Here is a 57,671-nt window from a genome sequence, read left to right as displayed (position 1 = left end):
GTTCTGTTCTGTCGCTGAGTAGCCCTGATGAACGTATGATTTCAAATTATCCGCCTCAAGCAGCAATAGCATCAGCTTATCAGAACTAATCCAGCCGACCTCATACTGATCCAGCAAATGATGAATTGACGGTACAGCGCTGCCTCGGGCTGGCTGCTCCACCATCTCCTGCAGCATATTCTCCCGCAGCTTAGGCATTGCATCCTCAATAATACTCAGGCTATACTGCTGCCTGTCCTCCTTTTCCAGCAGGAATAGCGCTTTCATAACCACCTGGCCCAACTCCGCCATATTAACCGGCTTTAGCAAAAAATCGACGATCCCGTAGCTCATCGCCTTGCGTGCATATTGAAAATCGTCGTAGCCGCTAATAATAATGACTTTGCCGTCGAAGGCGAGCTCCTCGTACAGCTTCTGAATCAATTCGAGACCCGACATGTTCTTCATTCTAATATCTGTAATGATCAGCCGGATGCCGGGCAATTGTCTCACGATCTCCAGAGCCGTATATCCGTCATCGGCCTCATAGAGAGGGCCAATATTTAATTCCCTCCACAAAGGATGACCGCATAATCCCTTGCGGATTTCCTTCTCATCTTCCACGATAAGCACTTTGCTCAGATCGCTCACCTCTCTTGCTGTTCACTCGTCTATTGCTATGATGATTAAAATATCAGCCCTTATTCATTAAGTCAAACGGCTTATTGGGCTGGTCTGGCATTCGAAGCAGCAGAATAATATCGAATTGTTTTTCCTTTATCTTTGGCATATTCAATTTCTCGTTTTGTGCTGCTACCAATGTAACCGTTTACATCAATTACGAATATCTCATCAGAAAGATCAATTTTTCTGAAATGAAGATTTCCAAGCAGCTCAGCTTGTTCTTCCGTGATATCAAACCCTTCGCTCTGCTCAAAGAACGCGAGGCTAATGACAATATTGCCTTGTAGCGTAAGAAATGCATTCGTCTGTTCAAATTGTTGCTTGAACTTTGTAGAGCCGCATAAAGTGATGATCTTCATAATCATTCCCTTTCATACATAATCGATTGCTAAATGTATTCGTTCCACTCATTTAAATATCCTTTATAACAATAATTTATTAGAAAAAAGCGTTATCATTCCAATTTAGCTAGTGCTTATCTTGTATTTCATTCATTTATCTTTATAATGAGTTTTGAGTAGGAACGTCATCAATAGTCATCAGACAACTAGAAACGAGGAATGAAGATGCTGCAAAAAGCAACGTTCGCCGGCGGATGCTTCTGGTGCATGGTTACCCCATTCGAGGAACAACCAGGTATTCACGGGATTATTTCCGGTTATATGGGTGGCCATGTCGAGAACCCAACATATGAGCAAGTGTTAACGGGAGAAACGGGACATCTCGAAGTCGTACAAATTACGTACGATCCTGAAGTGTTTCCTTATGAAAAACTGCTTGAGCTGTATTGGCCACAAATCGATCCAACTGATGCAACCGGGCAAGGAAATGACCGCACGAGCCAGTATCGGGCTGCGATCCTATATCACACCGAAGAGCAACGCGAATTGGCGGCCAAGTCCCGTGAACAGCTGGATCAAAGCGGACGGTTCGATAAACCGGTAGTAACGGCAATTGAAGAAGCTTCCGTCTTCTATCCTGCCGAAGAATACCATCAGAATTACCATCGTAAAAATCCGGAGTTTTACAAAGAATCCCGTGTTTATTCTGGCCGCGATGCCATCATCGAGAAATACTGGAGCAAATAACGGGTTAAACAAATAGCGCCTATTATGTAACTCAAAGTGCCGGTAAGGTCATCAGACCCTATCGGCACTTTTCTTACTATCCTTATTTTTTAACATCATTAATTAATTAACAATCGACGCGTCCCTTCTCAACTCTTCGATTATCTCGTTAATTTTTCGAATAACGTCAGATTCGCCACTGACTATGCTCTCGCTGGCCATCTCCCTCAGCTCCGCATGATCGCCCACGCAAACCGAACGCAGAGCATGCTGAAACATAGGAATATCATTGGCGTCATTGCCAAACGCGATATACTCGCCTGGCTGAAGGCCAAGCGCCTGCAGGCCGCTCCACTTGTTAATGCCAGCCGGACTAATATCAATAATATCTTCAGTGCCATGCTTATACATCTTGACGGGCAGCTTTTCTAGCTCGCTTAGAAGCTTAAGTTGATCTCTGCTGCTCAAGACAACGACTTTAACGATCTCTTCTAATTCCTCAATACGAACGTTCTTAGCCCGGTATTTGGGATCTAAATTTTTGCGAATAGGATGCTCCGGATCGCCTGAATACGAATAATTCCATAAGCTGTCTATGAGATGCTCGGCTGCATATTCGTTTAATAAGTCAACAATACGATCTGCTACAGCGGTTTCTAATTGAAAGGAAGCAACATAACCACCGCTTTTATAAACAAAGCCCCCGTTCCCTCCTACCATCGGAGCTTGGTGCATGTGAGACGGCAACACGGGCAGAAGATCGCGAATAGGCCTTGCGGACGCGAAAATAACTTCATGCCCTTCAAGCGCCAGTTGATCTAATACGCCAACGATTTGCTCACTTAAAGGTTTCCCTTGAAAGCAGATCGTCCCGTCCAAATCGAATACGAACTTCATTTGAATTCCCCCTCGGTTCTTCTAATCTTATCAAAATGATTTAAAATGAAAAGGACCGATGTCCGATTTTGGAGGAATGAAATGAAAGTTATTTTTGATAAAGACAAGCTCCATACCTATATTACCCGATTAGATTTGGGACGAATGTTTTCCGATCTCCCTTCTGTTCCGTTTCAGCTTCGCACCTACGAGAAAAATGAAGGCATTCTGCATGAAGGAGATGCGCTGGATGGCCTTTACTTGCAGGTAGAGGGTCAGACGAAGGTAACGGCAAGCGTTGAGAGCGGAAAAACGCTTCTGCTTCGGTTCTGTCACCCGTTATCGATCTTCGGCGATTTGGAGATTGTGCAAAAAACAGTTATTCAGTCGAAAGTCGAAGCGGTTTCGGATACTCATTTCCTGTTTATTGATAAGCAGACCGTTGAGATGTCGTTGATGCAGGATCATTTATTCTTGAACGAATTACTAAAGCATCTCGCCTATAAGCTGCAAACCTGCACATCCGCTTCAAAAATCAACCTGCTCTCCTCCGTCGAAGAACGTTTTGCTGCTTATCTGTTATCCACGCGGCTTCCGAACGATTTCGGCAAAGAAATTCAGTCGTCGAAAGTGCAAGAAATCGCTTCGGTAATCGGCACGACGCCAAGGCATCTGAACCGTCTAATTCAGAAAATGGCTGATTCCGGTGTCTTATCGAAAAAACGAGACGGCTTTATCGTATTGGATTGGAGTCAATTGGATGAAATATCCGGCGGAATGATTTATTGATTTAATCATCTAAAATTTACATATATAATATTATGTTAACCAACCAAGCAACTATACGATCCCCCTCTTACAAAAAGAACACCCGCCCATGTACATCTGAGCGGGTGTTTCTCCATTTAATCCTCCAAATCAATCAGAACTTTGATCGCTTCTTTGGCCTCTATCGCTTTTGCGAACGCTTCAGGCAACTCGTGCAGCTTGTACGTGTGCGTGATCATCGAGGCGATCGGCGTTTTCTTCTTCTCAAGATGATCGATCACTCTTGTAATGTCATAGTCGGAGTAACCGCTCGCGCCGATGATCTTCAACTCTTTGCTCATAATGTTCGCCAGGCTGACCGGCAGTTCTTGTTTATAAACGGCGATGATGGCAATCCGTGCTCCGCTTTTAGCTATATTGAACACTTGCTGGAATAATGGCGGCGCTCCGGCTGCATCGACAAAAGCGTCGACGTTCGGCACTTCCGTCCCGTAAATATAAGCCGAGCCAAAGTACCCGATTAACGATTGCGCCAAATCCTCATGAAGCGTATTGACCGTTTTTGCGCCAATGTCGCGCGCCTTGGCCAATCGGAAATCATCAATATCGACAACGACAACGTTCGTAATGCCTTCCCCTATCAAACTGGCGGCCGCTGATAGACCGATCGGCCCTGCACCCATGACGACGATATGCTCGCCCGGCTTGGGAGCTACACTGAACGCGCCGTGAAAACCAACACTCATGGGTTCCATCAAGGCGGCTTCCTCCGGCGTTACCGAATCGGACATTTCATACAAATTATAATTTAATGCTGCATCTTCAACGGTCAAAAATTGAGAAAAACCGCCGACTTCACACGCGAAATGGCGTCCGGCGCGTTTGGCTGTAATGGGATTCACGCCAACGCGCATGCCGACCGTAACATCCTTTACCTCCGCACCGACTTCTACCACTTCTCCGAACAGTTCATGTCCGAATTCTTGTTCGAATCGAATGCCCATATTCGAGCTGCCTATTTTAACGATATTAATATCGGTACCGCAAATACCGCCGCGCAAATTTCGGATGAGCACATCTTTTGGTCCAATGGCCGGAATCGGTCTTTCCTCGACGCGCACATCGTTTTGACCATAGTAAATCCCGACTTTCATCATGTGTAATTCCTCCTCTGCTTTTTCTTACACCTGTATGGTAAGCGTTTTACAAGCAGCGGGCAATCCACAGTCAGAAACAGATTGTCAAATATGCGACACTTTCGTTTTATGTGTATAGAATCGTTGCAATCATAGACATAAAACGAGCAATTAATGGATCTCGCGAAGCAGCTGAAACGGATTTAGATTTACGATTTGTTCGGCCAAATACTGCGGCGAATAAGGCATATCCTGTTCCAGCCAGGATGCGATCGTCCCGATCATGGCGGAAGACACGTACCATGAAGCTACATCCCGCGAAATGTTGAGATCCGAGTAAACGGAAATTCCCGTCACCTCTTGCTGAACATGTTGAAAAGATAATTCCTGAATCCTTTTAATGAGCCGATTCGTAAATTTCGGAATGCTCTTGGATACAATCAAAAGTTTATAGATTTGAGCATGTTGCCCGATGTAAGTAAACAAAGCAACAAGCATCCGGATTTCGCTGCCAAGCCGATAAGGAGTAACCGATTCGTTACGGAATATTTCTTCAATATCAGAGAAGAGCTCGTCCAGCAATTGATCGATAAAATCGTCCATATCCCGATAATGCAAATAAAAGGTGGCGCGGTTGACGTCGGCTTTGCGTGCGAGCTCCTGGATCGAAATTTTATAAAACTCTTTATCCTGCATAATTGCAATAAAGGCCTGCTGCAGCATTTTTTTAGTCCGGCGAACGCGCAGGTCTGCATCTTGTTCGTTTGGCACAGCGGCTCCCCCTTATTGAAAACGTTTTACTACAATCATACACGATGCAATGTTCGTTGAAAAATAAGCTTCAGCGAGGAATGGCGTCTATTCGCAGCCTTGTGACGAAGTCGTGAAGTTTAGCCGAAAAGATTCAGATTGTCGAATCTCATCTAGGAGAAGCTACCCAAATCTATCTATTCTACAGCATTCCGCATGAACCGCAACTCCCCTGACTGAAAACTCATTTTTACGTCTACCCGCATTAAAAAGCTGAATTTTCAGACAATTATGCGGCATAACGACCTATTTTTGAAGTTTTTAGTCATTTTTGTGACGTTATGCTCCATAAGCCTCTCATTTTGTTTTTGTAAATGTCATATAATGGATTTGCCGGTCGTACTAGAGACCCTCGCTCATTCGTCCTTTCCGCCATATTCTTCATCCCTTTCGAAAGGAGTTGAACATTGGTTCTTAACGCATCGCGGGAATCTTCCTCGCGTTTGCGTCAAAACGTTGAAGGAGGTTGAGTGAAAATGATTTTAGGTCAAGAACGAAGCTCCCTGTACAAACTGGTAGGTGCTTTTTTGATTGTTTCATTCGTCATTACGATGTTTTATGCGCCTCGGGCATCCGCACATGGTTACATTGAAAATCCGGCCAGCCGCGCCGCATTGTGTAAATCCGGTCAAAACACCGATTGTGGAGCGATTGTTTACGAGCCGCAAAGCTTGGAAGCGCCGAAAGGCTTTCCTGCCGCTGGTCCGGCCGATGGTAAAATTGCCAGCGCAAACGGAGCTTTTCCAAAGCTGGACGAACAATCTGCAACGCGCTGGTCGAAAGTGAACATTTCCTCAGGGCCGGTCACGTTCAACTGGAAGCTGACCGCAGCTCACTCGACGGCAAGCTGGAAGTACTACATTACGAAGCCAACCTGGAATCCGAATGCGGCTCTGACTCGGAATTCGTTTGATTTAACGCCGTTCTGTACGGTGAATTACAACGGCGCACAGCCTCCTTTCTCTTACTCGAATACTTGTAATGTGCCTCAACGGAGCGGCTATCATGTTATTCTGGCCGTCTGGGAGATCGCTGATACAGCTAACGCTTTCTATAATGTCATCGACGTTAATTTCAGCGGATCCAATCCGGTCGATACGACAGCCCCTTCCGCACCAGGCGCACTGAATTCGCCTTCAAAAACCTCGACAAGCGTGTCGCTCGCATGGAGCGCCTCAACCGATAACGTGGGCGTCACCGGCTACCGAGTCTTTAATGGGGCGAACCAAATAGCGTCCGTTTCCGGCACCACACTCAGTTATAATGTCACCGGCTTAACCGGCAACACTGCCTATACGTTCAGCGTTAGAGCGGTCGATGCGGCTGGCAACGTATCCGCTGCCAGCAACTCGCTGACCGTTACGACGAATGCTCCTGTAGGCAACGATACGCAACCGCCGACAGCGCCTGGAGGCCTGCATGTCATGGGCACGCCGACATCGTCCAGCATCCAGCTGATGTGGAGTGCTTCGACCGATAATGTTGGCGTAACGGGCTATCGCATCTATCGCGGGACAACACTAGTTACAACAACAGCTGGCAATGCGACGTCCTACACAGTGACCGGTCTAAGCGCAGGCACAACTTATTCCTTCAGCGTATATGCGATCGATGCTGCAGGCAATCAATCTGCTGCCAGCACGGTTAGCGGTACCACCGCTTCCACCTCGACAACGTCGGCTTGGGCGCCGAACACGGCATATGCTGTAGGTGCGCTTGTCACTTACAACGGTTCCGTCTACGAATGCCGTCAAGCGCATACCTCTATTGTCACTTGGGAGCCGTCTAATGTTCCTGCTCTCTGGCTGAAGAAGTAATATAGCAGACAATAAAAGAAGTCATGAACCGCTCTCTGCAAGAGGCGTTCATGGCTTCTTTTTCAACATTTGGCGTATTACGTTGAGGCTTTGACGATCTTCACTTCGGCTTCTCGGCAGGCACTTAGCAATTGTTCGTCTGGAAGCTTGTCAGTAATGATTCGATCGACCTGCGGCAGCGCCGCGAAAGAAAACAGCTCCATCGCTCCGAACTTGGAATGATCCATTACAATGTTCACTTCACCGGCTTTTGCGATGGCCAGTTTCTTAATCTCGGCTTCATAGGCGTTGGAGTTGCTGAATCCGTGTATGGCGGACAGCCCGGTCGCTCCCAGAAAAACGCGTGTGAAGCTAAGCGATCCGATCGCTTCGGCCGCTAACGGGCCGACGAGCGAAGCCGTCGTCTCGAGCGCATTGCCTCCGACGACGATTGTCGGTATTTTCTTATCGAGCAGCTCAATAGCTACGTTCAGCGCATTCGTCACGACCGTCGCTTTCAGCCCCGGTTTCATGGCACGGGCGATCTCCAGCGTCGTCGTTCCTCCATCGATGAAGACGGAATCGCCGGGAACGATCAGAGCGGCTGCCTCTCTCCCGATGAGTACTTTCTCTTCTACATGAATACGCAAACGTTCTTTGATCGCCACATCTTTCACTATCGGGATGGCTCCGCCAAACGTGCGCCGAATAAGTCCGGCCTGCTCCAGCTTTTCCAGATCGCGTCGAATCGTCATCTCCGTCACGTCAAGAACAAGCTTTAGTTCGTTAATCTTTATTTCACCTTCAGCCTCGATTCTCTCCAGAATCAGCTGCTGTCTATTATTTAGTTCCGACACCCGTATGCAACTCCCTAATCCAAGGATTACTTTGAGTATACACGAACGAGGCAGCTAGATCACGGTAATATTGCGTCTGCTGCGCTGTGAATCGAGCGCTGCTGTAAACAGCGCGTGGCTGCCTGCCGCTTCTTCCGGCGTTGCGCAATAGAATGGCTGAAGCATCCCTTCACGCCCGTTCGTCAGCTCGTCGCAGAAAGCGGCCCACATTTGCAGGATAGAATCGGAAAAGCCGAATTCAAAAATCCCGCCGGTAATCGTGCCGTATGCCGATTGATACGGAACGTCTGTTACATGCCAAGCCTGCGAGCCGCCTGGCTCATACGGAAGCGATGCGACCTGCTTCGGATTTTTGGTCGAAAATTCGGCCGAAAACTTCGTCCCTTGAATGCGAATGAACCATGTATTCGCATGTCCCGGAGCAATGCGCTTCGTCGATAAGACCATCGGGAAGCGCTGGCCGCCGGACGACGTCTCACAAGCGAGAATCGCGTTGTCCCAAGTTTCGCAAGGGGCCATGCCGCCGGATCCATCCGGACGCTGATCGACAATTTTGCTGAGCAGCGCGCGTACGCTTTGTGGCTGCCAGCCGAATCGCATCGGCAAATGAAGCACATGCAATCCCAAGTCCCCCATACAGCCGTATTCACCGTTAGTGGCGATCCGACGCTTCCAATTGATCGGCTTCCGAGGATCCAAATCGCTGGAGTGCCAGAAACCGGCCTCCACTTCGATAATTTGGCCAAAACGCTCTTCCTTCACCCATTTTGCGATCTGCATCGCTCCCGGGAAGAATGGAAACTCCGAGGAGCAGCGAACGAGCACCTGCGGGTTACGCTGCATCGCCTCTAAAATCCGATTGTTCGCTTCCCGATCGACGCCAAACGGCTTTTCGCCGAGCAGATGCTTGCCGGATTCAATAATATCGATATAAATCTGTTCATGCAGATTATGAGGCACCGCGCAGTAGATCGCATCGACATTTGGATTAGCCAGCAAATCCTTGTAGTCCGTATAGGTGTTGGCAACGGTCGGAATGGCATTCGCGAACCATGCGGCGGCGTCCGGGTTGGCGTCGCAAACCGCGACAATTTGCGGTGCGAAATTAACGCCGGTTAAATGGAGCCACCGGGCAGCGGCGCTCGCAAATTCTTTCCCCATCAGACCGCAGCCGATAACGCCGAAACGAATAATGTTTTGCTTCGTTTGTGAATTAGCCATGTACGCGTGCCTCCCCTTTCAATACTTGCAACGCCGTTTCCGCATTCGCACCTTTGTGAACGATTTGCATAAGCGCCTTCGTCATGCCGGCCGGATCAGGATGCTGAATGACGTTGCGGCCATAGACGATGCCGGCAGCACCCTGCTCCATTAGCGTTACGGTACGGTTGATGATTTCTTCATCAGATGCACGGCCTCCGCCGCGTACGAGTACGGGAACGCCCGATGCAACCTCAATGATGCGATGGTATTCCTCGACGTTATCGCAAGGGTCCGCTTTGATGACGTCCGCGCCCAACTCGACTGCCTGACGTACGAGCGGCATAATTTTTTGAATATCGCCGTCTACCATGTAGCCGCCCTTGGCTTCATTCGGAAGCATAACGAGCGGTTCGACCATCAGCACCATCCCATAGCGCTCTGCTTCGCTTTTCAGCTTCATCACGTTCTTCACGCATTGATGATGGAGCTCCGGTTGGTTCGGAAGCAGCAGCAGGTTGACGCATACGGCTACGGCATCCAATCGAACGGCGTGCTCGATCGCATTGTCAGCGACTTCGCTGAACAGAAACGATGGCAGTACGGAACCGTAGATATTGGCGGCGTCCGTCCGCAGAACGAGACCCGGCTTGTTCTTGCCTGGCAGCTGTTGCAGCCAGCCGGCTTGCCCCAAGCTTAGCTGAATACAGTCAGGCCCGGCTTGAACGACCGTTTCAACAGCCTTTTCCATATTTTCAATCGATGCGAGAAAAGAGTATTCGTTAAAAAAGCCATGATCGATTGCCACATCAAAACATTTGCCTTCCTCACTAAACATCCGTTGCATTCTTGCTTTTACCGTCATTTGGCGCATCCCCTTTGATTTTGTTTTGTAACATAAATGTTTGTTTGTAACATTACTATAACGAATCCCTTCGATTCTGTCTATAAAAAAAATGGATCAACCTTATAAAAGGCCGATCCATTAGGTACAAGTGACATATCAGGACGCTATCCCCGAAGAAGCTGCAGCGCTTCACTAAGCTTGATTCCGTCTCTTGGAATAAACGTTCGCCAGTAGCGAACGGACTCTTCCATTTTCCGCAAAATATCGTCGTACAGCTCGCTTGTGCCGGAGAAAATTTCGAGCGTTAAATAGAGCTTGCCGCATTTGGGCGGCATACCAGGCTCCGCCGAATTCCGGTAAGCCGTCTCCAATGCTTTCAATACCGGTTCGCCGAAAATGATGCCGTTCCGGTTGCTTGCTTCCGTAAACGGCTGGTGGGCGGACGCCGTTCCGTTCGTCTGCTGCAAATGAATAATCGGCGAGTATCCGCCGAGCTGCTCTAGCCAATAATACGTATCGCCGTCTTTCTCATCCGCAAACAAATACGGATAGCGTTCGGTCATTTCTTCTTCAATAGCATGGAGATACGTCGCTTTCTCTCCTTCGGGAGCGGCCGCCATTGCCTTCAGCAGTGCCTTCGTCGAATTAGCGCCTACCCAACAGGAAGGCAGCTGTCCATGCTCGGCGTAATAATCTGCCCACTCCGTTAAACTTGCAGCATCGGGCTTCCGAAATTTACGCTGTGCGCTTTGATGCCCCGTATCAAGCGTAATATAAAACGGCGTGCCAGCTCTGCTGTTGACCTCCTGCAGCAGCTTCCGGGAACCATCGACTGTCCATGGAACTTGATGCGGCGTATACATTTGTTCGACGCCAGGCGTGACGATGCCAAGCTCGCCGGCTTGCTGCGCGATCGCAGCAAGCCGATCGTATAGCTCCTCCTCCGCTTGGCGGTAAGCGTCCGGGTCTTGCAGCATGCTGTCAGAGAAGGCGTGGCAATAGAAGCCGATTCCCGCGTCAACGCGCGCCGCTGCTTGCGAGAGCGGCAGCAGCCATTGCCGCTGCATGCGGTCTCTGACCGTCTTATCATGATGCGCAAGGCCAAGCGTCGCGTATGTGCCGTGACCGGAATACAGATTAGCGATCTTAACGCCGGTTCGAGCGCTCGCTTCGGTCACCTCGCGCACCCATCGATCCATATAGTCCTCGCCCATGTACAACGGGTCGCATTCGTTGTCGGCGCTTGCTTCCGCATAACCGACGCCCATATCTTGCAGCAGCGTCATCCACTCATCCGGTTTCGTCCATCGTTTGGATGCAAAACAATTATCAACCGTTAAATACAATTCTGGATCGATCGTATCGGCTGCCGCGCCTCCGAAAGCCTCTCCTTCAGTGGACAAGATTTGGTTCAAATCCTTATTATTTGATCTCATTGGCTGTACCACTCCGCTTCGTTGGTTTTAAACAACTCTATTATTTATGGTTTTATTGGTTTTGTCTATTTAAATTTGGCTTTTAATTTTGTATTATTGGATTATATTTGGTTTTATTGAAAAGGAGATCGACATGTCCTATAGAGAACGAAAGCATCGCATCATGAATTTACTGCGTCAGCAAGGGAGCGTCCGTGTTGCTGAATTGGCGCCGTTATTAGACGTTTCGGACGAGACGGTTCGCAAGGATTTGGACGCGCTCAGCGACGAAGGTCTGCTTCGGCGGACGCACGGCGGCGCCATTCCATTGCTCGACGTCCAATCGCTAACGCCGCATTTGGAACGGGAAAATGCGAACGCTGAGCTAAAACAAGCGATTGCTCAAGCGGCGCTGCAGCATATTCAACCGCATGACACGATCGCGCTGGATGGCAGCACGACAGTTTCATTTTTAACAAAGCTCATTCCGGACATGCCGCTTACGGTAGTGACGAACTCGATGCATGTGGCATTTGAATTAAGCTCCCGCGATCACATCAACGTCATATCTGTCGGGGGAATGCTGCTGCGACAATCGCATTCTTTCCACGGCTCGATGACGGAACGAATTTTGCGAGAGTATCATGTCGGCAAAGCGTTCCTCTCCTGCACCGGCCTGCATCCCGATAGAGGCTTCAGCGACTCCAACGAGGCGCATGCTTCTGTCAAAAAGCAGATGATTGGCATTGCCGACGACGTGTTTTTTCTAATCGACAGCAGTAAGATGGGGATTAGAGATTTGGTTCGGATAGCTCCCTCCGATTCACCGGCAACGGTGATTACCGACAGCGGGACTCGTCCGGAATGGGTAGAGTTATTTGACGAAACGCCGATTGAATTTATGAGGGCAGAGCCGCAATAAGCGGTCGTTTTCAACTATTTAAATAAATATTTATACAAACTTTATGTAAGTATCTTGACATTAATAACCGCATTGATTATGATGATGTTGTCTTCAATTGTTTCAAATTTAAGATAGTTGCGCAACGCTTGAATTTGAGTTGAGTTAAGACCTCCGCCTGGAATAAAACGTCACCCGCATGGCATTACTATTAAGTAGTGGCCTTTAAGACGCGGGTGCAGCATCCGTTTCCGGCAGTATCAGCATGGATTTTAAGCGGTTTTCGGGTTTCACGACAAATGAACTGGCAGGAATGCCGATTAGGAGGAAGTTAACGATGTCTAAATTGAATATCGGAATTATTTTGGGAAGCACGCGTCAGGGCCGTTTGAGCCCGCAAGTAGGGGAATGGGTAAAAAACATTGCTGACCAGCGCGGCGACGCTAACTATGAAATCGTAGATATCGCGGACTACAAGCTTCCGCTGCTTGGCGAAGCCGACGCTTCGGAGCAAGCTGCCGCTTGGAATACGAAGCTGAACAGCTTGGACGGTTTTGTCTTTATCGTGCAAGAATATAATCACAGCATCTCCGGTGCGTTGAAGAACGCGCTTGATTACGCTCGTGAAGCTTGGAACAATAAAGCAGCCGGCATCGTAAGCTACGGTTCCGTAGGCGGAGCGCGTGCAGCCGAGCATCTTCGCGGTATTTTGGGCGAGCTTTCGGTGGCGGACGTACGCGTTCACCCTGCGCTTTCGCTATTCACCGATTTCGAGAACGGCTCGGTGTTCAAGCCTGCCGACCTGCATTTGACGAATTTGAACGGCATGCTCGATCAAGTGCTCGCATGGAGCGGCGCGCTGAAGACGCTGCGTTAATTTCTTTCTGAGCCTTTTCTCATTAATAAGCCCGAAACGCTTTCGCACTACGGTGCGTCGTTTCGGGCTTTTTTTGCGGTTTGGAGGCAGCTCCTCCGCCCCGTTTCTTCAAAAGTATAAATATGGCCTCCTTTCCTCTCTATTTCCTCTATTCGCAACGTCATCCACTGCATTATCAAATCTTGTCAACCTAGCCAACATTAATGATTTATCATTTTATTTTAATAATGACGGTAAAAATCAAGAGAATTGGGCTTTTCGTCTCCTATTAGTAAATAGTGGGCATTTTTGCTGTGTTATTCTGTTTTTAGCGCATTGGAAGCGGCTCGGCAAAGCTGTTCTACCATTGCATACTAGACTAGGAGGCTATACATCATGAATAAAAACAACAAGAAGTTTTCTCTAATAAAAGTGATTGCGGGAGTCGGCATCAGCCTATCGATTGCCTTTACCGGAACGATCGTTGCTCAGCCGCAAACGACTTATGCTGCGACGAGCTCGAAAGCAAGCAGCGTAATCGCAACAGGCAAAACGTTCCTCGGCAAGCCTTACAAATTCGGAGCACCATCTGGAAGCACGGCTTCGTTCGACTGCTCTTCTTTCACTCAATATATTTTTAAAAAGCATGGCGTGAGTTTGCCTCGTTCTTCCGAGCAGCAGTCGAAGGTCGGCAAGTTCGTGTCGAGAGCGAACCTGCAGCCCGGCGATTTGATTTTCTCCGATACGAATCGCGACGGTAAAATAAACCACGTCAGCCTGTACCTCGGCAACGGAAAACTGCTTCATACGTATAAAGTGGGCGTAGGCGTAACGATTTCCAACTTTAAAGGCAGCGCGTGGGACAAGACTTATGTAACGGCTCGCCGTGTACTCTAGAATATTACGGATTAGCAATACAAAAGGCTGTCCGCCGTCATTCGATAATGACGGCGGACAGCCTTTTCTTTTATTCGGGTGTGGCCGCGCTGGCTTGATGATGCTTCTGATCTTCATGCATAACCACATGATGCAGCTCAGTGTCTTGGCCGTTGTCTCGGTTGTCGTCCGATTCATGCGATACGGTATTATTTGTCCTCTTCTTTCCTTCCGCAACCGGCGCATCAACCTTATTCGCTGCGATTTCAGCCAGTTTAGGCGTCTCGAGTTTTTGTACGGGCTTGCCTGAGCTGCGAGCCGTAAACGACTGGAGACGGTTTAGCTCTTTGTACAGAAGCATCAATTCCGCTTCTTTTGCTTGCAGCAGCAGCGCCAGCTCCTCGATCCTCGCATGAACGGTCTCGATCTGACCAGCATCGCCGAGCCCTTCTTCCTGCCCTGAGGAGGACTGTGCGGCAAGCGGATTAAACCTGCTGCAGCCGAATGTGACGATAGCCCATTTGTCGGCTTCTTCTTTTCCATTTTCTTTATACAATTCGACATACGTATCGAATATAGCGTTCACCGCTTTGCGATAATCCCAATTCAGTATCGTTAGGCTTTCCTTAGCGTTCGAAACGGCGCGCATGAGCTGAAAATCGTTCAACTTGCCCCGTTCCTTCTCCACTCTCTCGATTTCCTGCACAAAAGACGGATAGGCTGCCCGGAACAGCTCCGATACCGAAGCATAGTCCTCTTGTGTCATAACCATTTCTTCCGTTTCCATCCGATTCATCCCTCTCTGGCCGTCATACCTTCATCTCGTTGCAACAAGAGGAGCTTACTATAGTACTTAAAATTATATTATAGGTCGGATTGGATGCAGGATACAAGTAAAAGGGCCGAATTGCGGCAAAAACGCTTCCAAAGTAGGAATCGAACCTCCTATAAATTCGCCGATTTCGTGAACTGTGCGGATGAAACGGGATTTTGTCTGTGCAGTCCGATATAATAGGAAGGGACTTAGAATGCGGAAAGTTGGTGCTTCATGAAAGGAAGCAAAGCGATTTTGATCATCTTCGGCGTGTGCGCCGCATTGTCTATTTGTGTTTATGCGATGATAATGATCGTCATGAAGGCGCAGCAATGATGCTGCGCCTTGTTTTTTTAATATTTGAGTTTTTTTGTTCGGCTAATCCCACGGCTGTTTGACCGTCAGGTAACCGGCGAATTTTTTGCTTTCCTCGCGCCGGATTCGGCGCATTTCCGCACGATGAGGGGCGGTTTCGAACAGCTTCACTTCCTCCTCCGTCTCCGGAACGACGTTTGGTACGGGTACGGGACGCTTATTCTCGTCCAACGCCACGAAAGTGAGAAACGAAGTGGCGGCCACAACTCTCTCACCGCTTAGCAAATCTTCTTTAACCACCTTAACAAATACTTCGACGGACGTTCTGCCGCTCCAGGTGACGAATGATTCAAGCCCTACGGAGTCGGACGGCCGGATTGGGTGCAGGAAGTCGACCGAATCGGTCGATGCCGTTACGACGGAACGGCGGCAATGCTTCGTTGCGGCGATGGAAGCGATATCGTCGATATAGGCCATCAGCTTTCCGCCGAACAGTGTATTGTGGTTGTTCACGTCTGTTGGAAATACGCGAGACGTTTTATAGCATTTCGATTCGCGAGCATATCTGTACTCCATGATAGAACGTCTCCCTTCTATTGCTTCTTATAAAATCGCAATCGCGTCGTCAATGCCCGTGTCTACATCTAAGATCATTTTTTTCTGGTTGGCCATGTCCTGCCATACTCCCTCCTTAGCAGCTAATTTAATGTCAGTTTACATAATAAATGTTATGTGAATGTTATTTCGGTATCGTATTTCATTCTCTTATCTCATTATATCGAGTTTATGTCCGTTTCTAATCATTTTATAGGGAAATTTACCTTCCATAAAAATAATAATGCGCTCATTTTAGAAATAATGCTATGATTATATCTTGAGAATCTATTTTTTATTCATCGTATACAAATAAGTAGAGTTTATGTTGGTTTCATACACAAATAGAATCGTGTTTCTATCATGGCTGCTAAACGTTTTAACGTGTCTTCCCAATTTTGACTGGCCGAGGAGTGCTTTTCGTTCATGTGGAGAAAGATGACGGTTATTGTGGCAAGTATGCTTATGATGCTAGTCGCCGCCTGCGGCGGCGCGAGTCTCGAATCAACGGATAAGAAAAATGGTTCCGCCATCCCTGCTTCACCGGAGCAGTCCGCAACAGTCACGACGGAGTCGTACGGCGGTGCGGACAATCTTTACACGATCGTCATTGATCCAGGTCATGGCGGCAAAGACCCCGGATCGACAGGTGCAAGCGGAATGTTTGAGAAAAATTTTACGCTTCGTCAATCCTTAATACTGGCCGAGCTGCTGGAACAGGACCCAAGGTTTCAAGTGTTTATGACCAGGGATGATGATGTGTTTCTTTCGACGGAAAGTCATTTCAGGCCGAACTTCGCCAACGATATGTCCGCGGACTTATTTATTTCCATTCACGGCAATACGTATGAGTCATCTGATGCTGCAGGCACGGAATCTTACTATTATCATAAAGAATCGCTTCCGTTCGCAGAAATCATGCACAAACATGTAACTGAAGCTACCGGCTTTACGGATCGCGGCGTTAAAAAACAAAATTACTTCCTCATTCGGGAAACGACCATGCCTTCCGTTCTGCTGGAGCTCGGATATATGACGAATCCGGGCAATGAGACGGAAATGTGGAGCGACGAATTCCAGGAACGCGTCGCCAAGGCGATTGTCGCCGGTGTGAACGAGTATTTGAATACGTGGACACATAATACTCCTGAGGAGTTATAGCATGTGCTGATAATATCTGCGATTTGAAGAAGCCGGACCGCGGAATGCGGACGGCTTTTTTTGCGGCTAGAACAGCTAGTTGTGTAGTTTCCGGTTATTGGCATCTTATTTTACTGCATTAATTATACATGAGGTTAATTCATTTGCATTTGTAAGGTGCAGCTATTGGAGTTATGATAAATAAAGGCAGCCCCCTTTCAATCGAACACAACGAAAGAAATCGAGTTCGCCATACTACGCTGTAATAATTTTTATTAGTACAGCAAAGAATAGGGGAATTATGCAGCTCATGGACACAACCTTTCTCATTATGACAGCCGTCGTCTTTCTCGCTTTAAGCTTCGACTTCATCAACGGCTTCCACGACACGGCCAATGTCATTGCCACATCGGTATCGACCCGAGCGCTCAAGCCTCGGGTCGCCATTATTATGGCGTCCTGTATGAACTTTCTTGGCGCCATCAGCTTCACCGGAGTGGCTAAAACGATCGGCGGCAGCATAGCCGATCCGTCCAAGCTGGCAAACGGCGAGCAAATCGTCATAGCTGCCTTGTTAAGCGCCATTATATGGAATTTGGTTACTTGGTGGTTCGGCATACCGTCCTCCTCTTCTCACGCTTTAATCGGCGGGTTGGTGGGAGCGGTTATAGCAGCCGAAGGACTCGGCGCAATCAATGGCGGAGGTTTTACCGGGATCGTCAAAGGATTGATTTTTTCTCCGCTGATTGCATTCGCATTCGGCTTTTTGCTAATGTGGTCGCTGAAAAAAATATTTGCCCGCGGCAATCCCCATCAGTTGAACAGAGGCTTCCGCACAAGCCAAATATTAACCGCAGCGATTCAATCGTTCACGCACGGCACGAACGACGCGCAAAAAGCGATGGGAATTATCACCTTCGCGCTTGTCGCAGGCGGCGTACAGGAAAATCTGGACATCCCGCTATGGGTTAAATTGTCGGCGGCTACCGCTATGACGCTCGGCACATCGGTTGGCGGCTGGAAGATTATTAAGACGATGGGAACGAAAATTTTTAAAATTGAACCAATCAACGGCTTCGCAGCCGATATCGGCTCTGCGATCGTTATTTTCGGAGCGACGCTTATCCACTTCCCGGTCAGCACAACCCATGTAATTACCTCTTCCATTCTCGGCGTCGGCAGCGCCAAACGGTTTGCCAATGTCAAATGGAGCATGGCCGGACGAATCGTCATCTCATGGATTATTACAATACCGATTGCCATGGGATTGGCCGCTCTTATTTTCAAACTGATTGAATGGTTCTTCTTATAGTAACAACGCGCCAAAGGAGCCGACCCTAAGCTTGGCACGGTTTGAGGAGCTCCCTGATATAGAGAGAAAAAGATCCCGTTCACTTTTTAAAGTGAGGCGGGATCTTTTTTGCGCAGTAACTGCTTTTTTGCATTTATTTTTGCGGTTTTGACTGGGAAAAGGAGGAATAAATGCTTTGAGGCAGTTATTTCAAGTAATCTCAAGCTATTTACGATTATGATGCGGTCAATAACTGCCTGATTGCATATATTTCCGCTGATTCGACTGGAATAAGGAAAAATAACGTCTTTGCAGCATTTATTTCAAGCATCCTCCTGCCTTTTGCTTTCTATGCCGTAGATAATAAGCAAGGTGTAGTACAGGTCGAATGGGATTTCCGACTTTAACTTTATCGCTATAATTAGCTTACTTCATCTCTGGGAGCGACTTGGCGGCTAACGCTTTTACATCATTGACGAATCCGGCGGAGTCTCGGATGGAGTACCCCTGCCCGTCTGCGACCAGCCGCGTATATTTGCCTTTATCCTTTCGGAAGTAAATCGTTGAAAAATGAGGCTTGCTTTTGCTCATAACGTTCACATTAAAGTGCAGGCCCGATTGCGCAGGCGGCGGGTAGTACAGTGTACGGGAGACGCTGCGGACGTAACGACGCCCGCCTATAAACTCAGCCCATTCCTCTTTCAGATCGTCTTCCAAAACCGATACACGGTTGAAATTGTCGTCGATGATGACTGCGTCCCCTGCAACAGGTGAAACACGAACCGTCGTCGGCCAATAATAAACCATTGCATAGACGGTAAGAACGGCAAGCAGCAGCGAGCTGCCGCGAATCCAACGCCTCCCCGCTTTTATCCGAATCGCACGAATCAGTACGAGTATGGACAGCGGAATCGCGATATAAGCGAATATCATTACATAAGCCAGCATGGATGCCATCATAAAATGCTCCTTCCTGTGTATGTAGATACCGGCTCAAAATTTAAATTAGCGCATGCTTCAAGTGTGAGCACTATTCTCTCTTTTCGAGTCAATTACTTGAGCATAGAAGCAAAAAAAAGCGGCACAAGATTGGAAATTCCATCTTGTGCCGCTTCGCTGTTACTTCTATAGTAGCCTATTCGATTGCCAAACGGCAATACTAATGAGTTCCGTCAATCAGCCTTCCAGCTTTTTCTGGTCTCTCTTCTCTCCCTGCTTAGTGACGCTCACCTCGTACAAGATTTGATCCCTCGGATCGAATAGCTTTGTCTTGTACTGATTACCCTCCGCTGCAGCGGCACTTGCATCTGCCACAGTTTCGGTTATCGCGTCGTAAACAACAAATTGCAGCTCGCTCCAGTCCTGGAATTCAGTCGATAGCGCTGTCTTCGCATGCGGGATGACTGCGCCTGCGCGGACAAGCAGCACAATCGGAAGCTCACCGGCCGTGATTCGCCGCCAGCCCCCTTCGTAGCGCTCGCCAGACTGATAGTCGATCCAGACGCCAGGCGGTAAATAAACGGACCGTTCTGTCATGCCGTCCTCGAACAGCGGCGCGACAAGCAAGTCAGCGCCAAACAGATATTGATCCTCGACCAGCCAGCTGCCTTCATCCTCCGGAAACTCGAGGAACAACGGCCGAAGCATCGGCAATCCTTGATCGGAGCATAGCTTCGCTTGGGTGTATACGTAAGGCATCAGCTCATATTTCAAATTCGCGCTTTTACGGAAAGATTCCACGAATGCTTCGCTGTACGCCCATGGTTCCGTCGGCGGCGCGCCATGGCAGCGGCTATGCGAGGTTAGCATGCCGAACGGCAGCCATCTCTCGTACAACTCCTCTGGGCTGCTATGAACGAAGCCGCCAATGTCATGGCTCCAGAAGGAGAAGCCGCTTAAGCCGAGCGAGAGGCCGGCGCGCAAGCTGGCCGCCATTGCGCTGTTCGTATTTTCCGCGTCGCCGCCCCAATGAATCGGGTAACGCTGGCTGCCTGCCCATGCGCTCCGCGCCCAAATGATGGATTCGCCGCTGACCGCTTTCGTTGCTTCTGCAGCCGCCTGATTATAGCGCAGCGGATACAAATTATGCTCGTGAAAACCGCTTCGGCCGGAGGCGTACATGCCTTGCAGCGGAGCCGCTTCGCCAAAGTCGACCTTAATGGCCCCAACGCCGAGCTTCAGCAGCGAGGCCAAATGCTCTTGATACCATCTTACGGCTTCGGGATTACTGAAGTCCAAAATAGCGTCCTCGGTCGGCAATCTGCCGTCTGTCGTTTTGATGGCGAGCCCTTTTTCCAAAATTTCATCGTACAACGAATTGTTCGGCGTGAAATACGGCAATTGCCAAAGCGATACGCGGTAGCCTTGCTCCTTCAAATCGGATAGCATCTTAGCCGAATCGTCGAACCGTTCCGCTGAAAACCGGTAATTGCAGCGCCAATCCGTCTCGAACCAGCCCGTATCGAGATGGATGACATCGCACGGGATGTCGAGCTGCTGCAGCTTAGCGGCAACTTCTCTTACCTCGGTCTCCGAGCTGTACGTAATGCGGCTCATCCAGAGGCCGAATGACCAGAGCGGCGGCAGCGGGCTTCTGCCCGTCACATTTGTATAACTCGACAGCACTTCCTTCGGCGACCCGATAAACAGGAATAAGTCCAGCTCCTCTTCTCCGGTATACATCGTTTGCGTATCGTCATACGTTGCGCCGAAGTCAAGCGTCAGCGGCGTAGACGTATGAATGAACATCCCGTATCCTTCGCTGCTCAAGAAGAACGGAATCGGCTTATACATTTTGTTCGTTTGCGCGCTAAGCGCATCTGTCGTAAACAAATCAACGCGCTGTCCCCGTTTGTTTAACCGGGTAAAAGATTCGCCAGTGCCGTACAGCTTCTCGTTAGGACGAAGCATAAAGCTAGCCGCAAGGCGATTGCTCATGTCCGCCGAGCTCCGTTTAAATGAGAAAGGCAAGCCGTTCGCGTTCAACAGACTGGATACATCACTGAAATGTCTCGTCTCAGTCAGTACACGGCCAGATACGTCGCGTACAATGATTTTCCACGGGTCGCGCCGAATCACGACAGACCCCTCCGCGCTGGCGAACACAATTTCATCGGTTTCCGCGCCACTGATCCTTGTCCAGCTGCCAGGATTCTCCGTATAGCTCTCACTTAACATGAGCGACGGTTCGGATGATTTGAAACTGCCGCCAGATCCCGGCCGCGTACGGATTCTCAGCCTAATCGTTCTCTCATCAACGAAGCTGAGCTCGAAGCCGGTTACCGGCGAATCCTCATACTCTTCGGGAAATTCCCATGAAGGGGTCTCGGCAAACGGGTAGTCGATTTGGTTGAAGCTTAACCGCGGCTTGCGCGTGTATCGCTTCCACTGTACTTTGCCCGACGCTTGCTCGGAATCGATCGATACGAGATGCGAAGCGAAAAAGTATTGATCGGCCGTTTCTTCGAAATCGGCGCTCATGTTGATCGGCTGATTCAATGCCGTTGATTTCATTTCCATCGATATCCCCTATCCTTTCACCGCGCCGTTCGTCAAACCGCTGACGATATAACGCTGTACGAAGATGAATAATAACGCGACCGGCAGCATGCTGACCGTGCCGAAAGCCATCGTATTGTTCCAAGACGTGCTCTGGAAGCCCAGAAAGTTGTAAATGCCCGCCGTAATCGGTCGCAACGATTCCTTGCCGATAAACGTCATGCCGTAGATCAGATCGCCCCATGCGAACAAGAACGAGAAGACGATAGCGACGACAACGCCTGGGATCGCAATCGGCAGCATAATGCGGGTGAAAGTGGTGAATGTGTTGCACCCGTCGATTTTAGCCGATTCTTCCAGCTCCTTCGGCAGCGTCGCAAAGTACGTTCTTAAGAAGACGACTGAAAAAGGAATGCCAGCTGTAGCGTTTGCCAAAATCGTGCTCCAGTAGCTTGGCCCGATCAGCCCCATCGTTTTAAACAGAATGAACAGCGGGGTCAACAGCAGCGATGCTGGAAGCATTTGCGTAACGAGAAAAATGAGAATGAACGAATGGCGTCCCGGGAAGCGGAAACGGGCAATCCCGTACGCGGCCGGAATCGACAAAACGGTCGAAATGGCTAACGCGCCGATTGAAATATACAAGCTGTTGCGGAAGCCCGCGATAATATCGAAGGAGGAGCCGGTCAACTGCTCCGTGTACGATTTGAATTGCCACTCCTGAGGGAACCAGGTTAACGGCGTCCGGAAAATTTCCGCCTCAGTTTTAAACGAGGTAACTATGAGCCAGTAGAGCGGAAATAAAAAGATGGCGACAATGACGATAGAGACGAGCGGCAGCAGCCAGCGCGAATGTTTTCGAAGCGTCCTCATAGCTGTTCCTCCTTCTTAAGCAGTCTCAAGTAAATGATGCCGACAATGAGCAGAAGGACGAACATGACGTTGGAAACGGCTGAGCCTTGGCTGTACTTAAATTGATCGAAGCTGAGCTTGTAAGCGAATGTGGACATCATCTGCGTCGCATTGACCGGTCCCCCGTTCGTCACGATAAGCACCAGATCGAAGACTTTGAACGTATAAATAAAACCGAGCACGAGCAGCGACATGATGGCCGGCTTCAGCTGCGGCAGCGTGATCTTGAAGAAACGTTGCAACGTGTTGGCCCCGTCAATCGAGGCGCTTTCGTAAATGTCCTTCGGTATCGTCGTCAAGCCGGTCGTCAGCAAAATCATGTTGAACGGAATGCCGACCCATGTATTGGCCAAGACGACGGTTAACATCGCCGTTCCGGAAGTGACAAGCCATTCGACCGGGCTGCTAGTCAGATGAAGGCGCATCAGAAAATCATTGACGATGCCTCCATTGCTGAACATGAATTTGAACATCATCGCCGTAATGGTAGCGGGCAGCAGCCAGCTGATCATTACGAAGCCGCGTAGCCGCTGAGAAAACCGGAATTGCAGGTTGAACAGCAGCGCGAACGCGAGGCCGACGATAAATTGCAGTACGAGGCAAGCAATTGTGAATACGAGCGTATTAACGAGCACCTTTTGCAGCGTGCCTTCTTTGAATAGCAAGACGTAGTTGTCTAGTCCGACGAATGGCTGATGGCCCTTCGATATGTTCATGACATTGACATCAAGCAAACTTAAACGAATATTGTCGATAATCGGATACCCTACAAAAACAAGCATATAAAGCAGCGCCGGCAGTACGAATAAATAACCGGCGAGGCGTCCCTTCGCTCGCGACATGGGTGCACGTCCTTTCAAAAAAAGTGGAGTACCGGATGCTTTTTGCTCGCCCCGTACTCCACCCTTCCCTTGATGAGTTGCGTTTTACTTAGCTAAAATGCCGTCAATCTTCGCCTGCGCCTCTTCGGCCGCTTTTTCCGGCGATGTGCCGAGCGTCAGCGATTTGCTGAGTCCTTCGATAATGGCGCTGGAAATTTCCGGCCATTTCGGATGCGGACCGCGCGGCTGCGCGTTTTCCATATTTTCCGCAAACACTTTGAGCTGTGGATTCTCTGACCAGTATGGATCGCTTGCGACGTCTCTTCTAGCTGGGAAATAGCCGAAATCTTGAGAGAACTTCTTCGTCACATCAGGCGTTGCGACATACTTGATAAATTCGATTGCTTCTTTGACGTTGTCACCGTCGATAACGCCGAGGTTCTCGCCGCCAAGAACGGATGCGAATTGTTTGTCTTTCGGTACGAAAGCGACGCCGAACTTCATATCGGGAGCTGATTTCGTCAAATCCGGAATTTGCCACGGACCGTTAATCATCATCGCGAGGTTGCCGGATGCAAATTGCTTCATCACGTCGGACTGCGTCCAGTTGATCACTTCTTTGCTCATTGAACCGTCTTTGATCAGATCAGCCAGCACGCCGTAAGCTCTCGCTCCGTCGCCAGCGACATGATCAAATGTTGCGCCGGTGGACAGCAGCCAAGGCAGGAATTGGAATGTGCCTTCTTCGTTTTGCGGAGCCGAAATGCCAAGACCTTTCACATTGCCTTTCGTCAGCGCTTTAGCTGCCGCGCGAAGCTCATCCCACGTTTGCGGAGGCTGCACGCCTGCGTCCGACAGCATTTTTTCGTTGTAGTACAACGCAAGGTTGTTGCTTCCAAGCGGAATACCGTATTGCTTGCCATCGTAGGAAGCCGATTTCCATGGACCGTCGAAGTATTGGTCTTTATCCGGCCAGTCCTTCAGTTGATCCGTGATGTCTGCGAACAATCCCATAGCGGCGTAAGCGGCATGGTCCGGATTGTCGATAATGACGATGTCCGGCAGGTCCGAAGCCGCAAGGCCGACGGAAAGCCGTTTTTTGAAATCCGCGAACGGAATGTAGACGGGCTCGACTTCGATGTTCGGATTTTTTTGCGTAAAGCCGTCCGTCAGCGATTTGACGATGTCGAACTGCGATTTGCCTTCGAAATAAAACCAAAGCGTCAGCTTCTTTTTCACCGCTGCGTCGCCGCCCGAATTGTCGGTCGCGCTTGTGCCTTCAGCCGGTTTGCTATTAGCGTCTCCGTTACCGTTGCCCTTGCCGTTGTTGCTCGAACCGCAAGCCGTAAGCGCTAGCATAATGATGAGTATAAAGCTGAGCAGCATTAAACTTGAACGTCTCACCTTGTTTCCCCCTAAGCGATATTATTTGTCGACACCCTAAGTGTAGGGCAATGTAAGCGCTGTTAAAATTCTAATATTTTAATAAAGGTGGACGATGTTAAGACGATTTACGCTTTTCCCGGATGCACCTTTTGATACTCAGCTGGAGACAACCCCGTCACTTCCTTGAACACGCGTGAAAAATATTTCGGGTCGGGATAGCCGACTGTTTTCGCAATTTCGAACATTTTCAGACCAGTCGTCAGCAGCAGCCGCTTCGCCTCTCCGACCCGAATTTGCTTCATGTAAGCCGAAAAATTGCTGCCAACCTCCTTCGCGAACAGTCCGCTTAAGTATTCCGGCGTAATGTTCAACGAAGTGGCGATTTCGTCCAGCGATATGCCTTCACCGTAACGGTTATGAATGAGCCTCACCGCTCTCTGCACGACGTAACTGTAAGCGGGCGCTTGCGGAATCGTCTTATCTAGAGAGGCAGCGTCATGTGCGATGCGAGCAAACGCATCGTTCAACTCTGAACGCGTTTGCGCGGTTAATATTGGCTCCAGCCACTCTGTCTGGTAGCGGAATACCGGTTCGTCGCCGTATGTTTCTCCGATTGCGCGCAATAAAGAAGACACCAACCGAACGGAGCCGTCGATGATATGCCGTGGATCGTGGCGGCCTTCAAAGCACAGGAGCTCCCATTCCTTGATCATGGAGTCGATCTCGCTCAGCTTTCTATCCTGTACCGCGGCGAGTATTTTGTTTTCAAGCGCCTGCGGAAACGGCAGCGCCTCGGATTGTCGAGCCGCTGGAATATCTGCTTGCAGGACGCCGCTGCTTTCGTTCAACGGGATGAGCCACTTACGTTCCGTCCGCTGCTTTCGGTACGTAATGCATAACTCTTGTAGACCGTCGATCCGCGTTTCGACGATCCCTGCTTGCGGAAATGCCTGCCGGATCGCTTGTTCTAGACTGATACCGACGGCCGAACGATCGCCAGACCGCACTTCTCCGTTTTCGTTTATTTCGTTTAGATCGATTGGATCAAATGGATCGAATAACGCGACGACCGAACGGTCGAACGGCACAGCAAAGACGGAATAGCGGCCGGTTTGAGCCAACGCCGATTCCATTGCAGCTTTTAGTGACGCGGATTGATCCTCGAATGCGGCGCCGACATACGCGGATACGACCCAATGCGGCCGGTCCGCCCGCAAGCCTGCCGCCTGCTCGGCGAGAGGCGCGATCAGGCTAAGATCCAGCCGATCGTTGGAGAGCGCCTGCTGCAGGTAGTGCTCCAGTCTTCCGGCCGCGTCACCACGCGGCAGTCCAGCCATTTGCTGAAGCTTCAGCTCCTCGTCCGCTTTTTCCAGCGTTTCTTTTAAATCAGCCGCCGTAATCGGCTTTTCGAGAAAAGCCAGAACTCCAAGCCCGAACGCTTTTTTGGCGTATTCGTATTGGGAGAAACCGGTTAGAATGACCGTTTGATGACGATGGCCTTTCCGCTTAAGCGATTCCAGCATTTCGATGCCGCTGAACTGGGGCATTTTAATATCGGTGATGACAAGGTCCGGCCGCAGGCGCTCAATGAGCGCAAGACCGTCTTCTCCATTATCGGCGTCTCCTACTACTTCATAAGGCGTCCCTATTTTACCGATCAGATTCATAATTCCGTATCGGGTATTGTCTTCGTCTTCAATTACGACGATTCTCATCCTGTGTCATCCTCCCATTCTTGAATTTCAAGCTTCATGAATCTCTTAGGCAGTGAACCTCACGCCTTAAGAATCGCTTATTGATGTATCTCTGGCCTATGAGCCTTAAATATCTTGTAAATCTCATGCCTCATGAATCAGATACCTTGTGAATCGAATGCAGTTCATTCTTTATCTTCTTCTTCATGTTCTTGGATCGGCATTTTGATCGTTACTATTGTTCCTTCTCCAATCCGGCTTGTAATGACACATTCAGCCTGGTCGCCGTAGTACATACGAAGCCGCCCTATAGCGTTGCTCACGCCGATGCCCGTATTATCGGACCGCTTGGAAGTCTTAGCCGCCTTTGCTGCCGATCTAGCAGAATGCTCTGTTTCCATGCTGTTGTATGACATGAATCCGTCGGCTGCAGCGATTTCTCCGGATGAACGGAGCTCATTAATCGTGATTTTGCCGGGCTGCTTGAGCTTATCGGCCATCCATTTGTCTGCTGAAACTTGCTGTTCAGATGTGTTTGCGCTGGAATGCCCGAACACTTCGTGTTTGCTTGTACTGGCGGTTTCAGGCAGATGGGCCGTAGTCCTGCCTCCATGTACGGAAGGGTCGTCTGTTATGGCTGCCAGCGTTGCTATATCCATGCCGACGCCGTTGTCTCGAATGGTCCAGATCAGTGATCCCTCTGACGCAATCGAAACGCCGATATGCAGCTCTCCCCCTTGCTTAATGCCTTCGAAACCATGAATGATGGCGTTTTCAATAAAGGGTTGAAGAATCAGCTTTGGCACTAAATAGTTGTGTGTTCGCTCATCCAGCTCAAGCGTGCAGGAAAAGGATGAACGGAACCTGTACTGCTGCAAATAGATATAACGATCCATCCATTCCAGCTCTTCTTTGACGGTGACGAGCTTGTTGCTGTCCTTGATGCTATACCGCAAAATTTGTGCAAGCCCTTTCAACATTTGGCTAATTTGATGCTCGTCCTTTTCGATAGCGAGCCAATTGATCGAATCCAACGAATTGTATAAAAAATGCGGATTGATTTGCGCTTCCAACGCTCGAATTTCCGCTTCTTTTCGCTTTTCGCTCGTCTCTTTCACTTCGTTCATCAGCTCGTTGATCGTATTCATCATCTTATTGAAGTTGAAAGCGATGGCGGCGATTTCGTCCTTGGACTGCTCCTCGACATGAACAGTCAGCGAACCTAGGCTGGCACTCCTCATCGCCTTGACGATTTTTCGGATCGACGCCGACAAACGTGCTGAGAAATAAAAGATAAGTAAGGTCGATAAAAGAACAGCTGCTATCGCAACGGTCAGCGTCAGTCGCTGCATGCCGTACATCTCGCTGAATAGCTTATTCTCATCGATCAGATTGTAAATGGTCCAACCGCTCTCCGCGTTCACATAACTATTGCTTATCGTCGATGCGCTGAGCGCATCGGAAACTCGCTTTCCGATGTAGCTTTTATCTGCAGACGAAATGATTATTCCGTCGTGATCCGTAAGCAAGTTCCGGTTGTCGATCTGGCTGGCTTGCCCGGCTCCGCCGGACTGGGGCTCCTCGAGATTGACCGCTTGCGCAAGCACCGACTCGTATACGGTAATTACAGCAACGCCGATGCTGTCCAGACTGAGCTTGTTGTAGTCTGTCAATTTCCGGGCCAGATGGAAGCCGTATTGTTCCTCCGCTCGGATCGAGTTCATTTTTTCGGGTACCGTCATGATGCTGCCTGTACGATTGGCCGCCGCCGATTCGTACACCGGCAAACGCGTCACATCGGGTACATTTGTCCATAGGTTATTGTAGGGAGATCCTGTCTGCCGGTCATAACTGATCTGCACGCCGTTTTTCGTAAAAATAGCGACGCTGCGTATGCCGTCATTCGCATAGGAATACGAGGCGAGCATATTAATTAGCTTGCGCTTGCTCAGCTCTACATTTTCGGTCGGCTGGTTGATTTCGCCCAGCAGCCCGACGACATCGTCGTTCGTAATAATTTGGAACAAAATATCCTCGTATGCACGCAGCGATGTATCCAAGTTTTTAGATGTTTGGATGAGGTTGGCCTGTACCAGTACATCGGTCTTTCGTTTCATCGCGTCTGTGGAGACATAGTAGGAAAACAATTGCACAACAATGACCGGTAGCAAGCTGACAGCCATAAACGATACGATGAGTTTGTTCCGGTAGCTGAATCGCCATTTCATCGCAAGGAGGCCTCCCTGTTCTCTTGTTTGATCTAGTGGAATCTGGGCATTACTATAACACATTCCCGGCCCGCCGGTAGAATCATTTTATTTATCGGCATTAAAAATTAATGACAGTAATCTAGTTTGAGTATTTGTATTGCGAGTAATAAGGCTCGCCCTGCTGCCCTTACTACTTATGATGTGCGACTGCCGCTATTTTCTGCAGCCTGGTTTTGCGGCCAGTCTTATAAACAAAAAAATGAGGCATCCCCTCGCAAGGACGCCTCATTTTTCATATGACATTTTACCCTCTATTCTGCAATTCTCTCATTTGCTCCGGGTAGCCGTAAGAGCCATGCTCGCTAAGATCAAGACCGACAATTTCTTGCTCCTCCGTTACACGAAGGCCAATCATTTTCTTCAAGACGTACAGAATCGCGTATGATACCGCGAAAGCGAAAGCGCCACAAGCAACGATACCAAGCGCTTGGATACCGAGTTGGCCCCAGCCGCCGCCATAGAACAGTCCGGCGTTGCCTACGCCAACTTTTTCGGCTAATTCAGGCGTCGCAAAAAGTCCATTGGACAGCGTGCCCCATATACCGGCAGCCCCGTGAGCTGACAAAGCGCAAATCGGATCGTCGATACGCATTTTCTCGAAGAAACGCATGCTCAGAACGACAACGACGCCTGCGATGAGTCCAATCACGATTGCTGCCCAAGATTCTACAAACGCACACGAAGCTGTAATTGCCACAAGTCCGGCAAGTGCCCCGTTCAGCATCGCTCCGATATCTGACTTTCCGAGCAGCAGCCAACTTATGATTAGAGCTGCGATAGCCCCGCCTGCCGCACCTAGTTGCGTATTAATAGCGACGAAGCCGAAGAAGCTGCCGTCATCCGCAGTCAACGTGCTGCCTGCGTTAAAGCCGAACCAGCCAATCCATAAAATCATGACACCTAGCGTCGTAAACACTTGGTTATGGCCGGGCATATCGTTCGCCGTACCGTTTTTGTTGTATTTGCCAATACGCGGTTTTAAGAGAATCGTTGCTGCAAGCGCCGCCATAGCGCCGGTCAAATGAACGACGGTCGAACCAGCGAAATCTTGCTTGCCGTGCTCGGCCAGCCATCCGCCGCCCCAAATCCAGTGTGCGATAACAGGATAAACGATGGCAGAAAACAAGACCGCGAAATGAGATAAACCGAAAGCTTGGCTCTTTCCGCAAAACCGCCCCATGCAACGGACATCGAAATAGCCGCAAATGACAACTGGAAAATGAACATGACCGTTGGCGCCACCGCATCGCCTTCCGATACGCCCATAACGTTAAAACCGAAATAGTCGCCCCATCCAAGAAGCGGTCCGCCTTCTCCGCCAAAAATAAAGGCATAGCCGACGGCCCAGAAAACGACCGATACGATTCCGACCGTGAAGATGGTTTTGCCCGCGATATGGCCCGCGTTCTTCATTCGAGTCGAGCCTGCCTCGAGCAGTATAAAACCGCACTGCATGAATAAAACCAATATAGCGCCAAGCATCGTCCACATACTGTTAATGCCGATCTCCATCTGATGTTTCCCCTCTCCGTCTTCTAGCTGTCTATCTCTATTTTTTGGAGGCTGCTTGTTGCTAGCCAATACTATCACGCCTGTAAGGCTCTTTGGAGTCTTACAGAGCCCCGAATGCGTCGCTTTCACGTCCGTAAGGCTCTTTGGAGTCTTACAGAGCTCCAAAAGCGGCAATTTCTCTTCCGTAAGGCTCTTTGGAGTCTTACAGAGCTCCAAAAGCGGCAATTTCTCTTCTGTAAGGCTCTTTGGAATCTTACAGTGCTCCAAAAGCGGCAATTTCTCTTCTGTAAGGCTCTTTGGAGTCTTACAGAACACCAACTGCGGCTGTTTTTTGCATCTGTAAGACGTTTTTCCGGTTTACGTAGGCCCGATGCGACTGTTTTGCCCCTGTAGGACGCTTTTCCGCCTTACGGAGGCTCGACGCGGCCGGTTTTACGTCTGTAAGACGGTTTTCCGCCTTACGGAGCATCGATGCGACTATTTTTGCGTCTGTAAGACGGTTTTCCGCCTTACAGAGCACCGAAGTGGCCGGTTTTGCATCCGTAAGGCGGTTTTCCAGCTTACGGAGCACCAATGCAGCGCTGCACTCACTCCTCTACAAACATTCCATCCTGTAGCACTCCCCAACATCGCCTCGCAGCGACTTCCGGCCAGCTTGGCTTAGATCAGCCCAACTCTCCCTGCACCCGCATCACACTAGTCTGCTAAATCTACTGCCAAGTCCGCTTCCCTCCGGCTCCGATCAAACGGCGCCTACCGTGGTGGCGAGCCGTTCGAGGATGCCGCACAGCATCGCATGTGACGTCTTGCTTCTGTCCGCCTGCGCGACAATTGCGGACGGATGCTGGATGAACGGTGCGTCGACGATTTCCGACGACCACGTGTTGAGCATCTCGTCGATACAAGCTGGCGTCGTTTCTAGATGAAACTGCAAGGCCAATACGTTGTCGCCGTACGCAAACGCCTGAATGCCGCAAGCTTCCGAGTAAGCGAGCCTGGTCGCTCCTTCCGGAAGCGTAAACGTATCGCCGTGCCACTGATAGCTGACGAACGTTTCAGGCAGATTCTCGAGACTTGGATGGCGGTCGGCCGTTCGGTTAATCTCGTGCCAGCCGATTTCTTTTCTATCATTGCGATAGACCGTTCCCCCCAGCACGTCGGACAGCATTTGCGCACCAAGGCAAATTCCCAGCACCGGCTTCCCTTCGTCAATGCACCGTCTAACAAATCGCTTCTCCTCAACGAGCCACGGATAGCGCTCTTCTTCATACACGCTCATCGGCCCGCCTAAAATAACAAGCATATCGAATGCATCACTGTTCGGATAGCTTTCCAAGTCAGAAGGAGTCAACACGTACAGCGTGTGTCCTTGTCGTACCGCCCAGGCAGTAATGGCACTCTCGTCATCGAATGAAAAATGTTTGAAAGCGATAATGTTCACCGTGATCCTCTCCTCTCCACATAACTACATCTAGTTCAAACAACTCGCTACAGACAGCCATATCTACCGCACCATAAATGTTTCTGACTTTCGCACCCCATTCAACCCAGCTCCAACTCCCAGCGTGTGTTATTTCGCAGCATGAGGTCGTTTGAGCGTGTTGTATTCCATAACAAAACGTCGATCAATCGTATTATGATTCCTATTTACGGCTGATTAAAGGTCATAACCGTATATTAATAAAAAAACTTAGCGATGTCAACAAACCTAACAATAAAATTTTCTCCTCAATAAATCCCCTAAACATTCACGAAGAAGAGCTAGTTTCACCCAACGATCCCCCAACGATCCCGATCAATCACCGCCAATCACCGCGTGTCGCGATGGAACCATGCGCCGGGAGGAGAGCGCGGTGCACAAAAAAAAGACGGGCTCCTAAGCCCGTCTCAATGAAATCCGATATAACTTCAACGGCCTGCCTCTTGTGCCGACCGTCTCCTCGCCGATCACTTCGGCGTAACCGCTCGTTTCCAGCTGAATCAATATTCGTCTTGCGCTGCGCGGCATAATCATCATTTGCTGCGCCAATTGATTGGAATGGATAACGTCCGTCTTCAGCTTGCTTATGACCGCTTCGATCTTCGCCAATGTTATCGTACTAAGCCCCGTCCGCTCGCTCGTTTCCTGCAGACCTTCGGAGGAATAGGTAAAGGAAAGCCGTTCTTCCCGCCCGAGCGGTCCGTGCACACTTTTGTCGTCGAAGACGACCATCCAAGTGCCTTTACCGTAATGGCGCGTCTGGAGCAGAGCGCGGCCGGCCATCAGCTCGGCTTCATAGGCGGTTTGTCCGATGCCGATTCCGCATGTCAGCTCTGCTCCCATCCCGTCAAGCTCAGGGTAAGCGGGAATTTGCGTAAAGTTCTGCGTCGCCGCCTTCAAAATGCCGCGTGTCGTAAAAATAGCATATCTGCCTGGAGAAACGATTTTCATGGACCCATGGACATGTCTGGAGTAATCCATCAACGATTCGCTAACGGCCAATTCCATCCTGTACAGCTCATCCGATCCGTACGTATCTTTCATAATGCCCGCGTACGGATCAGTTTCGATCAGTTGAACCGCGATTTGTGCATCCATATAACGAAGCGTTTCGCCTGTCCGGGAAGCTTCCGTTAATGCTGCCTGTACGGAGGATTCAGTCGGCACGACCCGCAAAACCGGTACCCCTAGCGACTTCAACTTGTCCTGCACATACCAGACGCAAGTAACAGCATAATCCGTTTTGCCCTCATTTCTCATTCGGACGTGATAGTCGATTAACTCCTGATACGAACCCTCAAATGCTTTACCGTGCAAGCGGCTGCCCGATAGCTGAAGCTCATCCGCCACCTTCGCCAGCTCCTCATCGGTGTACATATCGAAGCTAAGCCGATCAATGTCGACTCGCTCCCGATAGAATAGCTGACAAAGCGTCCGATACAACCCAGTTCCGCTGTATGATATGTAAAACATCGGCTCTTGTACGTGCGGCGTTTGCTCTTTCGCGGCTCGGTACGGCAGCGGACCCGAAAACAGCCACATATCGACTTCATCGGCATGCCTGGAAACTAGCGGACCGATCTCCTCAAATCGTTCGTGCGTGAAAGGAATGCATTCGAATTCGGCATATTGCGAGATGATAGCGGTCACGAACTCCATTGTATCTTCAACGCCGACGTAACCCAGCTTGATCTTCAAGCAGCATTCCCTCCTCCTATCGGCATCGCCGACCCTCTTAAGTTAGTTAAAAGTATAAAGAAACGCACTGGTCGTTACAAGTCTCTGGCCATTCACTTTGACCAGATATTAAAAAAGCATGCTATGGTTCGTAACTTCGAACCATAGCATGCTTAGCCGTACGTTCATCACAAGACACTTTCAGGGACAGCGCAACCCTGCTTCTATAGGACCCCTCATCATGCGACCAACGCCGCACGACCGCATACTACTGCTCATAATCGCCGCCCCTCTTTCTCGAGCGCCTCTCCCCTCTCACGCTATGGCTCCGAAGGAGCCGTGCGCGATTGCATCAAGACGTAGCACGATGACCGCACAGTACACACCAATTACCGCCTCATAGCATCATCTATTTTTTCTCTGGCTCCACGAAAATAATAACCTTCCGTCCTTGACTGATGTACTCAACCGGAGAGTCAAGGCGCTCGGAGACGAAACGGACCGGCACGAACGTACTGCCGCCGACCTGCCGCATCGGTGCATCAAGCTTGACTACGCTGCCGTTAACAAGTGCGCTGCCGCTGTCGACGTTCAAACGGATTGTCGTCGTGCCTTTTTGAATGTTCACTTCTTTTTTCGCTCCGTTCCAGTTCACCTTGGCGCCAAGCTTCTCCGAAACGAACCGCACCGGCACATACGTCCTTCCGTCTCTAACGAATGGTGCCGCGCCCAACTGAAAGCTCTTACCCTCTCCCGTGCTGGCAGCCTTGCTCCCAATCGCGAGTCGTATCGTTTGCCCCATTGAAGGGCCATAGCCGTCCGCCTGCAGCTTCTTGAAGATGTCAGCTGTCTTCGTCCCGGCAGCAAGGTCCAAGTAATTGCCGTTCAGCTCCAGACCGTAATCGATTCTTCCCGTATCATAGTCGATCACGAACCGATGATTTTGAATCGGTTCCAAATTCCAGACGCGATTATCGTTAAGCCGCAATTTTTCCAATGCCGTCAACTGCCTCAAAGGCTCTAGATCATACACCGCATTAGAAGAAAGCTCAAGATATCGCAGACCCTTCAGATTCTTTAATGGCTTCAAGTTTTGAATCTGGTTTTGGCTCGCCCAAAGCGCGTTCAAGCTGGCTGTTCCTGCGATCGCCGACAGATCGGAAACGCGGTTTCCCGAAATAGACAGCGAGTCGAGACGATTCAACTTTTTCAATGGAGACAGATCATGTATTTGATTGTAGCTCACATCGATTTTTTGCAGCTCCGTCAGCTTCCCAAGCGGTTCAAGCGACTTCAGCGCATTGTTCGAAGCCGTAATGGCTTGAAGCCCGCTCAGCCCCGATAACGCCTCCAACGACGTCACTCGGTTGTGGGAAAAACGGAAGCTCTCCAGCTCCGTCATTGCCGAAAGCGACTCTAGAGACACGATTTGGTTATTGGTGATGTCCAGCTCGCGTAGCTGAGTTAAGTCCGACAGCGGTTTGAGTTCAGTCAGTTCGTTTCCGGACAGATCGAGACGAGTTATATTTTTCGCACTCTCCAGACCATCGAGCTTTTTAATATGCCGCCCAGCAAGCTGCAATTCCGTTAAACTTTCCATATCGGTTATCTTTAAACTGTCGCCTTCCGATTTGCCCAGTGTCTCTTTAATAGCCAGTTCAAGCGCCCGGTCGCCAATTACGACGCTGGATTCCGCCGCCACAGCTGATGCAGTAACTGCCCCTTGCCATAACAGGCAAAGAACGAGAATAGCCAAGATGCCTGAAACCCCTTTTTTGCTACTAGTCATGCGCGTATTCATGCTTCTGCCCCTTCCTTTCCCGTTTCCTAGTCAAACACTATAGACGAACGAGAAGACGAGAAAGTTATGCGAGACCGTCCATTTTGGCGGAGTAAAATAATGACGATTCTGTAGCAGCGTTGGATTCAACTAAGAAAAAATGATATAGTCACAGTAACCTTTTAAAAGGAGGTATATGGAAATGAAAACTCATTACATCACACTGTCGGCGCTATTTATTTTCCTTTTATTCGGGCTGCTATTCGTAAACGGATTGCACTTTACAATGGAAAAGGCGATTCCTCATGACGCTTCCATCGTCAAAACCGCTCCGATGAACGATGCGGAGACGGCGGTGCTCTACGAGCATAACAAGAACGGTACTTTCGGCGTAACCGATATGAGGGTGAAATTCCGCTTTCTTTATCAATACGGAGGCGGGTCCAACGGACATAGTGTGGAGGAAGGAATGCCTTTCGGTTCGGGCGGCTTTGCCAACAAGCAGCAAAACTTTATTTTAGCCGTTAAAACAGCCGATGTTTCGCCCATTCGTTATGTGGCGGTCGGCAACCACATCGAGCCGTTAAACCCGACCGAGCCGTATGTTCTGACATTTGATGATGTAAAAAGCAATCCAGATGTCTATCAATGGCAGGAAGTAGAAGATCGTTATGCCTTGTTCGTATGGGATATCTATACGATCGACAACGCGGTCATCCGGGCGTTCGACCATGATGGCAATCTGGTAGCGGATCAGCTCTACTCGTCTACGTCTCGATACTTGAATGAACAAGAAGGCGAGGTATAACCCCGCCTTATAGAAAACCTATTTTTTTCGCGTAATTGCCCCAATGAGGAGAACGTCCGTCGATATCGGTGTAACCGTATTCGACCGACAAATCCCAGCTGGCCAACGTTTGACCGGATTTATCGGCGACGTTCGGGTCCGCAGCCAACGCAACAATGCCTTTGCCCAGCAGATATGGCGTTTCGGACTCGCTGAAGTGCTCGGCGTGCGGTTTTTCGCCCGTCACTGCATCTCGCCAATTTTGCTCGGTGACGCCGTAATATTCAAGCATCTCCTCGGAGCGCAAAAATCCTGGCGTGACGGCAAGAGCAGTTACGTCGTACGGCTTTAAGTCAACTGCCGCTGCCGCCGCTAGATGGATCGCCGATATTTTAGCCAGACTGTAATAAAGATTGCCTCGATACCGGTAATCGGTACCGTCGGTCACCTCGATGATCAGCCCGCTTATGCGGGCAATCATCAAAGGGGCTGCATAGTAGCTGTTGTACATATGCGTTCGCACCGCCCGATCCTGCGCCAGCATGCCGTTGGCTAACGAATGCTCCCAGAACGGCTTTTCCCAATCAATCAGCTTCTCACTTCCCCATATATCATTAACGAGCACATCGATCCGGCCGTCCTGCTCCCTTCCTACTTGCTCGAACAAACTTCTCACCTGCGATTCAATGGTATGGTCGACTTGGACCGCAATACCAATCCCTCCAGCCGCAGTTACCCGTTCCGCTGTCTCTTCGATCGTTTCCGGACGATTCAAATCCGATCGGCTCCCTCTTATGCTTCGTCCCGTGCAATAGACTGTAGCTCCCGCTTCTCCCAGTGAGACGGCGATTGCCCTTCCCGCTCCGCGAGTCGCGCCTGCGACGACCGCTACTTTTCCCTTTAATGGCTGCATGTCCCATTCCTCTTCCCGTTATGGATTTACTGTATTTGCTTCATTATTGTAATTCCTTAAAGATGACAACTGCTGTCATCATTATTTGATAAAATATGAAATATAAACTTGTCATACATAAAGGAAGGATAGATACAGGATGAAAAGCGATCGTTTGCTCGCTATTTTGCTTTTGCTGCAAAACCACGGAAAATTGACGACGCGTGAGCTTGCCGAGCGGCTCGAAGTGTCTAAACGAACGATCAATCGCGACATGGATGCGTTAAGCGCCGCTGGCGTTCCCGTTTTTGCGGAGCGGGGAGCTTACGGCGGCTGGGCGCTGTCGGAACGATACCGGACCGATCTGACTGGGATGAAAACAGAGGAAATGCTCGCCTTGCTGTTCGGCGCGCCAAGCCGCGTCATGCAAGACTTAGGCATGCGCAAGCCTTTCGAGGACGCTTTCGAGAAACTGCTGGCCGCCTCTCCCGAAGTCATTCGAGAGCATGCGACGCGAGTGCGCAACAAAATTCATGTAGACGGCGCCGGCTGGCGGCGCTCGGAGGAGAGCTTCCCCTTCTTGCCTGCTATTCAGGAAGCGTTGTGGGAGCAGCGAGAATTGGCAATCCGATACACACGGGACGGTACGGAAACTGAACGCGTTGTCCGTCCACTCGGGTTGGTTGCCAAGCAAAGCATATGGTATTTGGCAGCTGAAGCGGAGAATGAAGTCAAAAGCTATCGGATTTCCCGACTGAATGGTGCGGAAATGCTGCCCAACCCTTTCGATTACCCAGAATTGTTTAATCTGGCGCAATATTGGGAGCAATCGACGAAGCAGTTTATGGAGCGGCTTCCGCGCTACGCTTCCACTGTGGCGATTCGCGAAGAAGCGTTGGAAGCTTTCGCGCGGCGCCGGTACGTGAACATTCAACGCACCGGCGAGCCGCGGAGAGGCATGATCGAAGCGGAGGTCGTTTTTGACACAGAGGAATCGGCCTGCCAGCTGCTGTTAAGCTTTGGTACAGCGGTTCGGGCTCTCGCCCCGCAGGCGCTGGTGGATCGGATGAAAGCGGAGATTCGCGAAATAGAAGCTCTCTACAGCGATAGCTGAACACTTTCACTTAAGATAGCTGAACCCCTCCATGCCTAATCTACTATTCTTCTTCTTCGGTCACTTCAACCGTATTCACATTTGATTTGACCGTATAGACAGGCCCGCCCGGCACCGTTCGGAATTGAGCCGTCGCCTGATTGGCTACACGCTCGTTCACCGGCATATTAAGCTGTTTAGCGGCAAACGATACGCGAACATTTTCCCCCGGCTGGATCGTGCCGATAACGATAAGTCTGGCGTCCGCTCCAGGAACGTTCGTTTGACGGATTCGGACGCTATTCGGCTCGAATCGTGTTCCGGCAGGCAAAATATCGCTCAACAAGACGTCAAAGACGGGAATCGTCCCTCGATTGTGTACCAGCAGCGTATAGGTCAAGAAGCTGTCTACCGCTACTTGGCCCGGAGCCGATTTAACAAGCGATAAAATCGGGTTGCCAATGATCGTAACGACCGTCTCGGCTTGCTGCGGCGGAGTTTCAACCGAAACCGCGGTCGCGACGTTGCCGATCACCGTACCATTAAGCGTGTCGAATGGGATTAAATACGGCAATGGAATGGTCTGAAATTCCGAAGGCTGCAACCTGTCGATGAGGCGAACAAAACCGAAAAACGGATCGGTTACTTGAATGTCTGTCAAAGTTGTATTTCCCGTATTGGCAACCGTGATTTGGAATTGGACCGTATCTCCCGGCGCAGCGGTTGTACGATCAACCGTCTTGCGAACCGCGAGTCTCGGAATGGCGGCAACAACGACTACGGCTGTATCCGACACTCTCTCCGTTTCGGTGGCCGAGGCGCTTGCGATATTCGTCAGTTCCGTACCGGCAAACGTCCCGGACGGTACTACGAAGGCTACCCGGAAAGTTGCAGACTCTCCTGGAGCAAGCTCCGAAATGGTCTCAAATAAGCTGAGCTGCTCGTCAATGACTTGAACTTGTGTTAGGACGGCTTCAGACAAATTAACGACAGTAATGGTATAAAAAATGGTCTCCCCCGGAGATGCAGTCGTCCGATCCGCCGTTTTGGAGATCGCCAATTGGTAAAGAGGCTGCGGAACGGGCGTCACAACGTCGTTGGACGGGATGTCTCCAGTAAGAATGGGACCGCCGGGGACGCTTTCGTACTCGAATTCGACGAGTGCATTATTGACGATAACGCCATCGGCAGGCGCGTTGACTACCCTCGCCCCATACGAAATGACAATCGACTCGCCGGGATCAATTGAACCAAGAGCAATCCCTGTCGTAGGATTCGAGCCAGGCGACGGCACGCCGTTAATAAGGACGCTGTCTTGAACAAATTCAGTATCGTTAGGCAGCGAATCAAGCAGCAGCGTCGTGTTTGCAGGTACCGTACCGGAGTTCGATATGACTACAGTATAGGTCAGCACTTGACCGACAGCGCCGGCTTCGGCATTCACGCTCTTCAAGACAGTTATGCGCGGCGAGTTGATGTCGATATAGATACCAACCGCGATGACCGAATAGCCGTCATTGACCGTTCTTAACTGCAAGACAGCGGACGTCTGATTGTTCGCAAGCGTAGGCGAAATGTCTACGTTCGTAATATCCCAGCTCTGCCTGCCGCCAACGATATTGCTGCCTGGACTGCCGTTTATTTGATTGCGATCGCCAAACGTCCCGGAAGTGTCCAACTCGCCGTTATCTCCGTTAATTTGCGACGCGAAGAAATTGTCAACGAAATTGTTCGGTCCGGAAAGCACGCTAAGATTGGCCTCATCCGGTCCGAACGCGACCTGGTCGCCCGTTTTATTCGCGTCGCCGTCTTGTGCGCAAATTGCCATGCGTCCGTGAAGCGGTCCGCTGACTGGAGTCGCGAAGCCCGTCAGCTCCGTTGAGACGGACGGGTCGCTGCCAAAGGCAATTTCGACGATGCCGATCCGAAGGCTTAAATTGCGGAAAGCCATCTTCGTATCTTCGTACACGACGCAAAGCGTCCACCCGCAATTATTGGCCGTGCTGTTGCCGAAGTCGATATTGCCAACAACTCCGCCGACGATGTATTCCCCCGCCCCAGCCGCTTGCACCTGAGAGGTCACGTTCGCGGAACGAAAATAATTGTACGTTGCGTTGCGGTACGATTCTTGCGCGGTCGCCGGATCGGGCTCAATCGTCACAACATCTCCCCGAGGCGTTTGCATCGTCACAGGTTTGTTAATGAAAGCAAAGTAATTATTTGTGCCGTTCGATACCCGATAAGTTCCTGCCCATACAAGCTCCGCGTACAGCACTTTGCTCCTGGCAGGTAGCCTGAGAATAGCGGCAGCGCTGTCCATTTGAAAATCGGAGGTCGTTCCTGGCGGATAGCTGCCGAACTGCATCGACGTATCGGTCGTCACAAATGCGCCGATAATGTCACGCGTGCCTGGGATACCTACCTGATCGTCCCGGCTCAGTCCGAGTGTATTTCCCGTAAACGTAATTGCTCCCGTGTCATTGCCTGTATAGCGAAGGATAAATGGCAAAGCTCTCCCTCCTTAACCTAATTCGCATTCGCTCGCACTCAATCTTTATAAGTATATCGGGCAGCGCTTGCTTTATGAGGCCAATCAGCTTGCTTTCCATCGCCCCTTTGATGACATACAAAAGCAACCGATTCCGCACGTTCTCTCGGACTCGGTTGCTATCTCTTTCTCTTATCGATCATGAGAGTCGTTTAGACGATAAATCTGGCAATCATCCGTACGGGTTAGAAAGCCCCAATCGACCAAATAACGGCGAATGGCAACAAAATCAGGCGCCCAGTAGCGCTTCAAAAGCTCATTCACTTCCTTCTCCGTATACGTCCGATTCGGTTCAAACGAAGCGGCGATATGCCGCAAAACAAACGCTTTACGTTTATCCTTTCGGGGAAATTGCGACAAGGAGCCATCCGGGCCGTCCGGCAGATAGATACGGGTCCACTTCGCTTGATCTTCTTCGGTAATCGGGTATCGCTCGGCCAAACGCGGCAGCTTCTGCGCAGCTCCGGCCGGACTGCCATCATGTTCGTTCATTTCCATGCCTCCTTCCATCAACTCTTTAACCAATAGCTGGCGCAATCCTCAGTCCGATCCATAAACCCATACTCGATCAAGTAACGTCTCAATGTAACATAGTCCTGTTCCCAATAACGCTTCAACCGCTCGTTCACTTCATTCTCCGAATACGTCGCGCCTGTCTCGAAAGTAGCCGCGATCTGCCTGAGAACAGCAATTTTTCGCTTCTCTTTGCGCGGAAAAGCTGCAAGCGGCCCTTCCGGCCCGTTCGGAAAATATTGCCGCAGCAGCTTGGCGTTCTCCTCTTCCGTCAGCGCATACCTCTCGTCAACCTGCGTCGCCGTACGGTGGACCGGCATAAATCGGGCATCTCCTGAAACCCCGCTCTCCATCAGGTCGACAATGGCCAGCAGCAGCTTCGCTTGTCTTGCCTTTTCTTTCAGTACAAAACGGTGATTCCGAACCGTCGATGCGCTGCCGGAGCCGGAGCGCTTGACAATTTCAGCGTCCGACAGACCGGCGGCAAAGCTGGCGATCAGCTCTTTTTGCAAATCGGTCAATCCCGTCGACTTCTTCTCCAGACCAAGCAAATAAGCAAGCATGGACCCGTGTACCGATTGAATGTGATAAGAAGCGAACTTGCTGGCCTCGTACATGCGATCATCCATTCCGGGAACGCGGTAAACGACGCCTGTCTCGAACGTTTCGCCGCAGACGAGACAGATGTAGGAGCCAGTTGCCTCATCGTACTCATAGCCGTTTTTCAAATCGCTCAGGCTGGCCGACCAAAACCTTTCGTTTAACTCCAAAACCAAACACCTCCGTCATCCGTTAGTTATTATAGTAAACAATATATACGAATGTTTGTTATTTGGCAAACGTTTTTGCTTCTTGTTTGGTTTTTAGGCAAAAAAAGACCGCCGATCGTAATCGGAGGCCATTGACGTTATATTTTTTTCTCATAGGCGACGAGTGTCGCCCGTTTGTTCATCTGACGCTGCATGCCGGTGCATTGGAAGCCCATCTTCTCGTACAGATGGCAATTTCGTTTCTCTTCCTTTATTGTGGACAGCTCCCAAACGATGGCTTGAGGAAACTGATCAAAGGCGAGTGCAATCGCCAGCTGCCCGATTCCCTGGCCCTGAAAGGCCGGATCGATGAACATCGGGCTTATCCGGCACCGTTTCCGCTCTTCACTCCAGAGCACGCAAATACCGCCTGCCAGGCAGCCTTCGGCCATGATTTTATAGAAAACGCCGTGCGGATTCGCTATTCTCTCCCGCATCCGGCCCAATGACTCGTTTGCCGGATTGGTCTGGGTATCCTTGTACTTCTCGTACAAGGGCCGGAACGCTCTCGTCTGTATGTCGTACAGACTCTCCGCATCTTCCGCAGCCGCTAACGCAAGCTCAACATCCACTCGGCAACGCCTCCCAGTACTTACTGCTTTTCCGCTCTTCCAAGGAACCCGCGTAGGATTACCGTAAAATTAAGCAGGTATGCCTGCTCCCTTTCCCATTCGCCCTTATCGTAACCCAACAGCTGTTTGGCTACAAGCGGGAAAACAAAAAAACCGCTGCCAGCAGCGGCTGCGGTTGACGAACGACAACGAACGTACAAAGCAAAAGCTCTCCGGACGCAGGCGCCTGTTGATTAACGGCTTTTTACAAGCAAGTCGACTGCTTGCTGCACAACCTTGCTCGTATCGCGTCCGGCCTCTCTCTCTTCCAAGATACATTGCTCCAAATTAACAGCTACAATATAGGCCATTGCTTTATCCGCCGCGCTTCTGACCGCCGACAGCTGGCTAACGACATCCTTGCACGGCTGCTCCTCTTCCATCATTTTCAGCACACCGCGAATTTGGCCTTCCACACGCTTCAATCTTCTTTTTACGTTATCGTCGTATTGCATTTCGCTTCCTCCTCCTCGACAAGATGGCTTTAATCGAATTCGCATAGAACAGCGCTGTACACTGACGCACACAATTGTATATAAAATGTAGGTAATCCACGCTTAACATACCCATACAGGTATACTCAATATAAAACAGATTGTCTCTTCCGTCAATAATACGGACAACGGCGACCGGTTAAGACCGGCCGCCGTTGTTGCTTTCGTATATCCTTATTACTCTTACTCCGACAACGCTAGTCCGCTCGCAGCAAGTGATTCGCGAAGCGTGGAAATTCCTTTTTGCCCCATGCCGTGCAACTGGAGCAGTTCCTTTGCGCTGACGCCGTCCAGCTCTTGCAATCGGGTGTAACCGGCGGAAGCGAGCGCGCGCAGGGCAGGCTTGCTAAGTCCTTTTGGCCATTCGGCTGTATCGCTATGCTTAGTCATCGCATTTCACCGCCTTTCGTATGATGCCTTACGAAAGCTCCGTCTCAAACCGAAAGCCGTCCAGCTCTTCTTGCGCTTCTTCGAACAGTTTCACCAGCGCGCGTCCATCGTCGCCCAGCCTTCTCTCGCTATCCTCTATATGTATCCACTGAATCGTCAATGGCAGGCTGACAAAACCAGTGAGGCAATCCCAAAGCGCATCGAGATTGGCGCCGTAATAGTCGGGCAGCTTGAGCTCTTCTTTTAACATGCGGTGCACTTGGTCCATGCTGTCCAAGCTCCGTCCGTCCAGTACTAGACGTTCCATTGTTTCCTCCTTCATTCTATTTGCGTAAATGTTTTATAGTGGTCTTCCGTCTTATAAATTAATCCGTCGTTTGAATAGAGCAGCCGATCCTTGCCGCGATGGCCTGATACATAATGAATGTCTGCCTCGTACCATGTTCGGCCTTTCGCGGCGGGCAGCTTGCCCTCTCGATTGTAGAAAACGTCTCCGCCGATGCTTTTACCTGGGGCAACAGTATTGAGATTGCCTTCCTTGGCATCCCAGCCGAGCTCGCGCGCTTCCTTCTTGGTTAAGAAATTATCCGGCAGCTTACCGTTCGCTTTCACATAGCCGGCCACTTCCTCAAAGCCGGTTAAAGCATCTGCGGGCTGCGAGTTCGAAGAATCGAGCAGGTTCGCCCCGCATCCGGCCAGCAGCAGCAAGGCCAGAACGATTCCAAACAACGTACGCGTCCATTTTATGATTTGCATAGTTCCCCTTTCCCGTCTGTAGAAAAAGAACCATCGCAGCTAACGGCGATGGTTCCGTATCGGCATTTCGTTTTATTCACCCAAATCGACATTATGATAGACCTGCTGAACATCCTCCAAATCTTCCAGCACGTCGAGCATTTTCTCGAATTGAGGCTGCACGTCAGGCGACAATTGCAGTTCGTTTTGCGCAATCATCGTAATCTCAGCAACGGTAAACTCCGTTACGCCCGCGCCCTTCAGCGCTTCCTGCACCGCACTGAACTGATCGACGTCGGAGTATACGATTACCGCTTCGTCCTCTTCCAACACGTCGCGTACATCCGCGCCGCCCTCAACCAAAACTTCGAATACCTCGTCGGCCGTTTTGCCTTCAAGGCCGATGACCGCAGTCGAATCGAACATGTAAGCGACGGAACCGCTCACGCCTAGGCTGCCGCCGTTTTTCGTAAATGCGGCGCGCACTTCCGATGCGGTACGATTCACATTGTTCGTCAACGCATCGACAATAACCATTGCGCCGTTCGGGCCAAAGCCCTCATAACGAAGCTCGACGTAATTTTCATCCACGCCGCCTTTCGCTTTCTCGATCGCGCGATCGATAATCGCTTTCGGAACGTTATACGTTTTCGCCCGCTCCAGCACGAATTTCAGCGCGCTGTTGGAGACCGGGTCAGGCTCGCCCTGCTTCGCGGCGACATAAATTTCACGGCCGAATCTCGCGTAGATACGGCTAGTATTGGCGTCCTTGGACGCCTTCTTTTCTTTAATATTGTTCCATTTACGACCCATGATTTTCGCTCTCTTTCCTTTATGAATCTGCTTATTCGTTCATTACATGCCTCGTCTATTATAACTTTTTCGCTGTATTTGAACAAGCGCCAGCCAGTCCGATTACGAGCCGCATGACGGAAAAGTCATTTGCTTTACTTTTCAATAAGTCTGCGATTGGCTTCACAATCTCCGGAATAACCCACAGCCATGTCCCTCTCAATGCTAACTGACTTGCATTGCGATGATCTCCTATCCTTAAACTGTACATACCACGCGTGATCATTTTCATCCCAGAAAATGCGAGGCTCATCGTAATGTTCACTCCAGCTTGGAATCAGATCGCCCTATCGCCAAAGCCTACAGCACGCATTTGCTCCGGCCTCGCATCCTTAGAACGGATTGTAGGACACCGTCGCAATTACCGTCAGATGGACCGATGATTTGGTACATCTGGAGGTAACTTAACGATAAAAAAGACGTAAAGCGCGCTTTGATCGCATATGCGGCCAACGCTCTTTACGTCTCTTGGTATCTGCTTATTTAGAACACTTTCTTCTGCGCCTGATCTTCCTTAATAATTTCCACCGCTTCGCGGAAACGAAGCGAATGCACGATTTCACGCTCGCGCAAAAACTTCAGGCCGTCCTGCAGATCGACGTCGTCGGTCATATTGATCAGCCATTGATAAGTCGCCCGCGCCTTCTCCTCCGCCGCGATATCCTCGTAAAGATCCGCGATCGGATCGCCTTTGGCCTGAATATAGGCCGCAGTCCACGGCACTCCTGACGCGTTCTGATAAAACAGCGCATTGTCGTGCGAGACATAAGTATCGCCAAGGCCGACGGCGCGCATTTGCTCCGGCGTCGCGTCCTTGGTCAGTTTGTATACCATCGTAGCGATCATCTCTAAGTGGGCGAACTCTTCCGTTCCGATGTCCGTAAGTAGACCGATCACGCGATCCGGAATGCTGTACCGCTGGTTTAAATAGCGTAGAGCCGCTGCCAGTTCTCCGTCGGCGCCGCCGTATTGCTCCAGCAAAAATTTCGCCATTAGCGGGTCGCATTTTCCGACCCGAACCGGGTATTGCAGCTTTTTCTCGTAAATCCACATAATCGAACCGCTCCTTTTCCCTCCTTATTGCCGTTCCCTCTCTTTTTCGGTCAATTCATGTCATACCTGCCACGGCCACGGTACTTCATTCCAATTCCACGGGTCGCCTGAGTAGCTGTGTCCGAATTGCATAAGCGGACCGTATTGCGACTCATAGCGATGAGCGAGCTCTTTTCTTTTATGAGCATAAGCGTTGAACTGTTGAATCGCTTGCGAATCCGTTGGATGAGTATCCAAATAAAGAGTAAGCTCGACCAGGACGAAATCGATAGCTTGCAGCTCGTGAAGCTGCTGGTAATAAGCTTCATCTAAGGCTTCATGCACGTCATCACATCCTTACGTCTTCATTTTGTCGTACGGGCTGTAGAGAGCTGGCCAAAGCGTCCCGTATTTCAAAGCCTCAAAGGCGCTGAACTGGGGCAGATTGGGCGGCTGAAACGTGATGAACAAGTGCGGCGGGGTACTGTAGTATTTGGTTCGAATCGGAGGACACGGATCAAACGGGCCGATAAACGGGTGATAACTTCTGACTTGATTCATGGACACTATCCCCTTTCGGGCTGCTCATTGTTAGATCGTATGCTGAACGGTTTGTCAGACATTCCTTCCGGCGCTGAGCAAAAAAAAGAACCCGGTTTCAACCGGGTTCAGGTGCCGCTATGCTATTCTGTTCATGCGCGGGCGGCGTCGCAAAATTTGCGCAGCGCTTCTTCGAGGGTCTGGCGCGGACAGCCCAAATTCATACGGAGAAAGCCTTCAGCGGCTGGGCTGAACGCCGATCCTTCGCTGAACGCGACGCGCGCCTTGCGAAGCATAAGCTCGTTGACGCTCGCTTTGGTTGGAGCAAAGGCGCGACAATCGACCCACAGCAAATAAGTGCCGTCTGGCCGTATCGTTTTCGCCTGCGGCAAATGCTCCCGCAAATAATCGATAGCGAAATCGATATTTCCTTCGACGTAAGTCAGCAGCTCGTCCAGCCATTCCTCGCCTTCGTTGTATACGGCGTTGACCGCATCGACGTGGAAGTAATTCAAGTTATTCAAGCTGAGCACTTGGCGCTTCGCATCGAATTTTTTTCGCAGGTTTTCGTTCGGGATGACGACGAATGAGGCTTGCAGGCCTGGTATATTAAACGTTTTGGAAGGAGCCATTGCCGTAACTGTCAGTTTCGCCGCCTCCTCAGAGAGCGTCGTAAACGGGATATGCTTATGACCTGCCAAGACAATATCGCAATGAATTTCGTCTGATATGACGATAACACCGTATTTCACGCAAAGGTCAGCCAGCTTCAATAGCTCTTCTCTTTCCCATACGCGGCCTACCGGGTTATGCGGACTGCAAAGCAGAATCATTTTGGCGCCGTTCTTCATGGCCGCCTCAAGCCCTTCGTAGTCCATCTCATAACGTTCATTTTGGATAGTGAGCGGCACGTCGAACAGTTTGCGGTCATTGTCCGTAACGACGGTATAAAAAGGCGGATATATAGGCGACTGTATAATGACACCGTCACCGGGCTGTGTCAGTTCGGCAATGGACAAGCTGAGTGTCGTCACAACGCCGGGCATATCCAGCATCGTTTTCGGATCGATCTGCCAGTCATGCCGTCTGCCAAACCAGCCGATAATCGATTGCTCATAGCTTTCTGGACGAAGCGTATAGCCGTAGTTGCCTAACAGAGCTCGCTTAGTTAGCGCCTCGATAACCGCCGGCGGGCTTTTAAAGTCCATATCCGCTACCCATAGCGGCAAAAGATCGGCATCTCCGTACAGCTGCTCGTTGCCGTCCCATTTGAACGAATTCGTATTTCTGCGGTCGATGATTTCATCAAAGTTGTAAGTCATGGCCGTTCACCTCATCAAATTATGTCCTATACATCCCTTAACTTTAGCATAGGCAGACGTTTTGGGGAACAGCCACCGGTATGAAAAATAAGGCTTCGGGCGGCATGCAACCCGAAGCCTTATTTTTAGAACAGCATCGTATAGATCAGAAATCCGTTTAGCAAAATAACGATAGCAGCGATCAGCCATCCGAGCGCCTGCGTAACGGGACGATTAACGAGCGCGCCCATGACCGATTTTTTGCCAGTGAAAACGAGCAGCGGCACAAGCGCGAAAGCGATCCCGAATGAAAGTATGACCTGGCTGACGACAAGCGCTCTTGTCGGATCGACGCCCGCAATAATGATGGCAAGCGGCGGAATAATGGTAATGGCGCGGCGCAGGTACAGGTTGATTCGTCTCCGAATGAAGCCCTGCATGACGACGTCTCCAGCCAGCGTTCCTACGGAGGAGCTGGAAATACCCGCTATCAGCAAACCAAGTCCAAATGAAACGGCTGCAATTGGACCGACAAGCTCGCCGAATTGCGTGTAGGCGACGGCCAAGTCGTCCACGACCAGCCCTCTTTTATGAAATAAAGCTGCTGCGATGATGACCATTGCCATATTAACGGCGCCGGCTATAATCATCGCGATCACAATATCAACCAATTCCCATTTGAATATCTTCTTCTTCTCTGTATCGTTGCGTCCTACGATCCGGTTTTGCGTCAACGAGGAGTGCAAGTAGATGGCATGCGGCATGACCGTTGCTCCAAGAATGCCCGCCGCCAGCAGAACGCTGTCGACGCCTTGGAACACTGGCGTTACGATGCCGGCAGCTACGGCGCCGAGATCCGGCTTCGCGAGAAAAACTTGAAAGCCAAACGCTAATGCGACGAGCAGCACCATGCCGGCTATGACCGATTCGAATGTCCTTACTCCTCTTCGCTGCAATTCTAGAATGGCGAATGAAGCAATAACTGTAATAATCGCGGCGGGCAGCATTGGAATATGAAACAACAAGTGCAAACCGAGCGCTGCGCCAATAAATTCGGCAAGATCGGTCGCAATAATCACTAACTCGCTTTGAATCCATAAAAAAACGGATGCTACGAAAGGCAGATGATCGCGGGCGACTTCCGGCAAATTTTTGCCGGTCGCAATGCCCAGCTTTGCCGATAGACTTTGAATGAGTACCGCCATTAGGTTGGATGCGGCGATGACCCACAGCAGCATATATCCGTACTGCGATCCGGCAGTAATATTCGTCGCGAAATTGCCTGGATCGAGATAGGCGACGGCGGCGATAAAAGCGGGACCTAGAAAAGGCAGAAGCCGTTTAATGCCGCGCGCCTCTTTGCGAAACGCATGCTGAACGGAGATAGCTCCATCTCTTGCAACGGCGGCCGATTGTTGTCCGGTTGTCATAATCGATTCCTTCTTTCATTTTCCCACAGCCATATTTGTTTACCTAGTGCAACTTTTAACTCATTATATGCCTCTCCTCGCAAATTGTAAACCGTATTTTCATGGGAAGCCGTCCCTCGCTTCTTCCCGCCCAATTTCCCTCTATCCGAACATATTGTTTATAGAAAAAACCTTCTCCAGGCCAGATCGAACACTTGCGGCGTTCATTCCGGCTCGGAAAAGGTTTTTTATGCGGCTTCGCTGCCGTTCATTAAAATACTTTCGTTGTCCATGTTTCGCAGTTCCACGTTTCCGTCACGACGTCGCGATAAAACTCCGGTTCGTGGGAAATGAGCAGAATGCTGCCTTTATACGCTTTAAGAGCGCGTTTCAGCTCGTCTTTCGCGTCGACGTCCAAGTGGTTGGTCGGCTCGTCAAGCACAAGCAGGTTCGTTTCGTTGTTGAGCAGCTTGCACAGTCGAACCTTCGCCTTCTCGCCGCCGCTCAGGACGGTAATTTTGCTTTCGATATGCTTCGTCGTCAAGCCGCACTTAGCCAGCGCCGCACGTACCTCGAACTGCGTGTACGAAGGAAACTCATTCCAGATTTCCTCGATGCACGTATTGTAGTTGGCATCCTTCGACTCCTGCTCGAAGTAGCCGATATTCAGCAGGTCTCCGAGCTGCACCGTACCGGATACGGCCGGAATTTCGCCCAGAATGCTGCGGAGGAGCGTCGTTTTACCAATGCCGTTCGCGCCGACGAGCGCGATCTTCTGTCCACGCTCCATGCGCAAATTAAGCGGTCTCGACAGCGGGCTGTCGTAGCCGATAACGAGGTCGGTCGCCTCGAAAATCAGCTTGCCCGACGTCCGCCCTTCTTTGAAGTTGAATTGCGGCTTCGGCTTTTCCTTGGCCAGCTCGATAATGTCCATTTTGTCGAGCTTCTTCTGGCGGGACATCGCCATGTTGCGCGTCGCTACGCTCGCCTTGTTGCGCTGCACAAAGTCTTTCAAATCGGAGATTTCCTGCTGTTGGCGCTTGAAGGCCGATTCCAACTGCTGCTTTTTCATTTCGTGAACTTGCTGGAAATGATCGTAGTCGCCGACGTAACGGTTCAATTGTTGATTTTCCATATGATAGATCAGGTTAATGACGCTGTTCAGGAAAGGAATATCATGGGAAATAAGAATAAAGGCGTTTTCGTATTCCTGCAAATAGCGCTTCAGCCATTCGATATGCGTTTCATCCAAATAGTTGGTCGGCTCGTCCAACAGCAAAATGTCAGGCTTCTCAAGCAGCAGCTTTGCCAGCAAAATTTTCGTGCGCTGGCCGCCGCTCAAATCGTGAACGTCCTTGTCGAGGCCGATATCGGTAATGCCGAGGCCGCGAGCCGTCTCTTCGATTTTAGCATCGATCATATAAAAGTCCTGGTTCGTAAGCGTGTCCTGAATCGTGCCGACATCCTCCAGTAATTGCTCAAGCTCTTCAGGCGATACTTCGCCCATTCTGCCGTACATATCGTTCATTTCCTGCTCCATGTCGAACAGGTATTGGAAAGCGCCGCGAAGCACATCGCGGATCGTCATTCCTTTGTTTAACACTGCATGCTGGTCCAAGTAACCGACCCGAACACGCTTCGACCATTCGACCTTACCGTCGTCCGGCTGCAGCTTGCCCGTAATGATGTTCATGAAAGTGGACTTTCCTTCGCCGTTGGCGCCGATCAATCCGATATGCTCCCCTTTCAGAAGGCGGAACGATACGTCGTTGAAAATGGCGCGGTCGCCGAAGCCATGGCTTAATCTCTCTACGTTTAATACGCTCATCAATGACACCTTTTCTTTTCGCTATTTTTTCTCGTTTCATTATATACGCTGAAGGGGGTCAACTCAATGTTTCCCGAAAAAAAATAGCCGTTTTCGGCGGCTTGAGGCATAGGTTTCGTTAAGGAGCGAAGCCTGCCTGGCCGATCCGGATCTGCTCTTCTCGGAAAATGGTTTTCATTCGCTCCAATAGGAAGCGGTAAGCGTCTCTTCCGTACCACTCCTCCATGCCGAGCTCCTTATAAATGTCGGCAATGCCGAGCTTCGCCGTTCTTCGGCCGCCCGCGCCGTCACCCATAAAATAATCGTCAATGCAGATGCGGTCCGCAACTGAGGCTAGTATGGCCGGGAACGCCTCACTGCTTGGGAGGAGAGGAGCAATCGTCGCCTGTGCCGGAACGCCTGCTTCTTTCAGCGCCGCCAGCGCCCGAATGCGAGCCGGTATCGGCGGGGCGCTCGGCGAGAAGCGCTTGCGAATCGATTCCAGATCGGTTTCGACCGTCATACTAACGCGAACGCGATCTCCCATCGCTTGCAGTAGATCGATGTCCCGCGTTACGAGCGGACTGCGAGTTTGGACAAGCAGGAAATCGGGTGGCTCATCCAGCATCGCTTCCAACAAAGAACGCGTCACGCCCTCTTTATATTCAATCGGCTGATAAGGATCGGTGCTGGAGGACATGAAGATTGTCACTTTTCCTTTGCGTCTCGCCTTCAGCAGTTCTTTGCGGAGCAGTTCGGCAGCCTCCCGCTTGATATCCACCCAGCTGCCCCAAGGCATGCCGCGAAACAAGGAAACCGGCATTTGCCGAACATAGCAGTAAGAGCAACCGTACACGCAGCCGGCATAAGGATTGAGCGTATGCGTGTAAGCGACAAGGCTCCCCGTTCCTTTGTTCAGCAGCGATTTCGGAATTTTATCCTCATAGGTTGGCTGCAAGTCCGTCTCCTCCCATCCTTGCAATACAGGACAAGCCGGTCCGCGAAGGACCGGCTTGTCCAAATGAATAATCAGCCCGGCTATCCGCCGATTTTGTTGACGATTTTGAGCACCGCGTCGCGCGTCAGCTTATTGCCTCCGGCTGCGATCAGATTCGTTGTGGCATGAGCCAGCTGCAGCGGAATTTTGCAGAACGACAAGGCTGGCCCTTCCTTCAGATCGGCGATATATTCATCCGCTACTTTCAAGTTGCGGCGAGTATAGCGAAGCATATCTTTATGGCCCCAGCCTTCCGGGAAAAAGTTAACGCCGCGCTCGCTGTCTTCTTTTTGATTACGCAAAATGTTAACCGCCTGCAGGCCGCGTCCGAAAGCGATCGCTTTCGCACGGTCGGTTTTCGTCCCGTCATACCAAAGCCACAGCTCGGACAACAGCTCGCCGACCATCCCCGCTACGCTGTACGTATATCGGTCAAGATCGTCCTCGGTGCGGATCTGCCACTTCGCTTCGACCCACTCGGCCATTTCTTTCGACATCTTGGCCGTATAGCGATAGACGGTATCGGCAATTGATTTCGGGCACAGCAGCGCCCACTCAGGAAGCTGCATAGAAACAGCGGGCAGAACCTCCCGATAAGGCTCCAAAAGCTGCTTAGTCGCTTCCGGCATATTCGGCGCAAGCATAGCGTCGTGCAATCCGTAAAGCAGCTCGACTTTCTGTTCATCCGGCAATTGCTCGTGATCTTCGATTTCATCAATAGCCCGCATGCATAAATAAGCGGAAGTAACCGCTTCCTTTAGCTTTGTCGTCAGGCGGCTGATCGGAATGTAGAATGTACGGCTCGTTTGCTGCAGCATCGTCATGGCATCATTCAGGACAACGGTATTAATGACTATTCCCTCCAGTAAAAGCAACTTCGTTTCTTTAACTATACCATACGATAAAGAGTGTACCCAAATTATCTGTTCGTTAAGGCCATTTTTCCTATTTCCGCCTCTAAATATGGATAGATTTCACAAATAAACAGATGCCTAGGTCCAGTTCGGGCCGAATAAGCCTATTTTCATAGGCGGCTGTAACCATTTTAGGCTCCTGCCATACTTTATATAGACAAATGACGACATGGAGGTATTTTCAATGAACCGTGGTTTTAATCAATTTGGCGGAGGTTTCCGTCCTCCGTTCAGGCCTTTTCCGCATCCTTTCTTCCCTAGACGCTTCCTGTTCCCGTTCTTTTTCTTCTCTCCGTTCTTCTTCCCGTTTTTCCGTGAAGACGGGACGCGGGAATTCCGGGACGATCAATACTTCGCGCACCATCAGGCGCAGCCCGGAGAGTCGCTGCACGATATTTCCCACAAGTACAATATCCCTTCTCCTATTCTCGAGGAAGCAAATCCCGGCTACAGCAAACATATGCCTCTCCAGCACGGAGCTTCCGTCTACATTCCGCGCATTTCGCATCTGTACTGCCATAAAACGTATATCGAACATAATGAGGATGAAGCAGGCGCCAATGCGAATGCCGTTTTGAACACGCAGATGAACCCGAACGCAAACGCCAACATCAACCCGTTGTCTAATCAAGCTTCGCCGTTTGTGCAAGGGCAAGGGCAAGTTACTCCTAAACCTTTCTAAGTTATAAAAAAGCGGCGCAGGAATTTGTCCTGCGCCGCTTTTTTGTCAATGGAACGGTCACGCTCGGAAAAACACGGAGGCGTTATCCGGCGTCGCCGGTTCGGGATCCGTTTCAAGTCCGGCGCTATTATGCCCTAAGGCAACGCCGATAAGCCACTTCGTAAATGGAGCAACGTTCATCTCCGCCATCTCTTCCAGTGAGAAAAAGCCGGCGAGGTCGGCTTCGACGCCGTCAGGCGTAGGTTCGCCTTCTACATACTCCATCTCAAATGCAATATATACATTATGGATATCTCTCGGCTGATCGCGCAGCGCAAGGATGTTTCCCGCCTTCGCGCGAATGCCAGCCTCTTCCAGCACCTCACGCTCAATGGACTTGTCGATCGGCTCATGCTGCTCGATATAGCCGCCAGGATTTGTCCAATACCCTTTTCCTGGCTGAATAGCCCGGCGAACGAGCAAAATCCGGTCGTCTCTTCGGACGAGCGCGCCCACTCCGACGCTGTAATCGCCCCAATGCACATGGCTGCAGTTAGCCGCCGTACAAGCTCTGCGCGCCGTGCCGTCTATAATCCTTGTTTCCATGGGGTGTCCGCATACGACGCAAAAGTTGACTGTCATTATGTTCATCCGTCCTTTGGCTGCTGCTAAGCTGCGATAGTAGCCCGCCTTCCGCAGGCAAGCTGTAGTGCCATCATAGCTCGTTCAGGTCGAATGCGCCATCGTTTTTTCAGCCCAATTCGCCGTCAGATCGTCCAAAGGTCGATAAACTCGTTGACCGCCGTCCTCTCTAAACGTTCCGCGTCCATGCACAGCGCCGTAATCGCTTCGGTCTGGACGGATGGAAAGCGGCTGCGCAGATTGGTTTCGAATTTGCGCAGCAACACCGGCTGGCCCTCTTCACGTCTCCTCCGGTGACCAATCGGATAGGCGATCTCCGCTCGCAGCGGCTTGCTTCCGTCGCCAAATTCAATTGACACTGCATTTGCGATTGATCGCTTCGTCTCGTCCAAATAATCAAGCGTATATTGCGGATCTTCCTTCACTGTCATTTTGTTTCTCAGCTCATCGATGCGCAGATCGCTTGCCGCTTCATCCTCGTAATGATCGGCTGTCAACTGACCGTGAAGGAGTCCAATCGCCACCATATATTGCAGGCAATGATCGCGATCGGCCGGGTTGCGCAGCGGTCCGGCTTTGTCGATGATGCGGACGGCCGACTGCTGCGTCGTCAGCAAGATGCGTTCGATTTGCTGAAGTCTCCCTTGAACAGCCGGATGTAAGTGAATCGCGCATTCAACTGCTGTCTGGCCGTGAAATTCGGCCGGAAAAGAGAGCTTGAATAATATATTTTCCATCACATAGCTGCCAAACGGGCGGACGGCGACGGGCGGACGTCCGCCGAACAAGACGTCGTTAAACCCCCATCCGGGAGCGGTTAACGCCGCGGGGTAGCCCATCTCCCCCTTCAACGCAAGCAGGGCGAGTCGAACGGCTCTGCTCGTCGCGTCGCCTGCCGCCCATGATTTGCGTGAACCGGTATTTGGCGCGTGTCGGTACGTCCGAAGCGGATGGCCGTCGATCCACGCATGCGAGAGCGCTCGCTCAATCTCTTCTTTCCCCCCTCCGAGCAATGAGGTCGCGACTGCAGCCGTAGCGATTTTGACAAGGATCACATGATCGAGTCCGACCCGGTTGAAGCTGTTCTCGAGCGCCAGCACCCCTTGGATCTCATGCGCTTTAATCGCGGCAGTCAGCACGTCGCGCATGAGCAGCGGCGGTTTTCCTGAAGCGAGGCGTGAACGGCTCGCATAATCCGCGACGGACAGAATCCCGCCGAGGTTGTCGGAAGGATGACCCCACTCGGCAGCCAGCCACGTATCGTTATAGTCTAGCCAACGGATCATCGCGCCGAGGTTGAAGGCTGCCGTCACCGGGTCGGTCTGAAAGGAAGTGCCCGGCACCCGGGCGCCATTCGGCACAATAGTACCGGGTACGACCGGCCCAAGCAGCTTGGTGCATTCCGGATAACGAAGCGCCAGCATACCGCAGCCAAGCGCGTCCATTAGCACATAACGCGCTGTTTCGTACGCCTCGTCGCTTTCAATGACGGTATTAGCCGCATATTCGGCGATTTCTTGAATCAGCGAATCGTAGGCAAGCTTTTCTTCGATTTTGCCACTGCCATTTCCAGCAACCATCGGACGCCTCCCTCCTTATTTTGCGTTACGGGGCCATTCGAGAGGCTCCGGCCCAACATAGTCGGCCGTCGGCCTGATGATGCGGTTACGGCTTCGCTGCTCAATGATATGAGCGGCCCAACCGCTGATTCTGGAAATGACGAACAGCGGGGTGAACAACGGCGTCGGAATACCCATCAGCCGATAAGCAGAAGCGCTGTAAAAATCCAAGTTTGGAAACAGCCCCTTCTCCTCCCGCATCAGCCGCTCAATCGTTTCTGACACAGGGTAAAGCCGGGTGTCCCGGTGATGTTCCGCCAGCCTGCTCGACCAGCTTTTAATAATGTCGGAGCGCGGATCAGACACTTTATAGACACGGTGCCCAAAGCCCATAACAAGCCGTTTTTCCGCCAAAAGCTGTTTTATGCCCTCTTCTGCTTCATCTGGGTTAGCATACCGGTCGATTAGCTCCATCGCCGCCTCGTTGGCACCGCCGTGCAGAGGTCCTCGCAGCGTGCCGATCCCAGTCGTAATGGCCGAATAAAAATCGGACAGTGTGGACGTCGTTACTCTGGCTGCGAATGTCGAAGCGTTGAATTCATGCTCAGCGTATAAAATAAGAGAAACGTCCAGCGCTCGTGCATGAAGTTCCTCCGCTTGCCTGCCCTGCAGCAAATGCAGGAAATGAGCGGCGATCCCGTCGCAGTCCGGCGATTCCGGGTCGATTCTTCGCCCCCCATGGACGAAGTGATGCCAATAGAGCAGCATCGAACCCGTGCTTGCCAGGAGCCGGCTGGCAAGCCTTCTCGCCTCCTCAGCGCTATCCAACGCTTCCGGATCGAAGGAGGCCAAGGCGGATATGCCGGTTCGCAGCACGTCCATCGGATGTGCGCTTGCCGGCAGCCGCTCTAAAATAGCGAGGACATCTGCAGGCAAACCTCGAGATGCTCGCAGAAGCCGCTTATAGCCAATCATTTCGGCATCATCCGGCAGCTTGCCGTATAGCAGCAAATAGGCGGTTTCCTCGAACGTGCTCTCCGCAGCCAAATCGTCAATCGAATAGCCGCGATAAGTCAGTCCCTTGCCTTCCTTTCCGACGGTCGATATTGCGGTTTGGCCGGCCACGACGTCAGCCAAACCGCCGGTTTTGAAGCTGTTCACGCTACCCATCCCCCTTTCCATCACCAAACATCCGATCCAGCTTTCTTTCATAAGCGTAATAGTCCAAATAATCGTAAAGCTCCTCGCGCGTTTGCATCGAGCTAAGCTCGCTTTGCTGCGTCCCGTAGCTGCGAATTGCCGTGTAGACGCGAACGGCTGCTGCGTTCATCGCCCGAAATGCAGACAGCGGATACAACGCGAGCCGAACCCCCGCCTCGCCAAGCTCCTTTGCCGTAAAGAGCGGCGTTTTGCCGAATTCGGTTACGTTTGCTAGCACAGGAACGCCAACCGCTTGCGCGAAGCAGGTATAATCGGCCAACTGCGAGACAGCCTCGGCGAAGACCATATCCGCGCCGGCTTCCACGCAAGCGAGCGCTCTTTCAATCGCCGCGTCGACGCCCTCGACCGCAATCGCGTCCGTCCGTGCCATCAGGACAAATGAACGATCCCGTCTGGCGTCCGCGGCCGCTTTTACCCGGTCGACCATCTCCGCCGAGGAGACGATCGCTTTGTTCGGCCGATGGCCGCATCGCTTCACCTGCACCTGGTCCTCGATATGCAGTCCCGCCGCGCCAGCCCGTTCTATTTCACGAACCGTGCGGGCAATTTGGAATGCGCCTCCGAATCCCGTATCGGCGTCGACCAGCAGCGGAAGCTCCGTGGCGGCAGTTA

The 57,671-nt window shown here is 50.7% G+C and carries 54 protein-coding genes and 1 pseudogene (2 of these 55 running past the window's edge); 11 read left to right on the top strand and 44 right to left on the bottom strand.

Features of this window, described 5'->3' with window-relative positions; genetic code table 11:
- Positions 1-630, bottom strand: the start of a protein-coding gene (locus ACFVTB_RS01255; protein WP_387743956.1) for a helix-turn-helix domain-containing protein. 1,023 nt of this gene lie to the left of the window's left edge; the window shows 630 of its 1,653 coding nt (coding positions 1-630); the start codon lies at positions 628-630; the stop codon falls past the left edge of the window.
- 71 nt (positions 631-701) lie between these two features.
- The gene (locus ACFVTB_RS01250) at positions 702-1,022 is read right to left on the bottom strand and encodes a hypothetical protein (protein ID WP_387743953.1); all 321 of its coding nucleotides are present in this window, start codon (positions 1,020-1,022) and stop codon (positions 702-704) included.
- A 210-nt stretch (positions 1,023-1,232) separates the two neighbouring features.
- Here ACFVTB_RS01250 and msrA point away from each other — a divergent pair, with 210 nt between their 5' ends.
- Complete coding sequence (gene msrA, locus ACFVTB_RS01245; protein ID WP_387744894.1) at positions 1,233-1,751, top strand: peptide-methionine (S)-S-oxide reductase MsrA; 519 nt, start codon at positions 1,233-1,235, stop codon at positions 1,749-1,751.
- Positions 1,752-1,853: 102 nt separating this feature from the next.
- On the opposite strand, the gene ACFVTB_RS01240 is transcribed toward msrA, so the two are convergent.
- Complete coding sequence (locus ACFVTB_RS01240; protein WP_387743950.1) at positions 1,854-2,627, bottom strand: HAD-IIB family hydrolase; 774 nt, start codon at positions 2,625-2,627, stop codon at positions 1,854-1,856.
- An 81-nt stretch (positions 2,628-2,708) separates the two neighbouring features.
- Here ACFVTB_RS01240 and ACFVTB_RS01235 point away from each other — a divergent pair, with 81 nt between their 5' ends.
- The gene (locus ACFVTB_RS01235) at positions 2,709-3,395 is read left to right on the top strand and encodes a Crp/Fnr family transcriptional regulator (RefSeq protein WP_387743948.1); all 687 of its coding nucleotides are present in this window, start codon (positions 2,709-2,711) and stop codon (positions 3,393-3,395) included.
- 116 nt (positions 3,396-3,511) lie between these two features.
- Here the strand turns inward: ACFVTB_RS01235 and ACFVTB_RS01230 are convergent, their stop codons facing one another.
- Positions 3,512-4,531 carry a zinc-dependent alcohol dehydrogenase gene (locus ACFVTB_RS01230; protein ID WP_387743946.1) on the bottom strand — a complete coding sequence of 340 codons (1,020 nt, stop codon included), beginning with the start codon at positions 4,529-4,531 and terminating at the stop codon, positions 3,512-3,514.
- A 150-nt stretch (positions 4,532-4,681) separates the two neighbouring features.
- On the bottom strand, positions 4,682-5,281 hold the full coding sequence (locus ACFVTB_RS01225; RefSeq protein WP_387743943.1) for a TetR/AcrR family transcriptional regulator: 600 nt from the start codon (positions 5,279-5,281) through the stop codon (positions 4,682-4,684).
- Between the two features lie 515 nt (positions 5,282-5,796).
- Here ACFVTB_RS01225 and ACFVTB_RS01220 point away from each other — a divergent pair.
- Complete coding sequence (locus ACFVTB_RS01220) at positions 5,797-7,137, top strand: lytic polysaccharide monooxygenase (protein ID WP_387743940.1); 1,341 nt, start codon at positions 5,797-5,799, stop codon at positions 7,135-7,137.
- Between the two features lie 77 nt (positions 7,138-7,214).
- Here ACFVTB_RS01220 and ACFVTB_RS01215 read toward each other — a convergent pair whose 3' ends face one another.
- The 4 genes from ACFVTB_RS01215 to ACFVTB_RS01200 form a co-directional block, all read right to left on the bottom strand.
- Complete coding sequence (locus ACFVTB_RS01215) at positions 7,215-7,973, bottom strand: DeoR/GlpR family DNA-binding transcription regulator (protein WP_387743938.1); 759 nt, start codon at positions 7,971-7,973, stop codon at positions 7,215-7,217.
- A 54-nt stretch (positions 7,974-8,027) separates the two neighbouring features.
- The gene (locus tag ACFVTB_RS01210; RefSeq protein WP_387743935.1) at positions 8,028-9,194 is read right to left on the bottom strand and encodes a Gfo/Idh/MocA family protein; all 1,167 of its coding nucleotides are present in this window, start codon (positions 9,192-9,194) and stop codon (positions 8,028-8,030) included.
- On the bottom strand, positions 9,187-10,038 hold the full coding sequence (locus ACFVTB_RS01205) for a class I fructose-bisphosphate aldolase (RefSeq protein WP_387743933.1): 852 nt from the start codon (positions 10,036-10,038) through the stop codon (positions 9,187-9,189). Before ACFVTB_RS01205 ends, ACFVTB_RS01210 begins: the two co-directional genes overlap by 8 nt.
- A 146-nt stretch (positions 10,039-10,184) precedes the next feature.
- Complete coding sequence (locus ACFVTB_RS01200) at positions 10,185-11,456, bottom strand: TIM barrel protein (protein WP_387743930.1); 1,272 nt, start codon at positions 11,454-11,456, stop codon at positions 10,185-10,187.
- 133 nt (positions 11,457-11,589) lie between these two features.
- Between ACFVTB_RS01200 and ACFVTB_RS01195 the strand changes: the two genes are divergently transcribed.
- From ACFVTB_RS01195 to ACFVTB_RS01185, 3 genes are all read left to right on the top strand, one after another.
- Positions 11,590-12,357: a DeoR/GlpR family DNA-binding transcription regulator gene (locus ACFVTB_RS01195; protein ID WP_387743927.1), complete on the top strand. Its 768-nt coding sequence runs from the start codon at positions 11,590-11,592 to the stop codon at positions 12,355-12,357.
- Positions 12,358-12,673: 316 nt separating this feature from the next.
- Positions 12,674-13,213 carry an NADPH-dependent FMN reductase gene (locus ACFVTB_RS01190; RefSeq protein ID WP_387743924.1) on the top strand — a complete coding sequence of 180 codons (540 nt, stop codon included), beginning with the start codon at positions 12,674-12,676 and terminating at the stop codon, positions 13,211-13,213.
- Positions 13,214-13,588: 375 nt separating this feature from the next.
- A complete protein-coding gene (locus ACFVTB_RS01185; RefSeq protein WP_387743921.1) occupies positions 13,589-14,089 on the top strand; it encodes a C40 family peptidase in 501 nt (166 codons plus the stop codon).
- A gap of 70 nt (positions 14,090-14,159) precedes the next feature.
- Here ACFVTB_RS01185 and ACFVTB_RS01180 read toward each other — a convergent pair whose 3' ends face one another.
- Together ACFVTB_RS01180 and ACFVTB_RS01175 are read right to left on the bottom strand one after the other, a co-directional pair.
- Positions 14,160-14,855, bottom strand: a complete 696-nt coding sequence (locus ACFVTB_RS01180; RefSeq protein ID WP_387743918.1) for a hypothetical protein — start codon at positions 14,853-14,855, stop codon at positions 14,160-14,162.
- Between the two features lie 405 nt (positions 14,856-15,260).
- Positions 15,261-15,773 (bottom strand): acyl-CoA thioesterase, encoded by a 513-nt coding sequence (locus ACFVTB_RS01175; RefSeq protein WP_387743915.1) that lies wholly within the window; start codon positions 15,771-15,773, stop codon positions 15,261-15,263.
- 444 nt (positions 15,774-16,217) lie between these two features.
- On the opposite strand from ACFVTB_RS01175, the gene ACFVTB_RS01170 reads away from it, so the two are divergent.
- Together ACFVTB_RS01170 and ACFVTB_RS01165 are read left to right on the top strand one after the other, a co-directional pair.
- Positions 16,218-16,952, top strand: a complete 735-nt coding sequence (locus ACFVTB_RS01170) for an N-acetylmuramoyl-L-alanine amidase family protein (protein ID WP_387743912.1) — start codon at positions 16,218-16,220, stop codon at positions 16,950-16,952.
- A gap of 289 nt (positions 16,953-17,241) precedes the next feature.
- A complete protein-coding gene (locus tag ACFVTB_RS01165) occupies positions 17,242-18,243 on the top strand; it encodes an inorganic phosphate transporter (RefSeq protein ID WP_387743909.1) in 1,002 nt (333 codons plus the stop codon).
- Positions 18,244-18,648: 405 nt separating this feature from the next.
- On the opposite strand, the gene ACFVTB_RS01160 is transcribed toward ACFVTB_RS01165, so the two are convergent.
- The 11 genes and pseudogenes from ACFVTB_RS01160 to ACFVTB_RS01110 form a co-directional block, all read right to left on the bottom strand.
- Positions 18,649-19,182: a hypothetical protein gene (locus ACFVTB_RS01160; protein ID WP_387743907.1), complete on the bottom strand. Its 534-nt coding sequence runs from the start codon at positions 19,180-19,182 to the stop codon at positions 18,649-18,651.
- A gap of 216 nt (positions 19,183-19,398) precedes the next feature.
- Positions 19,399-21,735: a glycoside hydrolase family 31 protein gene (locus tag ACFVTB_RS01155; protein ID WP_387743904.1), complete on the bottom strand. Its 2,337-nt coding sequence runs from the start codon at positions 21,733-21,735 to the stop codon at positions 19,399-19,401.
- Positions 21,736-21,750: 15 nt separating this feature from the next.
- A complete protein-coding gene (locus ACFVTB_RS01150) occupies positions 21,751-22,593 on the bottom strand; it encodes a carbohydrate ABC transporter permease (RefSeq protein ID WP_387743901.1) in 843 nt (280 codons plus the stop codon).
- Complete coding sequence (locus tag ACFVTB_RS01145; protein ID WP_387743897.1) at positions 22,590-23,474, bottom strand: carbohydrate ABC transporter permease; 885 nt, start codon at positions 23,472-23,474, stop codon at positions 22,590-22,592. Before ACFVTB_RS01145 ends, ACFVTB_RS01150 begins: the two co-directional genes overlap by 4 nt.
- 84 nt (positions 23,475-23,558) lie before the next feature.
- Entirely contained in the window at positions 23,559-24,857 is a 1,299-nt protein-coding gene (locus ACFVTB_RS01140) for an ABC transporter substrate-binding protein (RefSeq protein WP_387743894.1), read from the bottom strand.
- A gap of 107 nt (positions 24,858-24,964) precedes the next feature.
- On the bottom strand, positions 24,965-26,554 hold the full coding sequence (locus ACFVTB_RS01135; RefSeq protein WP_387743891.1) for a response regulator: 1,590 nt from the start codon (positions 26,552-26,554) through the stop codon (positions 24,965-24,967).
- A gap of 164 nt (positions 26,555-26,718) precedes the next feature.
- Positions 26,719-28,761: a sensor histidine kinase gene (locus tag ACFVTB_RS01130; RefSeq protein ID WP_387743888.1), complete on the bottom strand. Its 2,043-nt coding sequence runs from the start codon at positions 28,759-28,761 to the stop codon at positions 26,719-26,721.
- Positions 28,762-29,047: 286 nt separating this feature from the next.
- Positions 29,048-30,258 (bottom strand): annotated as a pseudogene (locus ACFVTB_RS01125) (ammonium transporter).
- A 799-nt stretch (positions 30,259-31,057) separates the two neighbouring features.
- The gene (locus ACFVTB_RS01120) at positions 31,058-31,756 is read right to left on the bottom strand and encodes a type 1 glutamine amidotransferase (protein ID WP_387743885.1); all 699 of its coding nucleotides are present in this window, start codon (positions 31,754-31,756) and stop codon (positions 31,058-31,060) included.
- 435 nt (positions 31,757-32,191) lie between these two features.
- Positions 32,192-33,493: an ArsR family transcriptional regulator gene (locus ACFVTB_RS01115; RefSeq protein ID WP_387743882.1), complete on the bottom strand. Its 1,302-nt coding sequence runs from the start codon at positions 33,491-33,493 to the stop codon at positions 32,192-32,194.
- Positions 33,494-33,881: 388 nt separating this feature from the next.
- Entirely contained in the window at positions 33,882-35,273 is a 1,392-nt protein-coding gene (locus ACFVTB_RS01110) for a stalk domain-containing protein (protein ID WP_387743879.1), read from the bottom strand.
- A gap of 181 nt (positions 35,274-35,454) precedes the next feature.
- Here ACFVTB_RS01110 and ACFVTB_RS01105 point away from each other — a divergent pair, with 181 nt between their 5' ends.
- Positions 35,455-36,060, top strand: a complete 606-nt coding sequence (locus tag ACFVTB_RS01105) for a hypothetical protein (protein WP_387743876.1) — start codon at positions 35,455-35,457, stop codon at positions 36,058-36,060.
- Between the two features lie 7 nt (positions 36,061-36,067).
- Here ACFVTB_RS01105 and ACFVTB_RS01100 read toward each other — a convergent pair whose 3' ends face one another.
- A complete protein-coding gene (locus ACFVTB_RS01100) occupies positions 36,068-36,952 on the bottom strand; it encodes an SDR family oxidoreductase (protein WP_387743873.1) in 885 nt (294 codons plus the stop codon).
- 139 nt (positions 36,953-37,091) lie between these two features.
- Between ACFVTB_RS01100 and ACFVTB_RS01095 the strand changes: the two genes are divergently transcribed.
- Positions 37,092-38,045, top strand: coding sequence for a helix-turn-helix transcriptional regulator (locus ACFVTB_RS01095; protein ID WP_387743870.1), 954 nt, complete (start codon positions 37,092-37,094; stop codon positions 38,043-38,045).
- 43 nt (positions 38,046-38,088) lie between these two features.
- Here ACFVTB_RS01095 and ACFVTB_RS01090 read toward each other — a convergent pair whose 3' ends face one another.
- The 17 genes from ACFVTB_RS01090 to ACFVTB_RS01010 form a co-directional block, all read right to left on the bottom strand.
- Entirely contained in the window at positions 38,089-40,533 is a 2,445-nt protein-coding gene (locus ACFVTB_RS01090; RefSeq protein WP_387743867.1) for a DUF7507 domain-containing protein, read from the bottom strand.
- Between the two features lie 171 nt (positions 40,534-40,704).
- Complete coding sequence (locus tag ACFVTB_RS01085) at positions 40,705-41,064, bottom strand: DUF2087 domain-containing protein (RefSeq protein ID WP_387743865.1); 360 nt, start codon at positions 41,062-41,064, stop codon at positions 40,705-40,707.
- Between the two features lie 17 nt (positions 41,065-41,081).
- A complete protein-coding gene (locus tag ACFVTB_RS01080; RefSeq protein WP_387743863.1) occupies positions 41,082-41,861 on the bottom strand; it encodes a DUF2087 domain-containing protein in 780 nt (259 codons plus the stop codon).
- Positions 41,862-41,992: 131 nt separating this feature from the next.
- The gene (locus ACFVTB_RS01075) at positions 41,993-42,466 is read right to left on the bottom strand and encodes a GNAT family N-acetyltransferase (protein WP_387743860.1); all 474 of its coding nucleotides are present in this window, start codon (positions 42,464-42,466) and stop codon (positions 41,993-41,995) included.
- Positions 42,467-42,699: 233 nt separating this feature from the next.
- Positions 42,700-42,960: a metal-sensitive transcriptional regulator gene (locus ACFVTB_RS01070; protein WP_387743858.1), complete on the bottom strand. Its 261-nt coding sequence runs from the start codon at positions 42,958-42,960 to the stop codon at positions 42,700-42,702.
- A 222-nt stretch (positions 42,961-43,182) separates the two neighbouring features.
- Positions 43,183-43,389 (bottom strand): helix-hairpin-helix domain-containing protein, encoded by a 207-nt coding sequence (locus ACFVTB_RS01065; RefSeq protein ID WP_387743855.1) that lies wholly within the window; start codon positions 43,387-43,389, stop codon positions 43,183-43,185.
- Positions 43,390-43,417: 28 nt separating this feature from the next.
- On the bottom strand, positions 43,418-43,696 hold the full coding sequence (locus ACFVTB_RS01060) for a barstar family protein (protein WP_387743852.1): 279 nt from the start codon (positions 43,694-43,696) through the stop codon (positions 43,418-43,420).
- A gap of 11 nt (positions 43,697-43,707) precedes the next feature.
- The gene (locus ACFVTB_RS01055; protein WP_387743849.1) at positions 43,708-44,145 is read right to left on the bottom strand and encodes a ribonuclease domain-containing protein; all 438 of its coding nucleotides are present in this window, start codon (positions 44,143-44,145) and stop codon (positions 43,708-43,710) included.
- Between the two features lie 72 nt (positions 44,146-44,217).
- A complete protein-coding gene (locus ACFVTB_RS01050; RefSeq protein WP_387743847.1) occupies positions 44,218-44,937 on the bottom strand; it encodes a YebC/PmpR family DNA-binding transcriptional regulator in 720 nt (239 codons plus the stop codon).
- 522 nt (positions 44,938-45,459) lie between these two features.
- Positions 45,460-46,029 (bottom strand): manganese catalase family protein, encoded by a 570-nt coding sequence (locus ACFVTB_RS01045; RefSeq protein WP_387743845.1) that lies wholly within the window; start codon positions 46,027-46,029, stop codon positions 45,460-45,462.
- Positions 46,030-46,089: 60 nt separating this feature from the next.
- A complete protein-coding gene (locus ACFVTB_RS01040; protein WP_387743843.1) occupies positions 46,090-46,353 on the bottom strand; it encodes a spore coat protein CotJB in 264 nt (87 codons plus the stop codon).
- Between the two features lie 12 nt (positions 46,354-46,365).
- Positions 46,366-46,569 carry a spore coat associated protein CotJA gene (locus ACFVTB_RS01035; RefSeq protein WP_387743840.1) on the bottom strand — a complete coding sequence of 68 codons (204 nt, stop codon included), beginning with the start codon at positions 46,567-46,569 and terminating at the stop codon, positions 46,366-46,368.
- 131 nt (positions 46,570-46,700) lie between these two features.
- Positions 46,701-47,870, bottom strand: coding sequence for a MalY/PatB family protein (locus ACFVTB_RS01030; protein WP_387743837.1), 1,170 nt, complete (start codon positions 47,868-47,870; stop codon positions 46,701-46,703).
- A 125-nt stretch (positions 47,871-47,995) separates the two neighbouring features.
- Positions 47,996-49,279 carry an Nramp family divalent metal transporter gene (locus ACFVTB_RS01025; RefSeq protein ID WP_387743834.1) on the bottom strand — a complete coding sequence of 428 codons (1,284 nt, stop codon included), beginning with the start codon at positions 49,277-49,279 and terminating at the stop codon, positions 47,996-47,998.
- A 250-nt stretch (positions 49,280-49,529) separates the two neighbouring features.
- Positions 49,530-51,086: an ABC-F family ATP-binding cassette domain-containing protein gene (locus ACFVTB_RS01020; RefSeq protein WP_387743831.1), complete on the bottom strand. Its 1,557-nt coding sequence runs from the start codon at positions 51,084-51,086 to the stop codon at positions 49,530-49,532.
- 118 nt (positions 51,087-51,204) lie between these two features.
- A complete protein-coding gene (locus ACFVTB_RS01015; RefSeq protein WP_387743828.1) occupies positions 51,205-52,023 on the bottom strand; it encodes an SPL family radical SAM protein in 819 nt (272 codons plus the stop codon).
- An 80-nt stretch (positions 52,024-52,103) separates the two neighbouring features.
- Positions 52,104-52,886 (bottom strand): squalene/phytoene synthase family protein, encoded by a 783-nt coding sequence (locus ACFVTB_RS01010; protein WP_387744891.1) that lies wholly within the window; start codon positions 52,884-52,886, stop codon positions 52,104-52,106.
- A gap of 274 nt (positions 52,887-53,160) precedes the next feature.
- Between ACFVTB_RS01010 and ACFVTB_RS01005 the strand changes: the two genes are divergently transcribed.
- Positions 53,161-53,658, top strand: coding sequence for a LysM peptidoglycan-binding domain-containing protein (locus ACFVTB_RS01005; protein WP_387743824.1), 498 nt, complete (start codon positions 53,161-53,163; stop codon positions 53,656-53,658).
- A 57-nt stretch (positions 53,659-53,715) separates the two neighbouring features.
- Here ACFVTB_RS01005 and ACFVTB_RS01000 read toward each other — a convergent pair whose 3' ends face one another.
- The 4 genes from ACFVTB_RS01000 to prpB form a co-directional block, all read right to left on the bottom strand.
- Positions 53,716-54,243: an NUDIX domain-containing protein gene (locus ACFVTB_RS01000; protein WP_387743821.1), complete on the bottom strand. Its 528-nt coding sequence runs from the start codon at positions 54,241-54,243 to the stop codon at positions 53,716-53,718.
- A gap of 161 nt (positions 54,244-54,404) precedes the next feature.
- A complete protein-coding gene (locus ACFVTB_RS00995; RefSeq protein ID WP_387743819.1) occupies positions 54,405-55,859 on the bottom strand; it encodes a bifunctional 2-methylcitrate dehydratase/aconitate hydratase in 1,455 nt (484 codons plus the stop codon).
- Between the two features lie 15 nt (positions 55,860-55,874).
- On the bottom strand, positions 55,875-56,999 hold the full coding sequence (gene prpC / locus ACFVTB_RS00990; RefSeq protein ID WP_387743816.1) for a bifunctional 2-methylcitrate synthase/citrate synthase: 1,125 nt from the start codon (positions 56,997-56,999) through the stop codon (positions 55,875-55,877).
- 1 nt (position 57,000) lies between these two features.
- Positions 57,001-57,671: the 3' portion of a methylisocitrate lyase gene (gene prpB / locus ACFVTB_RS00985; RefSeq protein ID WP_387743814.1), read on the bottom strand. It continues 220 nt past the right edge of the window; only the last 671 of its 891 coding nucleotides appear in the window; its start codon lies off the right edge, out of view — the gene reads right to left on this strand; it ends in the stop codon at positions 57,001-57,003.

Origin of the sequence: Paenibacillus sp. NPDC058071 (assembly GCF_042885235.1) — a bacterium.
GTDB lineage: Bacteria > Bacillota > Bacilli > Paenibacillales > Paenibacillaceae > Pristimantibacillus.
Note: the sequence above shows the minus strand (reverse complement) of the source record. Positions and strands in the feature narration are given on the sequence as shown.

Coding starts and splice junctions, on each gene's coding strand:
- ACFVTB_RS01250 (WP_387743953.1), bottom strand. CDS start 1,022: ATGAAGATCATCACTTTATGCGGCTCTACAAAGTTCAAGCAACAATTT.
- ACFVTB_RS01240 (WP_387743950.1), bottom strand. CDS start 2,627: ATGAAGTTCGTATTCGATTTGGACGGGACGATCTGCTTTCAAGGGAAA.
- ACFVTB_RS01235 (WP_387743948.1), top strand. CDS start 2,709: ATGAAAGTTATTTTTGATAAAGACAAGCTCCATACCTATATTACCCGA.
- ACFVTB_RS01230 (WP_387743946.1), bottom strand. CDS start 4,531: ATGATGAAAGTCGGGATTTACTATGGTCAAAACGATGTGCGCGTCGAG.
- ACFVTB_RS01220 (WP_387743940.1), top strand. CDS start 5,797: ATGATTTTAGGTCAAGAACGAAGCTCCCTGTACAAACTGGTAGGTGCT.
- ACFVTB_RS01210 (WP_387743935.1), bottom strand. CDS start 9,194: ATGGCTAATTCACAAACGAAGCAAAACATTATTCGTTTCGGCGTTATC.
- ACFVTB_RS01205 (WP_387743933.1), bottom strand. CDS start 10,038: ATGACGGTAAAAGCAAGAATGCAACGGATGTTTAGTGAGGAAGGCAAA.
- ACFVTB_RS01200 (WP_387743930.1), bottom strand. CDS start 11,456: ATGAGATCAAATAATAAGGATTTGAACCAAATCTTGTCCACTGAAGGA.
- ACFVTB_RS01195 (WP_387743927.1), top strand. CDS start 11,590: ATGTCCTATAGAGAACGAAAGCATCGCATCATGAATTTACTGCGTCAG.
- ACFVTB_RS01190 (WP_387743924.1), top strand. CDS start 12,674: ATGTCTAAATTGAATATCGGAATTATTTTGGGAAGCACGCGTCAGGGC.
- ACFVTB_RS01185 (WP_387743921.1), top strand. CDS start 13,589: ATGAATAAAAACAACAAGAAGTTTTCTCTAATAAAAGTGATTGCGGGA.
- ACFVTB_RS01180 (WP_387743918.1), bottom strand. CDS start 14,855: ATGGAAACGGAAGAAATGGTTATGACACAAGAGGACTATGCTTCGGTA.
- ACFVTB_RS01175 (WP_387743915.1), bottom strand. CDS start 15,773: ATGGAGTACAGATATGCTCGCGAATCGAAATGCTATAAAACGTCTCGC.
- ACFVTB_RS01170 (WP_387743912.1), top strand. CDS start 16,218: ATGTGGAGAAAGATGACGGTTATTGTGGCAAGTATGCTTATGATGCTA.
- ACFVTB_RS01165 (WP_387743909.1), top strand. CDS start 17,242: ATGGACACAACCTTTCTCATTATGACAGCCGTCGTCTTTCTCGCTTTA.
- ACFVTB_RS01160 (WP_387743907.1), bottom strand. CDS start 19,182: ATGATGGCATCCATGCTGGCTTATGTAATGATATTCGCTTATATCGCG.
- ACFVTB_RS01155 (WP_387743904.1), bottom strand. CDS start 21,735: ATGAAATCAACGGCATTGAATCAGCCGATCAACATGAGCGCCGATTTC.
- ACFVTB_RS01150 (WP_387743901.1), bottom strand. CDS start 22,593: ATGAGGACGCTTCGAAAACATTCGCGCTGGCTGCTGCCGCTCGTCTCT.
- ACFVTB_RS01145 (WP_387743897.1), bottom strand. CDS start 23,474: ATGTCGCGAGCGAAGGGACGCCTCGCCGGTTATTTATTCGTACTGCCG.
- ACFVTB_RS01135 (WP_387743891.1), bottom strand. CDS start 26,554: ATGAGAATCGTCGTAATTGAAGACGAAGACAATACCCGATACGGAATT.
- ACFVTB_RS01130 (WP_387743888.1), bottom strand. CDS start 28,761: ATGAAATGGCGATTCAGCTACCGGAACAAACTCATCGTATCGTTTATG.
- ACFVTB_RS01110 (WP_387743879.1), bottom strand. CDS start 35,273: ATGAATACGCGCATGACTAGTAGCAAAAAAGGGGTTTCAGGCATCTTG.
- ACFVTB_RS01105 (WP_387743876.1), top strand. CDS start 35,455: ATGAAAACTCATTACATCACACTGTCGGCGCTATTTATTTTCCTTTTA.
- ACFVTB_RS01100 (WP_387743873.1), bottom strand. CDS start 36,952: ATGCAGCCATTAAAGGGAAAAGTAGCGGTCGTCGCAGGCGCGACTCGC.
- ACFVTB_RS01095 (WP_387743870.1), top strand. CDS start 37,092: ATGAAAAGCGATCGTTTGCTCGCTATTTTGCTTTTGCTGCAAAACCAC.
- ACFVTB_RS01085 (WP_387743865.1), bottom strand. CDS start 41,064: ATGAACGAACATGATGGCAGTCCGGCCGGAGCTGCGCAGAAGCTGCCG.
- ACFVTB_RS01070 (WP_387743858.1), bottom strand. CDS start 42,960: ATGCAATACGACGATAACGTAAAAAGAAGATTGAAGCGTGTGGAAGGC.
- ACFVTB_RS01065 (WP_387743855.1), bottom strand. CDS start 43,389: ATGACTAAGCATAGCGATACAGCCGAATGGCCAAAAGGACTTAGCAAG.
- ACFVTB_RS01060 (WP_387743852.1), bottom strand. CDS start 43,696: ATGGAACGTCTAGTACTGGACGGACGGAGCTTGGACAGCATGGACCAA.
- ACFVTB_RS01055 (WP_387743849.1), bottom strand. CDS start 44,145: ATGCAAATCATAAAATGGACGCGTACGTTGTTTGGAATCGTTCTGGCC.
- ACFVTB_RS01050 (WP_387743847.1), bottom strand. CDS start 44,937: ATGGGTCGTAAATGGAACAATATTAAAGAAAAGAAGGCGTCCAAGGAC.
- ACFVTB_RS01045 (WP_387743845.1), bottom strand. CDS start 46,029: ATGTGGATTTACGAGAAAAAGCTGCAATACCCGGTTCGGGTCGGAAAA.
- ACFVTB_RS01035 (WP_387743840.1), bottom strand. CDS start 46,569: ATGAATCAAGTCAGAAGTTATCACCCGTTTATCGGCCCGTTTGATCCG.
- ACFVTB_RS01030 (WP_387743837.1), bottom strand. CDS start 47,870: ATGACTTACAACTTTGATGAAATCATCGACCGCAGAAATACGAATTCG.
- ACFVTB_RS01025 (WP_387743834.1), bottom strand. CDS start 49,279: ATGACAACCGGACAACAATCGGCCGCCGTTGCAAGAGATGGAGCTATC.
- ACFVTB_RS01020 (WP_387743831.1), bottom strand. CDS start 51,086: ATGAGCGTATTAAACGTAGAGAGATTAAGCCATGGCTTCGGCGACCGC.
- ACFVTB_RS01010 (WP_387744891.1), bottom strand. CDS start 52,886: ATGACGATGCTGCAGCAAACGAGCCGTACATTCTACATTCCGATCAGC.
- ACFVTB_RS01005 (WP_387743824.1), top strand. CDS start 53,161: ATGAACCGTGGTTTTAATCAATTTGGCGGAGGTTTCCGTCCTCCGTTC.
- ACFVTB_RS01000 (WP_387743821.1), bottom strand. CDS start 54,243: ATGGAAACAAGGATTATAGACGGCACGGCGCGCAGAGCTTGTACGGCG.
- ACFVTB_RS00995 (WP_387743819.1), bottom strand. CDS start 55,859: ATGGTTGCTGGAAATGGCAGTGGCAAAATCGAAGAAAAGCTTGCCTAC.